This window comes from Streptomyces sp. ADMS (assembly GCF_033441795.1).
In the GTDB taxonomy this organism is placed as follows: Bacteria; Actinomycetota; Actinomycetes; order Streptomycetales; family Streptomycetaceae; genus Streptomyces.
In genome coordinates this window covers 1-56992 of the sequence record NZ_JAVFVX010000031.1, presented here as the reverse complement: position 1 = coordinate 56992, position 56992 = coordinate 1, and the positions used below count along the sequence as shown (strand labels likewise).

At 70.6% G+C, this 56992-nt stretch carries 54 protein-coding genes, 3 pseudogenes and 2 riboswitches (1 of these 59 cut by a window edge); of the genes and pseudogenes, 37 read left to right on the top strand and 20 right to left on the bottom strand.

All coding sequences use genetic code 11. From position 1 onward, the window contains the following. Window positions 1-811 carry the 3' portion of a L,D-transpeptidase gene (locus tag RB628_RS16165; RefSeq protein WP_318321123.1) on the top strand. It extends 452 nt beyond the left edge of the window, so only the last 811 of its 1263 coding nucleotides appear in the window; the start codon falls outside the window, past its left edge; the stop codon is at window positions 809-811. A gap of 90 nt (window positions 812-901) precedes the next feature. Here the strand turns inward: RB628_RS16165 and RB628_RS16160 are convergent, their stop codons facing one another. Further along, complete coding sequence (locus RB628_RS16160; protein ID WP_318321122.1) at window positions 902-1303, bottom strand: hypothetical protein; 402 nt, start codon at window positions 1301-1303, stop codon at window positions 902-904. 189 nt (window positions 1304-1492) lie between these two features. Between RB628_RS16160 and RB628_RS16155 the strand changes: the two genes are divergently transcribed. The 6 genes from RB628_RS16155 to RB628_RS16130 all read left to right on the top strand — a co-directional run bounded on the left by RB628_RS16155 (window position 1493) and on the right by RB628_RS16130 (window position 8650). Next, on the top strand, window positions 1493-2113 hold the full coding sequence (locus RB628_RS16155; protein ID WP_318321121.1) for a heme-copper oxidase subunit III: 621 nt from the start codon (window positions 1493-1495) through the stop codon (window positions 2111-2113). Between the two features lie 83 nt (window positions 2114-2196). Continuing rightward, entirely contained in the window at window positions 2197-3009 is an 813-nt protein-coding gene (locus tag RB628_RS16150) for a c-type cytochrome (RefSeq protein WP_318321120.1), read from the top strand. Further along, window positions 3006-4064: a ubiquinol-cytochrome c reductase iron-sulfur subunit gene (locus RB628_RS16145; protein WP_318321119.1), complete on the top strand. Its 1059-nt coding sequence runs from the start codon at window positions 3006-3008 to the stop codon at window positions 4062-4064. The genes RB628_RS16150 and RB628_RS16145 overlap by 4 nt, the downstream gene beginning before the upstream one ends. Further along, window positions 4061-5701 (top strand): ubiquinol-cytochrome c reductase cytochrome b subunit, encoded by a 1641-nt coding sequence (locus tag RB628_RS16140; protein ID WP_318321118.1) that lies wholly within the window; start codon window positions 4061-4063, stop codon window positions 5699-5701. The genes RB628_RS16145 and RB628_RS16140 overlap by 4 nt, the downstream gene beginning before the upstream one ends. Window positions 5702-5836: 135 nt before the next feature. Beyond that, window positions 5837-6901: an anthranilate phosphoribosyltransferase gene (gene trpD / locus RB628_RS16135; protein WP_318321117.1), complete on the top strand. Its 1065-nt coding sequence runs from the start codon at window positions 5837-5839 to the stop codon at window positions 6899-6901. A gap of 78 nt (window positions 6902-6979) precedes the next feature. Beyond that, window positions 6980-7097: riboswitch (SAM riboswitch) on the top strand. Between the two features lie 164 nt (window positions 7098-7261). After that, the gene (locus RB628_RS16130; RefSeq protein ID WP_318321116.1) at window positions 7262-8650 is read left to right on the top strand and encodes an aminotransferase class V-fold PLP-dependent enzyme; all 1389 of its coding nucleotides are present in this window, start codon (window positions 7262-7264) and stop codon (window positions 8648-8650) included. 83 nt (window positions 8651-8733) lie between these two features. On the opposite strand, the gene RB628_RS16125 is transcribed toward RB628_RS16130, so the two are convergent. Together RB628_RS16125 and RB628_RS16120 are read right to left on the bottom strand one after the other, a co-directional pair. Further along, window positions 8734-9015: an Lrp/AsnC ligand binding domain-containing protein gene (locus RB628_RS16125; protein WP_318321115.1), complete on the bottom strand. Its 282-nt coding sequence runs from the start codon at window positions 9013-9015 to the stop codon at window positions 8734-8736. Beyond that, window positions 9012-9755, bottom strand: a complete 744-nt coding sequence (locus RB628_RS16120; RefSeq protein ID WP_318321114.1) for a rhomboid family intramembrane serine protease — start codon at window positions 9753-9755, stop codon at window positions 9012-9014. The genes RB628_RS16125 and RB628_RS16120 overlap by 4 nt, the downstream gene beginning before the upstream one ends. 158 nt (window positions 9756-9913) lie before the next feature. On the opposite strand from RB628_RS16120, the gene RB628_RS16115 reads away from it, so the two are divergent. From RB628_RS16115 to RB628_RS16095, 5 genes are all read left to right on the top strand, one after another. Continuing rightward, the gene (locus RB628_RS16115; protein WP_318321113.1) at window positions 9914-10153 is read left to right on the top strand and encodes a hypothetical protein; all 240 of its coding nucleotides are present in this window, start codon (window positions 9914-9916) and stop codon (window positions 10151-10153) included. A 51-nt stretch (window positions 10154-10204) separates the two neighbouring features. After that, window positions 10205-11554 (top strand): NYN domain-containing protein, encoded by a 1350-nt coding sequence (locus RB628_RS16110; protein WP_318321112.1) that lies wholly within the window; start codon window positions 10205-10207, stop codon window positions 11552-11554. Between the two features lie 224 nt (window positions 11555-11778). After that, entirely contained in the window at window positions 11779-12813 is a 1035-nt protein-coding gene (locus tag RB628_RS16105) for an NlpC/P60 family protein (protein WP_318321111.1), read from the top strand. A gap of 252 nt (window positions 12814-13065) precedes the next feature. Further along, window positions 13066-14091, top strand: a complete 1026-nt coding sequence (locus RB628_RS16100; protein ID WP_318321110.1) for an NlpC/P60 family protein — start codon at window positions 13066-13068, stop codon at window positions 14089-14091. A 68-nt stretch (window positions 14092-14159) separates the two neighbouring features. Further along, a complete protein-coding gene (locus tag RB628_RS16095) occupies window positions 14160-15374 on the top strand; it encodes a hypothetical protein (RefSeq protein WP_318321109.1) in 1215 nt (404 codons plus the stop codon). Here the strand turns inward: RB628_RS16095 and RB628_RS16090 are convergent. Next, on the bottom strand, window positions 15362-16603 hold the full coding sequence (locus RB628_RS16090) for a glycosyltransferase 87 family protein (RefSeq protein ID WP_318321108.1): 1242 nt from the start codon (window positions 16601-16603) through the stop codon (window positions 15362-15364). The two genes, RB628_RS16095 and RB628_RS16090, sit on opposite strands and share 13 nt — an antisense overlap. Before the next feature lie 155 nt (window positions 16604-16758). Here RB628_RS16090 and RB628_RS16085 point away from each other — a divergent pair, with 155 nt between their 5' ends. Both RB628_RS16085 and RB628_RS16080 read left to right on the top strand, forming a co-directional pair. Then, complete coding sequence (locus RB628_RS16085; RefSeq protein WP_318321107.1) at window positions 16759-17901, top strand: glycosyltransferase family 4 protein; 1143 nt, start codon at window positions 16759-16761, stop codon at window positions 17899-17901. Between the two features lie 154 nt (window positions 17902-18055). After that, window positions 18056-19642 carry a GMC oxidoreductase gene (locus RB628_RS16080; RefSeq protein ID WP_318321143.1) on the top strand — a complete coding sequence of 529 codons (1587 nt, stop codon included), beginning with the start codon at window positions 18056-18058 and terminating at the stop codon, window positions 19640-19642. A gap of 41 nt (window positions 19643-19683) precedes the next feature. Here RB628_RS16080 and RB628_RS16075 read toward each other — a convergent pair whose 3' ends face one another. After that, complete coding sequence (locus RB628_RS16075; protein WP_318321106.1) at window positions 19684-21480, bottom strand: AMP-dependent synthetase/ligase; 1797 nt, start codon at window positions 21478-21480, stop codon at window positions 19684-19686. A 298-nt stretch (window positions 21481-21778) separates the two neighbouring features. On the opposite strand from RB628_RS16075, the gene RB628_RS16070 reads away from it, so the two are divergent. From RB628_RS16070 to RB628_RS16040, 7 genes are all read left to right on the top strand, one after another. After that, window positions 21779-22585: a metallophosphoesterase family protein gene (locus RB628_RS16070; RefSeq protein ID WP_318321105.1), complete on the top strand. Its 807-nt coding sequence runs from the start codon at window positions 21779-21781 to the stop codon at window positions 22583-22585. 107 nt (window positions 22586-22692) lie between these two features. Further along, window positions 22693-23133: an SRPBCC family protein gene (locus RB628_RS16065; RefSeq protein ID WP_318321104.1), complete on the top strand. Its 441-nt coding sequence runs from the start codon at window positions 22693-22695 to the stop codon at window positions 23131-23133. 94 nt (window positions 23134-23227) lie between these two features. Beyond that, on the top strand, window positions 23228-24403 hold the full coding sequence (locus RB628_RS16060; RefSeq protein WP_318321103.1) for an ArsA family ATPase: 1176 nt from the start codon (window positions 23228-23230) through the stop codon (window positions 24401-24403). Window positions 24404-24460: 57 nt separating this feature from the next. Continuing rightward, complete coding sequence (locus tag RB628_RS16055) at window positions 24461-24952, top strand: DUF5304 domain-containing protein (RefSeq protein ID WP_318321102.1); 492 nt, start codon at window positions 24461-24463, stop codon at window positions 24950-24952. A gap of 160 nt (window positions 24953-25112) precedes the next feature. Beyond that, window positions 25113-26066, top strand: coding sequence for an ROK family glucokinase (locus tag RB628_RS16050; protein WP_318321101.1), 954 nt, complete (start codon window positions 25113-25115; stop codon window positions 26064-26066). Between the two features lie 74 nt (window positions 26067-26140). After that, window positions 26141-26350 carry a hypothetical protein gene (locus tag RB628_RS16045; RefSeq protein WP_318321100.1) on the top strand — a complete coding sequence of 70 codons (210 nt, stop codon included), beginning with the start codon at window positions 26141-26143 and terminating at the stop codon, window positions 26348-26350. Between the two features lie 203 nt (window positions 26351-26553). Beyond that, window positions 26554-27309 carry an endonuclease/exonuclease/phosphatase family protein gene (locus RB628_RS16040; RefSeq protein ID WP_318321099.1) on the top strand — a complete coding sequence of 252 codons (756 nt, stop codon included), beginning with the start codon at window positions 26554-26556 and terminating at the stop codon, window positions 27307-27309. 137 nt (window positions 27310-27446) lie between these two features. Here the strand turns inward: RB628_RS16040 and RB628_RS16035 are convergent, their stop codons facing one another. Beyond that, window positions 27447-28049, bottom strand: a complete 603-nt coding sequence (locus RB628_RS16035) for a hypothetical protein (RefSeq protein ID WP_318321098.1) — start codon at window positions 28047-28049, stop codon at window positions 27447-27449. Further along, window positions 28042-28914 carry an alpha/beta hydrolase gene (locus tag RB628_RS16030; protein ID WP_318321142.1) on the bottom strand — a complete coding sequence of 291 codons (873 nt, stop codon included), beginning with the start codon at window positions 28912-28914 and terminating at the stop codon, window positions 28042-28044. The genes RB628_RS16035 and RB628_RS16030 overlap by 8 nt, the downstream gene beginning before the upstream one ends. Window positions 28915-29088: 174 nt before the next feature. On the opposite strand from RB628_RS16030, the gene RB628_RS16025 reads away from it, so the two are divergent. From RB628_RS16025 to RB628_RS16010, 4 genes are all read left to right on the top strand, one after another. Further along, window positions 29089-29844 carry a lysophospholipid acyltransferase family protein gene (locus RB628_RS16025; protein ID WP_318321097.1) on the top strand — a complete coding sequence of 252 codons (756 nt, stop codon included), beginning with the start codon at window positions 29089-29091 and terminating at the stop codon, window positions 29842-29844. Window positions 29845-29962: 118 nt separating this feature from the next. Further along, window positions 29963-31180, top strand: a complete 1218-nt coding sequence (macS, locus tag RB628_RS16020; RefSeq protein WP_318321141.1) for a MacS family sensor histidine kinase — start codon at window positions 29963-29965, stop codon at window positions 31178-31180. 74 nt (window positions 31181-31254) lie between these two features. Continuing rightward, complete coding sequence (locus RB628_RS16015; protein ID WP_412180666.1) at window positions 31255-31905, top strand: response regulator; 651 nt, start codon at window positions 31255-31257, stop codon at window positions 31903-31905. 160 nt (window positions 31906-32065) lie between these two features. Then, complete coding sequence (locus RB628_RS16010; RefSeq protein ID WP_318321096.1) at window positions 32066-33094, top strand: 6-phosphofructokinase; 1029 nt, start codon at window positions 32066-32068, stop codon at window positions 33092-33094. 45 nt (window positions 33095-33139) lie between these two features. Here RB628_RS16010 and RB628_RS16005 read toward each other — a convergent pair whose 3' ends face one another. Further along, window positions 33140-35032, bottom strand: a complete 1893-nt coding sequence (locus RB628_RS16005) for an anthranilate synthase family protein (protein ID WP_318321095.1) — start codon at window positions 35030-35032, stop codon at window positions 33140-33142. A gap of 321 nt (window positions 35033-35353) precedes the next feature. On the opposite strand from RB628_RS16005, the gene RB628_RS16000 reads away from it, so the two are divergent. After that, complete coding sequence (locus tag RB628_RS16000; protein WP_318321094.1) at window positions 35354-36706, top strand: class II 3-deoxy-7-phosphoheptulonate synthase; 1353 nt, start codon at window positions 35354-35356, stop codon at window positions 36704-36706. A gap of 176 nt (window positions 36707-36882) precedes the next feature. After that, complete coding sequence (locus tag RB628_RS15995; protein ID WP_318321093.1) at window positions 36883-37119, top strand: (2Fe-2S)-binding protein; 237 nt, start codon at window positions 36883-36885, stop codon at window positions 37117-37119. Window positions 37120-37136: 17 nt separating this feature from the next. Here RB628_RS15995 and bfr read toward each other — a convergent pair whose 3' ends face one another. Next, window positions 37137-37616 (bottom strand): bacterioferritin, encoded by a 480-nt coding sequence (gene bfr, locus RB628_RS15990; RefSeq protein WP_318321092.1) that lies wholly within the window; start codon window positions 37614-37616, stop codon window positions 37137-37139. 185 nt (window positions 37617-37801) lie between these two features. Here bfr and RB628_RS15985 point away from each other — a divergent pair, with 185 nt between their 5' ends. After that, a complete protein-coding gene (locus RB628_RS15985; protein ID WP_318321091.1) occupies window positions 37802-38449 on the top strand; it encodes a sulfite oxidase-like oxidoreductase in 648 nt (215 codons plus the stop codon). On the opposite strand, the pseudogene RB628_RS15980 reads toward RB628_RS15985, so the two are convergent. The 6 genes and pseudogenes from RB628_RS15980 to thiO form a co-directional block, all read right to left on the bottom strand. Continuing rightward, a pseudogene (locus RB628_RS15980) lies at window positions 38407-38883 on the bottom strand (DUF4396 domain-containing protein). The gene RB628_RS15985 and the pseudogene RB628_RS15980 sit on opposite strands and share 43 nt — an antisense overlap. 114 nt (window positions 38884-38997) lie before the next feature. Beyond that, entirely contained in the window at window positions 38998-39867 is an 870-nt protein-coding gene (locus RB628_RS15975) for a deoxyribonuclease IV (RefSeq protein ID WP_318321090.1), read from the bottom strand. Window positions 39868-39950: 83 nt separating this feature from the next. Continuing rightward, window positions 39951-41921 carry a Stk1 family PASTA domain-containing Ser/Thr kinase gene (pknB, locus tag RB628_RS15970; RefSeq protein WP_318321089.1) on the bottom strand — a complete coding sequence of 657 codons (1971 nt, stop codon included), beginning with the start codon at window positions 41919-41921 and terminating at the stop codon, window positions 39951-39953. 201 nt (window positions 41922-42122) lie between these two features. Then, window positions 42123-42926, bottom strand: coding sequence for a thiazole synthase (locus RB628_RS15965; RefSeq protein WP_318321088.1), 804 nt, complete (start codon window positions 42924-42926; stop codon window positions 42123-42125). Between the two features lie 3 nt (window positions 42927-42929). Continuing rightward, a complete protein-coding gene (gene thiS / locus RB628_RS15960) occupies window positions 42930-43130 on the bottom strand; it encodes a sulfur carrier protein ThiS (RefSeq protein ID WP_412180665.1) in 201 nt (66 codons plus the stop codon). An 8-nt stretch (window positions 43131-43138) separates the two neighbouring features. Next, complete coding sequence (thiO, locus tag RB628_RS15955; protein WP_318321086.1) at window positions 43139-44302, bottom strand: glycine oxidase ThiO; 1164 nt, start codon at window positions 44300-44302, stop codon at window positions 43139-43141. Further along, window positions 44299-44411: riboswitch (TPP riboswitch) on the bottom strand. (Overlaps the previous gene by 4 nt.) A gap of 49 nt (window positions 44412-44460) precedes the next feature. Here thiO and RB628_RS15950 point away from each other — a divergent pair. The 6 genes from RB628_RS15950 (at window position 44461) to RB628_RS15925 (ending at window position 49585) form a co-directional block, all read left to right on the top strand. Then, complete coding sequence (locus RB628_RS15950) at window positions 44461-44844, top strand: hypothetical protein (protein ID WP_318321085.1); 384 nt, start codon at window positions 44461-44463, stop codon at window positions 44842-44844. 32 nt (window positions 44845-44876) lie between these two features. Continuing rightward, complete coding sequence (locus RB628_RS15945; protein WP_318321084.1) at window positions 44877-46115, top strand: FAD-dependent oxidoreductase; 1239 nt, start codon at window positions 44877-44879, stop codon at window positions 46113-46115. Window positions 46116-46211: 96 nt separating this feature from the next. Then, window positions 46212-46583, top strand: a complete 372-nt coding sequence (locus tag RB628_RS15940; RefSeq protein WP_318321083.1) for an Rv2175c family DNA-binding protein — start codon at window positions 46212-46214, stop codon at window positions 46581-46583. A gap of 101 nt (window positions 46584-46684) precedes the next feature. Further along, on the top strand, window positions 46685-47371 hold the full coding sequence (gene thiE / locus RB628_RS15935; protein WP_318321082.1) for a thiamine phosphate synthase: 687 nt from the start codon (window positions 46685-46687) through the stop codon (window positions 47369-47371). A 118-nt stretch (window positions 47372-47489) separates the two neighbouring features. Then, window positions 47490-48413: a methylenetetrahydrofolate reductase [NAD(P)H] gene (gene metF / locus RB628_RS15930; protein ID WP_318321081.1), complete on the top strand. Its 924-nt coding sequence runs from the start codon at window positions 47490-47492 to the stop codon at window positions 48411-48413. Between the two features lie 56 nt (window positions 48414-48469). After that, a complete protein-coding gene (locus RB628_RS15925; RefSeq protein WP_318321080.1) occupies window positions 48470-49585 on the top strand; it encodes a hypothetical protein in 1116 nt (371 codons plus the stop codon). A 42-nt stretch (window positions 49586-49627) separates the two neighbouring features. On the opposite strand, the gene RB628_RS15920 is transcribed toward RB628_RS15925, so the two are convergent. The 5 genes and pseudogenes from RB628_RS15920 to RB628_RS15900 form a co-directional block, all read right to left on the bottom strand. Then, window positions 49628-51166, bottom strand: coding sequence for an NAD(P)/FAD-dependent oxidoreductase (locus RB628_RS15920; RefSeq protein WP_318321079.1), 1539 nt, complete (start codon window positions 51164-51166; stop codon window positions 49628-49630). A gap of 181 nt (window positions 51167-51347) precedes the next feature. Then, window positions 51348-51962: a DUF4126 domain-containing protein gene (locus RB628_RS15915; protein ID WP_318321078.1), complete on the bottom strand. Its 615-nt coding sequence runs from the start codon at window positions 51960-51962 to the stop codon at window positions 51348-51350. Window positions 51963-52362: 400 nt separating this feature from the next. Further along, a complete protein-coding gene (locus tag RB628_RS15910) occupies window positions 52363-52992 on the bottom strand; it encodes a TetR/AcrR family transcriptional regulator (RefSeq protein WP_318321077.1) in 630 nt (209 codons plus the stop codon). A gap of 44 nt (window positions 52993-53036) precedes the next feature. Continuing rightward, window positions 53037-53902 (bottom strand): annotated as a pseudogene (locus RB628_RS15905) (YhgE/Pip family protein); the annotation flags it as partial. Next, a pseudogene (locus RB628_RS15900) lies at window positions 53895-54504 on the bottom strand (ATP-binding cassette domain-containing protein); the annotation flags it as partial. The pseudogenes RB628_RS15905 and RB628_RS15900, both read right to left, overlap by 8 nt. A 166-nt stretch (window positions 54505-54670) precedes the next feature. On the opposite strand from RB628_RS15900, the gene RB628_RS15895 reads away from it, so the two are divergent. The 3 genes from RB628_RS15895 (at window position 54671) to RB628_RS15885 (ending at window position 56837) form a co-directional block, all read left to right on the top strand. Then, on the top strand, window positions 54671-55246 hold the full coding sequence (locus tag RB628_RS15895; protein WP_318321076.1) for an SAV_6107 family HEPN domain-containing protein: 576 nt from the start codon (window positions 54671-54673) through the stop codon (window positions 55244-55246). A gap of 135 nt (window positions 55247-55381) precedes the next feature. Beyond that, a complete protein-coding gene (locus RB628_RS15890; RefSeq protein ID WP_318321075.1) occupies window positions 55382-56152 on the top strand; it encodes a methyltransferase in 771 nt (256 codons plus the stop codon). Window positions 56153-56426: 274 nt separating this feature from the next. Further along, window positions 56427-56837 (top strand): DUF3040 domain-containing protein, encoded by a 411-nt coding sequence (locus RB628_RS15885; protein ID WP_318321074.1) that lies wholly within the window; start codon window positions 56427-56429, stop codon window positions 56835-56837. Window positions 56838-56992: the final 155 nt, after the last annotated feature.

The window sequence follows — 56992 nt, the reverse complement described above, 5'->3', positions numbered from 1 at the left end:
CTACGGCGTGGGCCAGCCGGTGACCGCCGAACTCAGCGAACCCGTACGGGGAAAGGCGCAGCGCGCGATAGTCGAGCGAGCCCTCAAGGTGGGCTCGACCCCCGCCGCCGAGGGCGCGTGGCACTGGGTGGACGACAGGAAACTCCACTACCGCCCCAAGGAGTACTGGCCCGCCCGGGCCACCGTCCAGGTGCGCAGCAACCTGCCCGGCATCAAGATCGCCGACCGCCTCTGGGGCGGCACGGCCAAGACCCTGAAGTTCACCACCGGCGACCGGGTCATCGCCGTCACGGACGCGTCGTCCCACGAGATGACCGTCTACAGGAACGACAAGGTGATCAACACCATCCCGGTCACCACCGGCAAGCCCGGCTTCGAGACCCGCAACGGCGTCAAGGTCGTACTCGGCAAGGAGTACTTCGTACGCATGCGCGGCACCAGTATCGGCATAGCCGAGGGCAGCGCCGAGTCGTACGACCTGCCCGTCTACTACGCCACCCGGGTCACCTGGAGCGGCGAGTACGTCCACGCCGCCCCCTGGTCCGTGGGCTCCCAGGGCTCCGCCAACGTCAGCCACGGCTGTGTCGGCATGAGCACCGGCAACGCCGAGTGGTTCTTCGACAACGTCCGCGAGGGCGACATCGTGAAGGTCGTCAACTCCTACGGCAACACGATGGAGACCTTCGGCAACGGCTTCGGCGACTGGAACCTGAACTGGAAGAAGTGGCAGGGAGGCAGTGCCCTCCTGGGTGGCACCTCAGAGGGCGCGAGCACGCAGGCCAGGGCAAGGCTGACCCCGGAGAGCGTATGAGGACCGGGGGCGCGCTTACAGGGGCGCGGGGAACTGCGCGACAGGCCACATCGCACCCGCACCCGCCGAACGGGCCGCACCCCCACCCCGCTAGGCGCTCAAGGCACTCTTCGACCGCAGCAGAGAAGCCAGCGCCGACGCGAACTCCACCGGATCAACCGGCAAGGTGACCGCCGCCTCGGCCCGGCTCCACGTCGCCAGCCACGCGTCCTGCGGCCGTCCGATCAGCAACAGCACCGGCGGACACTCGAACACCTCGTCCTTGATCTGCCGGCACATCCCCATGCCCCCCATGGGCACGGCCTCCCCGTCCAGCACACAGACGTCGATCCCGCCCTTGTCCAGCTCCTTCAGGACGGCGGCGGGGGTGGCGCACTCCAGGAACTCGACGACGGGAACGTCGGGAGCTGGCCGCCGCCCCGTCGCCAACCGCACCTGCTCGCGGGTGTTGGAGTCATCGCTGTAGACCAGCACCGTGGCGGTCGGCTGCATTGTTCCCTCCGAGACATCAGCGTCGTACGGACAGACGGACCGGGTCCGTTGGGCCGGATGCTACTCCTTCGGGCCCTCTGTCTGAACACCGCTCGGACGGCTGTCCGATGGGCCATACGGGCTGGACACACCCCACAGACACCCCGAACGGCACCCCCCGGGGTGAGGGCGGGATAAGCGACCGACATAATGTCGGTCGTGGCGACAGCAACGACAGTAGAAACCGGGCACGCGCACCCGTCGGTCAACCGGCCGAACCTCACCAGCGTCGGAACCATCATCTGGCTGAGTTCCGAGCTGATGTTCTTCGCGGCCCTCTTCGCGATGTACTTCACCCTGCGATCGGTGACCGGTCCGGATCACTGGAAGGAGATGGCGTCAAGCCTGAACTTCCCGTTCTCCGCGGCCAACACCACGATCCTGGTGCTCTCCTCCCTCACCTGCCAGCTCGGCGTGTTCGCCGCCGAGCGCGGTGACGTGAAGAAGCTCCGGATGTGGTTCATCGTCACCTTCGTGATGGGTGCGATCTTCATCGGCGGTCAGGTCCTCGAGTACACCGAGCTGGTCAAGCACGAGGGGCTCTCGCTCTCGTCCGACCCGTACGGCTCGGTGTTCTACCTGACCACCGGCTTCCACGGGCTGCACGTGACGGGCGGTCTCATCGCCTTCCTGTTCGTCCTCGGCAGGACGTACGCGGCGCGAAGGTTCACCCATGAGCAGGCGACCGCCGCGATCGTCGTGTCCTACTACTGGCACTTCGTCGACGTCGTCTGGATCGGGCTCTTCGCCACGATCTACATGATCAAGTAGCGCGGCTCGCCCGATCCTCACATCGGGTCCGCCCGACACCTCCAGAAGACTCGACGCTGAAGATCCTGACACCGGGGTAATCCGTGAAAAAGCTCTCCGCACGACGACGCCATCCCCTGGCGGCGGTCGTCGTCCTACTCATCGCGCTGGCGGCCGTCGGGGGGCTGTACGGCACGCTCGCACCCACGAGCAAGGCAGTGGCCGATGAGACCGCCCAGTCCCTCACCATCACCGAGGGGCAGAAGCTGTACTCGGTGGGCTGCGCCAGCTGCCACGGCACCGGCGGTCAGGGCACCTCCGACGGTCCGAGCCTCGTGGGCGTGGGCGCCGCGGCGGTCGACTTCCAGGTGGCGACCGGCCGTATGCCGGCCGCCACCTCGCAGGGCGCGCAGATCCCGAAGAAGAAGAACATCTACTCGCAGGCCGACATCGACCAGCTCGCGGCGTACATCGCGTCGCTGGGCTCCGGTCCGTCCGTGCCGACCGAGGAGCAGTACGGCCCCGACGGCGCGGACATCGCCAAGGGCGGCGAGCTCTTCCGCACGAACTGCGCCCAGTGCCACAACTTCACCGGCAAGGGCGGTGCGCTCACGCACGGCAAGTTCGCGCCGGACCTTGAGGGTGTCGACCCGAAGCACATCTACGAGGCCATGCAGACCGGCCCGCAGAACATGCCGTCCTTCCCCGACACCACGCTGTCGGAGAAGAACAAGAAGGACATCATCGCGTACCTCGACGCGGTCAACAGCGAGGACACCGTGGAGCCCGGCGGCCTCGGTCTGGGCGGTCTCGGCCCGGTCAGTGAGGGCCTGTTCGCCTGGATCTTCGGCCTCGGAGCGCTCATCGCGGTCGCCGTCTGGGTCGCCGCTCGGACCGCAAAGGCCAAGAAGTCATGAGTAGCCAAGACATCCAAGAAGAGAACCTGCCAGCCGCGCAGGAAACCGAGCACGGTGCCGTGGGCGTCGCGGACGAGAAGAACCCGTTCGCGGACCCGGGGCTGCCGCCGCACGAGCACCGCGTCCAGGACATCGACGAGCGGGCCGCCAAGCGGTCCGAGCGCGCGGTCGCCTTCATGTTCACGCTGTCGATGCTGGCCACTATTGCCTTCATCGTCTCCTACGTGGCGATCCCGCACGACAAGGCGATCTATGTCTTCCCGATCGGACACCTCAACGCGCTGAATTTCGCGCTGGGTCTCTCCCTCGGCCTGGCGCTCTTCCTGATCGGCGCCGGCGCGGTCCACTGGGCCCGCACCCTGATGTCCGACGAGGAACTCGTCGACGAGCGGCACGCGATCGAGGCGCCGCCCGAGGTCAAGGCGAAGGTCCTGGCCGACTTCAGGCAGGGCGCCAAGGAGTCCGCGATCGGCCGGCGCAAGCTGGTCCGCAACACGATGTTCGGTGCGCTGGCCCTGTTCCCGCTCTCCGGCGTCATGCTGCTGCGCGACCTCGGCCCGCTGCCCGGGACGAAGCTGCGCCACACCCTGTGGTCCAAGGGCAAGCTGCTCGTCAACATGAACACGAACGAGCCGCTGCGTCCCTCGGACGTCGTGGTCGGTTCGCTCACCTTCGCCAAGCCCGACGGCCTGGAGGAGCACGACCACGAGTTCCAGACCGAGATCGCCAAGGCCGCCCTGATGATCGTCCGTATCCAGCCGGACGACATCAAGGACAAGCGCGAGCTCGAGTGGTCCCACGAGGGCATCGTGGCGTACTCGAAGATCTGCACCCACGTCGGCTGCCCGATCTCCCTGTACGAGCAGCAGACGCACCATGTGCTCTGCCCCTGCCACCAGTCCACCTTCGACCTCTCCGACGGTGCCCGGGTGATCTTCGGCCCCGCCGGTCACGCCCTGCCGCAGCTGCGCATCGGTGTGAACGACGAGGGCTATCTCGAGGCGCTCGGCGACTTCGACGAGCCCGTCGGTCCTTCGTTCTGGGAGCGCGGATGAGCACTACGACGAACCCCGACGCGCGCTCGTCGCGCGAGAAGGCACCGGCCGGCGAACGTGTCGCCGACTGGGCCGACGGCCGCCTGGGGATCTACGCCCTGGCCAAGGCCAACATGCGCAAGATCTTCCCCGACCACTGGTCGTTCATGCTCGGTGAAGTCTGCCTGTACAGCTTCATCATCATCATCCTCACGGGTGTGTATCTGACGCTGTTCTTCCACCCGTCGATGAACGAGGTGGAGTACCACGGCAGCTACATCCCGCTGCAGGGCCAGCTGATGTCCGAGGCGTTCAACTCGACCATGCACATCTCCTTCGATGTGCGCGGTGGTCTGCTGATCCGGCAGATCCACCACTGGGCGGCGCTGATCTTCCTCGCCGGCATGTTCGTGCACATGATGCGCGTGTTCTTCACGGGTGCGTTCCGCAAGCCGCGTGAGGTCAACTGGCTGTTCGGGTTCCTGCTGTTCGTCCTGGGAATGTTCACCGGGTTCACCGGTTACTCGCTCCCGGACGACCTGCTCTCCGGCACCGGTGTGCGCTTCATGCAGGGCGCAGTCCTGTCCGTACCGGTCGTGGGCACGTACCTGTCGTTCTTCCTCTTCGGCGGCGAGTTCCCGGGCGGCGACTTCGTGGCCCGCTTCTACTCGGTCCACGTACTGCTGCTGCCGGGCATCATGCTCGGCCTGGTGGTCGCGCACCTGATCCTGGTCTTCTACCACAAGCACACGCAGTTCGCGGGCCCCGGGAAGACGAACAACAACGTCGTCGGCATGCCGCTGCTGCCGGTCTACATGGCCAAGGCCGGAGGCTTCTTCTTCCTGGTCTTCGGTGTCATCGCGGTCATCTCGGCCATCGCCACGATCAACCCGATCTGGTCCATCGGCCCGTACCGTCCGGACCAGGTGTCCACCGGCGCGCAGCCCGACTGGTACATGGGCTTCTCCGAGGGCCTGATCCGTGTCATGCCGGGCTGGGAGATCAACTTCTGGGGCCACACGCTCGTCCTGGGCGTGTTCATCCCGCTGATGATCTTCCCGCTGGTCCTGGTCGCGATCGCGGTCTACCCGTTCATCGAGTCCTGGGTCACCGGCGACAAGCGCGAGCACCACATCCTGGACCGCCCGCGCAACGCGCCGACGCGTACGGCCTTCGGTGTCGCGTGGATCACCTGGTACATGGTGCTGCTGATCGGTGGTGGAAACGACCTCTGGGCCACCCACTTCCATCTGTCGATCAACGCGATCACCTGGTTCGTGCGGATCGCGTTCTTCGTCGGCCCGGTCATCGCGTTCATCGTCACCAAGCGGATCTGCCTCGGCCTCCAGCGCCGCGACAAGGACAAGGTGCTGCACGGCCGCGAGTCGGGCATCATCAAGCGCCTGCCGCACGGTGAGTTCATCGAGGTGCACGAGCCGCTCAGCCAGGAGGCCCTGCACACGCTCACCGCGCACGAGCAGTACGCGCCGGCCGTGATCGGCGCGACGGTCGACGAGAACGGTGTCGAGCGCAAGGTGAAGGGCACCGAGAAGCTGCGCGCCAAGCTCAGCAAGTCGTACTACGGCGAGGACAGCCAGATCGCCAAGCCCACCGCCGAGGAGTACAAGGAGATCACGAGCGGCCACGGCCACCACTGATCACCCAGCTTCGCCACACACGGTCGAAGGGCCTCGTCCGCACCTCGGACGGGGCCCTTCGACCGTGCCCCCGGGCTGGATAGGGTGTCCCTATTCCCACTAGGAGTCCCACAGGGACTGATCCAGGAGCGGCATATGAGCGCTGTGAACCCCGCCGGAGGCGACACCGCGGCGGTCCGTTCCTGGCCCCGCGTGCTGAACGGTCTGCTCGACGGCCACGACCTGAGCGCGGCCGACACCGCCTGGGCGATGAACCTCATCATGCGCGGTGAGGCGACCGACGCGCAGATCGCCGGATTCGTGGTGGCGCTGCGGGCCAAGGGCGAGACCGTCGAGGAGATCTCCGGGTTCGTCGAGGCGATGTACGAGCACGCCAATGTGATCGAGGTGCCGGGGCCGACCGTCGACATCGTCGGCACCGGCGGCGACGGCGCGAACACCGTGAACATCTCCACCATGTCGGCGATCGTCATCGCCGGTACGGGCGCCAAGGTCGTCAAGCACGGCAACCGGGCGGCCTCCTCGGCCTCCGGCGCCTCGGACGTGCTGGGACAGCTCGGGGTCAATCTGGAGCTGACGCCGAAGCGGGTGGCCGAGGTGGCCGAGGAGGCCGGGATCACCTTCTGCTTCGCGGCCAAGTTCCATCCGGCGATGCGTCATGTGGGCGCCGCACGCGGCCAGTTGGGCATCCGTACGGTCTTCAACATCCTCGGCCCGCTGACCAACCCGGCCAGGGTCAGGGCGCAGGCGGTCGGTGTCGCAGACCCCCGGATGGCGCCCATCGTCGCCGGGGTCTTCGCCGAACGCGGCAACTCCTCCCTGGTGTTCCGGGGCGACGACGGCCTCGACGAACTGACGATCACCGCCACGTCCCGGGTGTGGGTCGTCCGGGACGGCAAGGTGACGGAGGAGACCTTCGACCCGCGCGACGTCGGTATCGAACTGGTCCCGGTGGAGGCCCTGCGCGGCGGTGACGCGTCCTTCAACGCGGCGGTCGCGCGGCGGCTGCTGGACGGCGAGACGGGGCCCGTACGGGATGCCGTGCTGCTCAACTCGGCGGCGGCGCTGGTGGCGCTGGACCCGGGACAGGGCGCACTGGCCGAGCAGATCGGCGCCGGGATGGAGAAGGCCGCCGAATCCGTCGACTCCGGAGCGGCGAAGCGGACGCTGGAGCGGTGGGCGGCGGCCAGCAACGCGTAGCGGTCTCCGGCTGAGGGACGTCCCGCGATCCGGACACGGGTTGCGGGGCGTCGATCACTTCACGTACGTTCTGTACCAGGTCATGAGTGACAGTCATGAGGCCCCGGCCGACTGTCCGGCAACCCTCCGTCCGTGGCGGGGTGCCCCGGGATGAAGACCAGGCCGTGAGCAGCAAGGCTCACGGCAAGCGCGGGCCCCTCTCGAAACCAGGGGTCCTGGTCGTTCGAGGGAGTCTTCCGTGAGCAAGCGAATGCGATAGGGCTGCCGAGCCCCGCCTCCGCGCACCCCTTTCGTCCTTTTCCTGTGCTGAGCCATGTCCGCTCGCACAGTGATTCCCCTTGCCTCTCACGGGAGTTCGTCATGTCTGTCTCCACCGTTGCCGCCGGCCAGGCTGTCTGCCGTGACATTTCGGGGCCGCTGTCCGTTCTGGGCCGTGACGTCACCGTCCCGCTCGTCACCGGCGGCGAAGTCACCTACGCGGCGCTCGACTACGCCGCCAGCGCCCCCGCGCTCCAGCGGGTCTGGGACGACGTGGCCGCGTACGCGCCCTACTACGGCAGCGTGCACCGGGGCGCCGGCTACCTCTCCCAGCTGTCGACGGACCTCTTCGAGAACGCTCGCAGGACGGTCACCGAGTTCCTGGACTGCCGCGCCGACGACCAGCTGATCTTCACGCGGTCCACCACCGACTCCCTCAACCTCCTCGCCGCCGCCCTCCCCGACGGCTGCCAGGTCTTCGTCTTCGAGACCGAGCACCACGCCTCGCTGCTGCCCTGGCAGAACGCCCAGGTCACCTACCTCGACGCCCCGCGCACCCCCCAGCAGGCGGTGGCCACCCTCCAAGAGGCCCTCGCCGCCCGCACCGCATCCATTCAGGAGGGCCAGGGCCCGGCCCTCGTCTGCGTCACCGGCGCCTCGAACGTCACCGGCGAGCTGTGGCCCGTACGGGAGCTGGCCGCCACCGCCCACGCGCACGGCGCCCGGATCGTCCTGGACGCCGCCCAGCTGGCCCCGCACCACCCGGTCTCCGTGCAGGACCTGGACGTCGACTGGGTCGCCTTCTCCGGCCACAAGCTGTACGCGCCCTTCGGTTCCGGCGTCCTCGCCGGACGCGCCGACTGGCTGCGCGCCGCCGGCCCGTACCTCGCCGGTGGCGGCGCCAGCCGCAAGGTCACGCGGCGCACGGACGGGGGAGTGGACGTGGAGTGGCACGACACCGCCGCCCGGCACGAGGCCGGGTCGCCGAACGTCATCGGCGCCTACTCGATCGCCGCCGCCTGCAGGGCCCTCGCGGAGGCCGGCTTCGAGTCGCTGGTCGCCCGGGAGCAGCACCTGATCGACATCGTGCGGGCGGGGCTGGCCGAGGTGCCCGAGGTCAGGGTTCTCTCCCTGTTCGGCGACGAGGCGCCGCGCGTCGGCGTCATCTCGTTCGTCGTCGAGGGCTGGAACAGCTCGCACTTCGCCGCGGCGCTTTCCGCGGAGTACGGGATCGGGGTGCGGGACGGGTTGTTCTGCGCCCACCCGCTGGTGCGGACCCTGCTGGGCAGTGACCCGCAGACTCAGGGGGAGTGCGGCGCCCCCGAAACCGCCCCCGGAGAGAAGTCGCTCAACGCCATCCGTGTGAGCTTCGGTGCCGGGACCCCCGACGAGCACGTCGAGCGGTTCGTGGGTGCGGTGAAGGAGCTTGTGCGGGACGGGGCGCGGTGGCAGTACCGGACCGAGGACGGGCGGTGCGTTCCGGCGGTTTGATCGCCCCGCCGTCCCCACCCGTCCCATCCCGGGGGCTCAGCCCCCGGACCCCGGCTCCTCAGGCGCCGGAGAGGCCGAATCGGTCAGCTGTCCAGGCCGATCGCGAACGCCGCCTCCAGGTCGTGCTGGGAGTACGTCCGGAACGCCACGTGTGTGTCCGTCGCCTCCACCCCCGGGATCCTGCTGATGCTGCCCGGGATGATCTCGGCCAGGTCCTCGTGGGCCTTGACGCGGACCATCGCGATCAAGTCGTACGTACCGGTGACGGAGAAGACCTCGCTCACGCTGTCCAGCGCGGCGATCGACTCCGCGATCTCGGGGATCCGGTCCACGCTGGTCTTGATGAGCACGATCGCGGTGATCACGGCTGGTTCTCTCCCTCGGTGGCCGTCGCTGGGGCGGGCCTCACTCTAGTGGTACGGCGATATCGCACCCACGCGTAGACGAAGCCGAGGCCGAAGCCGATCACGTGCGCGAGGTACGCCACCCCGGGCCCCGAGGACGCCCTGCCCGCCGCCACCCACTGCAGGGCCGCCCAGAAGGGCAGCGTCAGCCAGGCCGGGAAGCGCAGCGGGAGGAAGAACAGGAACGGGAAGATGCTGGTCACACGGGCGCCGGGGAACAGGTACAGGAAGGCGCCCAGGATCGCCGAGATCGCACCGGACGCCCCCACCAGCGTCTGCGGCGAGCCCGCGTTGGCCGCGGCGTACCCCAGCAGGGCGAGACAGCCGCAGCCCAGGTAGAACAGGGCGAACTCCAGGTGCCCGAGTCGTTCCTCGGTCATCGCGCCGAAGACGTACAGGAAGAGCATGTTGCCCAGCAGATGGACCCAGCTGCCGTGCACGAACAGCGCCGTGGCGGGGGTGAGCGTGGCCCGGGGGGCGCCGGTGAAGAGTTCGGCGGGGACCACGCCCCAGCGACGGAAATAGGCGCGCTGGGCGGCGATCAGGGCGTCTCCCGTGCCGTACCCGGGGTTCAGGCCCGAGGCGGGGCCGATGACGAAGAGCAGACAGCACACGGCGATCAGCCCGTACGTCACCGGCGCCGACTGGGCGCGGACCGATCTGCGGGCCGCCGTACGCCACTTTTCGAACTCGCCGGTCATGGACACAGAGCATGACGTAACGGACCGAACAGTGCAGACCGCCTCGCCGCTGTGGACGGACGGGCGGTGGGTACCCGTCAGGCCTTAGGGTTACGAGCCACACGCTCCAGGGAATCTGGCGCAGCACGGACACTAGAAGGAAAGCGAACATATCCACGATGACGGTTCCTCTGCCGACCGACACGACCCGGTGGCGCTGTGCTCTCTGCGGCAACCTCACACGCTTCGACGTGACCCGCTCCTCCAAGGTGGTGGAGTACGTGCACCTCGACCTGGCGGGAGCGCCGAACGTGGAGGAGCGCGAGGTGGTCAGTGAGACCATCGAGTCGGTGCGCTGCCGTTGGTGCAACGCCGTGGATCAGGTGGAACTCGTGGACAGGCCGGGCGCCGGCTCCTGACGAGCGAAGTCGGGAGTGGGGGAGGGCCCCGCTCAGGAATTGGGGTGACGGATGGTGGAGACCACAGGCGGGGGGCCGGGCGACGGCGCCGCCGAGGTGCTCGACCGCCCGCTGCCCGACGGCGTGCGCAGGCGCGTCGTGCAGATCGTCTCCGACGGGTTCGGCGGGCTGACCGTTGCCGAACTGCCCGCCCAGCTGCGGCAGTACGCGCGGTTCGCGCCCAACCGGCGGGCCAAGTTCGCCGGTAACGCCATGGCCGCCGCGCTGGAGACCGACGCGCTGTTCCGGCAGCGCATCGGGGAGAAGCTCCGGGAGGCGCAGCCGGAGCTGGCGGGTGCTCTCGACGCCGGTTCGCCGCCCCCGGCCGCAGATCCCCTCGACGTGGCCGCCGCGGCCTATGTACTGCGGCCCGCGGGCTGGGTCAAGCTCGTCGCCGCGGCCGGCGAGGAGGCGCAGCGGGCCGACGCCGAGCGCGCCGACGAGGAGAGCCGGGCCGAACTGGAGCGGCTGCGCGAGGAGCTGACCACCGCCCGCGACCAGACCCGTACCGAGACCGAGCGGCTGCGTACGGAGCTGGAGTCGGCCAGGAAGGAAGCCGAATCGCTGCACCGCAAACTGCGCGCCGCCCTCAGTGACGTCAAGCGCGGTGAGGCGGCCCTGCGCAAGGTGCACGCCGAGATGGACACCGTACGGACCGAGGGGCACACGCAGGTTTCCGCGGCCGAGAGCGAGGCGCGGCGGCTGAAGGGGCGGCTGAGCGAGGTCGAGGCCGCGCTGGAGGCCAGCAGACGCGCCGCCCGGGAGGGGCGCAGCGTCGAGGACATGCGCGTACGGCTGCTCCTGGACACCGTGCTCGACGCGGCTCAGGGGCTGCGGCGGGAGCTGGCGCTGCCGCCGGTGTCGGTGCGGCCGGCCGAGACCGTGGACGCGGTCGAGCCGGGCAGGATGACGCCGAAGGACATCGCCGCCCGTGCGCTGTCCGAGAACGACCCGGCGATTCTCGACCAGCTGCTCGCGCTGCCGCAGGCGCATCTGGTCGTCGACGGCTACAACGTGACCAAGACCGGCTATCCGCAGATGCCGTTGGAGAAGCAGCGCCTCAGGCTGCTGGGGCAGTTGTCGCAGCTCGCCGCGCAGACCGGGGCCGAGGTGACCTGTGTCTTCGACGGGGCGGAGCTGGCCGCTCCGGTGCTGCTGGCGCCGCCGCGCGGGGTGCGGGTGCTGTTCTCCAAGCCCGGTGTCACCGCCGACGAGTTGATCCGTCTGCTGGTGCGCGCGGAACCGCCCGGCCGGCCGGTCATCGTCGTGTCGACGGACCGCGAGGTGGCCGACGGGATCGCCAAGGCGGGTGCGCGGCCGGTGGCTTCGGTGGTGCTGCTGAAGCGGTTCTCGCGAGGCTGACAACATACGGGCGTAATGACCGAATTGACGGAAGTGTCACGCAACGTAGCGTCAATCGAGCATTGCTGTATGTGTGTTGTGTGTAAAAAATGCGATGGGTGACAAACATTTTTCATGCCAGGATTTGAAGTGATCACGGGAAGGTCACTAGGGTCAGGCCTCGAACCTCCGCTCGGGTGATCACTCAAAGGGAGTGACAGCGGGAGAAGAAGGAGTTCGCCTCCGTGGCGTCCCATCGTCGACCGAAGCAGCCGAGCCGCACCCGTGTGACCGTGCTCACCACCGCCGCGGCTGCCGCCGTGGCCCTCAGCGCCAACGCCGCCAACGCCGCGCCGAGCGAGAAGCCGAGCAAGGACGAGGTCAAGACCAAGGTCGACAAGCTCTACGAGCAGGCGGAGCAGGCCACCGAGAAGCTCAACGGGGCCGAGGAGAAGCAGGGCAAGCTGGAGAAGGAGATCTCCACTCTCCAGGACAACGTCGCCCGCGGCCAGGGAGAGCTCAACGAGCTGCGCGACAGTCTCGGACTCGCCGCAGCCGCCCAGTACCGCACCGGCAGCATCGACCCGTCCGTGCAGCTCTTCCTCTCCGCCGACCCGGACGACTACCTCGACAAGGCGTCCACGATGGACCAGCTGAGCAGTCAGCAGGTCGAGACGCTCAAGAAGGTCACGGAGAAGCAGCGTTCGCTCGCCCAGCAGCGGTCCGAGGCCACCGAGAAACTCCAGGACCTCGCGGACACCCGCAGCGAGCTGGCCAAGAAGAAGAAGGAAGTCCAGGGCAAGCTCGCCGAGGCGCAGAAGCTGCTCAACTCGATGACGGCCGCGGAGAAGGCGGCCCTGGCCGCCGCCGAGGCCCGCGCCAGCCGGGCCAGCGAGCGCACCGTCCTCGACGGTCCCAGCGCGCCCGCCACGGGCCGCGCGAGTTCCGCGTACGCCGCCGCCCAGAGCGTGATCGGCTCGCCGTACGTCTACGGCGCCTCGGGCCCCAGCTCCTTCGACTGCTCGGGTCTCACCTCGTGGGCGTTCGCCCAGGCCGGCATCACCATCCCCCGGACTTCGCAGGCGCAGGCCAACGCGGGTACGCGCATCTACTCGCAGAGCGATCTCCAGGTCGGCGACCTGGTGATCTTCTACGGCGACCTGCACCACGTCGGCTTCTACGCCGGCAACGGCCAGGTCCTGCACGCGCCGCGCAGCGGCACGGTCGTGCGGTACGAGTCGATCGACAACATGCCGTACCAGTTCGGCGTACGGATCTGATCCTCTCTTCGCCGGATCGGATCGTCGTACTCCTTCCGGGTGTGCTCAAGATCAGGACACGTTGACGCCCGAACGGGCGAATCCCGATACCTTCCGCTGGCCCCACGCCCCGCCTATGACCTGCGTCATAGGCGGGGCGTCACTGTGTGTGGCCGTCGAGGTCTTTGGCTCGCGCACAGTCGCACGGCTACTGTCTGCGGCGCCCCCAACACCGGGGGCATGCGTCCGCCAGCGGAAGGAGTGCGGCTTCTCGTGGGGTTCCATCGCCGCCTTGCACCGTCCGGGTTCGACCGGGGCAGCGCCGCGGGCGCCGCTCTCACCGTGCTGTCCGCCGCCGCGGCCGCCCTGGGCGCCGCCGTGCCCTCGGCCACCGCCTCGCCGACCGACCACACCCGGGCCGAGGTGGACCGGCTCTACGCGGAGGCCGAGAAGGCCACCGAGTCCTACAACCGGGCCGACGAGCGCGCCGACACACTGCGCGAGCAGGTGACCCGGGCGCAGGACCGGATCGCCCGGCAGCAGCAGCGCATCAACACCATGCGGGAGGCGCTCGGTTCGCTCGCGGGCGCCCAGTACCGGGCCGGGGGCATGGACCCCTCGCTCGCGCTGCTGTTCTCCGACGACCCTGACGAGTACCTGGAGAAGGCCGCCGCGCTCGACCGGATCAACGCCCACCAGGCCGGTGAGCTGAGGGAACTCCAGGCGGCCATGCGTGAAATCGCCCAGGAGCGCACGGAGGCCACCGGCAGGCTCACCGAGCTCGACCGGAGCCGCAAGGCGGTCGCCGCGCACAAGAAGACCGTCGAACGGAAGCTGGCGAAGGCGCGGGCGCTGCTCAACTCGCTGCCGACCGCCGACCGCGCCGCCTACGACCGGGCCTCCCGTTCCGACCGCGCCGACCTGCCCGACCCCGGCAACGCCGCCGCGCCGAGCGCCCGTGCGGCAACCGCCGTCGCCGCGGCCCGGGCGGCGCTGGGCAGCCCGTACGTCTGGGGTTCCAACGGGCCCTCCGGGTTCGACTGTTCGGGCCTGATGCAGTGGTCGTACGCCAAGGCCGGGGTCTCCCTGCCGCGCACCTCGCAGGCCCAGCGTCACGCCGGGCAGCAGGTCCCGCTCTCCCAGGCGCAGCCCGGTGACCTGGTCACCTACCGGTCCGATGCCAGTCACGTCGGGATGTACGTGGGCAACGGCCAGGTGATCCACGCCCCCTATCCGGGCGCGCCGGTGCGTTATGACCCGGTGGGCATGATGCCCGTCTCGTCGGTCACCAGGGTCTGAGCGGGGTCTGTCCGTCCGGAGCGTCCCCCTTCCTGACTTCCCGACAGTCGGCCCGTACGATCGTCGGCGTGGCTGGTCGAAGGCGTGCGTGGGGTGCGTGGCGGGTCCGGGTCGTGGCCCTCTGTCTGCTGCCCGTCCCCCTCGCCTCCCTCGTCGCGTGCGGCGACGGCCGGCCGGGGACCGACACCGCGTCCGCCGACGTACGACGGCTGCTGGACCGGCGGGCCGCCGCGGTCCTCGCCGGTGACGGACCGGCGTACGCGCGCACCGGCGCGCCGGCGGAGTTCACGCGGCTGCGCGCGCTCCCACTGGCGGCCTGGTCGTACCGCCTGACCGCCCTGCACCGCACCGACGGCGACGGGGCCACCGCGGACGTGGAACTGAGCTATCGCGTCGCGGGCATCGACAAGGCACCCATGAAAGCCGGGCGGACGCTGCGCCTCACCGAGCGGGACGGCGGGCAGTGGTACGTCGACGCCGACGAGCCCGCGCGGAAGGCCGGCCGGCAGCTGTGGGACCTGGGGACCGTACGGGCCGTACGCGGCACGCACAGCCTCGTTCTGGGGGTCGGGCAGTCACCGGAGGCCCTGCGCCGGTACGCGGGGCTCGCCGACCGGGCCGTGCCTGCGGTGACGCAGGCGTGGGGCGGGGCGTGGACGAAGCGGGTCGTCGTCCTGGTACCGAAGTCGCTGGAGGGGATGGCGGGGCTGCTCGGGTCGCCGGCCTCCGCGTACCGGGGGATCGCGGCGGTCACCACCGGGGAGGTGGGAGGTTCGGCGAAGGCGCCCGCGGACCGGATCATCGTCAACCCCGAGGCGTACGGCGTGCTCGGGGACTTCGGCAAGCAGGTCGTGCTCACCCACGAGACCACACACGTGGCGACCCGTGGCGCCACCAACTCCGCCACCCCCCTGTGGCTCTCCGAGGGGTACGCGGACTGGGTCGGTTACCGGTCCACCGGCCGTACGGCCGTCCAGGCGGCGCCCGAACTGGCCCGCGCCGTGACCGCGGGCGGGATACCGGACGCGCTTCCCGGGGACGCGGACTTCGGCTTCGGCGGGGACGCCGCGAAGCTGGCCCAGGCGTACGAGGGCGGCTGGCTGGCGTGCCGGCTGATCGCCGGCCAATGGGGCGAGGTGCGGCTCGGTGAGTTCTACCGGGCGGTGGGGGCGCACGGGAAGCGGGCGGGGGCCGTCGAGGGGGCGATGGCGGACGTGCTGGGGACGACGCCGCAGGAGTTCACGGTGCTGTGGCGGGACTATCTCCGCGCTCAGCTCGGCTGATTCTCCTTGGCGCGGGTGGCCTGACCGGGGAGGGGCGGCAGCGGTGCCCGGGGCGGGACCGTCGTGCGCCACAGCTCCAGGGCCGCCGTCAGGGCCGCGACGACCAGGAGGCCGTTGCGGGTGAACAGGAGAGTGATGCCGTAGGCGTCGCTGGCGACCACGTGTCCGAAGCCGATGGGGAACTCCAGGACCGTCACCAGGCAGGCGACGACGACCAGGGTGGCGGGCAGGGTCATACGGCCGGCGCGGAAGCAGAGGCAGACGGCGGCCAGGCCGACCAGCCACACCATGTACTGGGGGCTGATGACCCGGCTGGTCACCGTGAACAGCAGCACGGCCACGAAGGCCGCGTCCGCCAGGGTGTGCGGAAGGAACCGGGTGGCGCGCAGCCGCCAAAGCAGCAGCCAGCCGAAGGCGACCACGGCCAGCAGCAGCGCCACCGTGCTCACCGTCTTCACGAACGGGCCCAGGAATTCGATCGATCCGTAGTTCAGCGCCACCCGGCCCTCCCAGCCGAAGTGCCGGCCGACATGGAAGACGAGGGCGCCCAGCGACTCCACCTCGGTGCCCCGGTCGCCCTGGAAGGTCAGGAAGGCGAAGGCGCCGGGCATGGCCACCGCGAACAGCGACGCCAGCGCGGCCACCGTGACGGCCGCCGCGGCCCACGCCCGCCGCCGTACGGCCCCCACGAGCAGCAGCACGGGCCAGACCTTCAGCAGCGCCCCGAAGCCCGCCAGGGCGCCCATCAGGCGCGGATGCCGGCCGCCCGCGAGCAGCGCGGCCACCGCCACGGCGGTCACCATCACGTCGTACCGGGCGTACACCGTCGGGCCCAGCAGCGGTACGCCCACCACCCACACCCAGGCGCCGCGCAACGTCCGGCCGGGGCGCACGCCCGCGTGGAGGAGGAGGGACAGGACGGCCAGGTCGGCGAGGAGGGCCAGGAGGAAGAACGCCGTCGCGTAGTCCAGGAAGGGCAGGGCGCCGGGGGAGAGGATCGCGAGGGCGGCGGCGGGCGGGTACTGCCAGGTGACGTCGCCCAGCGGGTAGGTGCCGTGGCGCAGCACCTCGTACCAGCCGTGGTAGATCACCGAGACGTCGCTCGTGACGTCCGGGCCCGGGAAGACGAACACCTTGAACACGAACAGCAGCAGGAGGAGTCGGGTCAGCCCCCAGGTGCCCAACAGCGCCACGGGGAGCCGCAGCCGTCCTCTGCCCGCGATGTCCACCTGAACCCCTGTTCGTGCCGCCGTGCAGGCCGCCTGTGTGTCAACCGATGAGCGGCCATCGTCTCCCGAGCGGCTGTGCGAATGCCATCAAACAGGGCCGGACACCTGTGAGGGTTCTGGGAGGGAGTGGGAGACGGTTCGGTAGGGTCGGCGGCGTGCACAAGACCCTGATCGTGACGAACGACTTCCCGCCCCGTCCGGGCGGTATCCAGGCCTTCCTGCACAACATGGCGCTGCGGCTCGACCCCGACCGGCTCGTCGTCTACGCCTCCACCTGGAAGCGGGGGCCGGAGGGTGCCCGGGCCACCGTGGCCTTCGACGCCGAGCAGCCCTTCACCGTCGTACGGGACCGGACGACGATGCTGCTGCCGACACCGGCGGTCACCGGGCGGGCCGTCGGGCTGCTGCGTGAACACGGGTGCACGTCGGTGTGGTTCGGGGCGGCGGCGCCGCTCGGGCTGATGGCGCCGGCCCTGCGCAAGGCGGGTGCCGAACGGCTGGTGGCGACGACCCACGGTCACGAGGCCGGGTGGGCGCAGCTGCCGGCGGCGCGTCAACTGCTGCGCAGGATCGGCGAGTCGACGGACACGATCACCTACCTCGGCGAGTACACACGGTCGCGGATCGCCGTCGCGCTGACCCCGCAGGCGGCCCGCCGGATGGTCCAACTGCCGCCCGGGGTCGACGAGAAGACCTTCCACCCGGGTTCGGGGGGCGACGCGGTCCGCGCCCGGCTCGGGCTCGCCGACCGGCCCGTCGTCGTGTGCGTCTCACGGCTGGTCCCGCGCAAGGGGCAGGACACGCTGATCCTGGCGATGCCCCGCATTCTCGCGGTCGAGCCGGAGACGGTGCTGCTGATCGTCGGCGGCGGACCCTACGCGCGGGAACTGCGCAAGCTCGCGCACGAGACCGGCGTCGCCGACTCGGTCCGCTTCACCGGGCCGGTGCCCTGGGCCGAGCTGCCCGCCCACTACGGCGCCGGTGACGTCTTCGCGATGCCGTGCCGGACGCGTCGGGGCGGGCTGGACGTCGAGGGGCTCGGGATCGTCTACCTGGAGGCGTCCGCGACGGGGCTGCCGGTGGTCGCCGGTGACTCGGGGGGTGCGCCCGACGCCGTCCTGGACGGCGAGACGGGCTGGGTGGTGCGCGGCGCCTCGGTGGAGGAGGCCGCCGACCGGATCACCGTCCTGCTCGGCGACGCCGAACTGCGCGCCCGGATGGGGGAGCGGGGGCGGGCATGGGTCGAGGAGAAGTGGCGCTGGGACCTGCTCGCGGAGGGGCTGAAGACACTGCTGTGACAGCGGGAGTCCGCGCGCCTGGATCTCCCGGGCACGGATAGGTACGCACCTACTAGGCGGAACCCGAAATTCCGCCGATGCTGCGCTCATGACAGAAAAGCTGATACACCGTCAGTTGATGCAGCATCAGCTGACGAGACGTCAAATACTGGGCATGGCCGCCTTCCAGACGGCCGCCGCCCTCGGCTTCACCCGGGTAGGCCTCCAGTCCGCCCGGGCCGTCGAACCCGCCGCCGTCGAATCCGCCCCCGCGATCGTCATCGGCTCCGGGTACGGCGGTGCCGTCGCCGCCCTCCGCCTCGGCCAGGCCGGCATCCGCACCCTCGTCATCGAGATGGGCCGCCTCTGGAACACGGCGGGCCCCGACGGCAAGATCTTCTGCTCCACCGCCGCTCCCGACAAGCGCTCCATGTGGTTCAAGAACCGCACCGAGGCGCCGCTGGCCAGCTTCCTGTGGCTGGACGTCGTCAACAAGGACATCAGCCCCTACCCCGGCGTCCTGGACCGCGTGCACTACAACAACATGTCCGTGTTCCTCGGCCGCGGGGTCGGCGGCGGTTCGCTGGTCAACGGCAGCATGGCCGTCACCCCGCTCCAGTCGTACTTCGCCGAGCAGTTCCCCGGCGTCAACGCCACGGAGATGTACGCCACCTACTTCCCGCGGGCCCGCACCATGCTCGGCGTCAACAACGTCGACCCCGCCTGGTTCGAGTCCACGGAGTGGTACCGCTTCTCCCGGATCTCCCGCAAGCACGCCGAGAACACCGGCCTGAGAACCACCTTCGTGCCGAGCGTCTACGACTTCGACTACATGCGGCGCGAGGCGGCCGGCACGGCGACCAGGTCGGCGCTCGGACAGGAGGTCATCTACGGCAACAACCACGGCAAGCGCAGCCTCGACAAGACGTACCTCGCCTCGGCCCTCGGCACCGGCAACGTCACCATCACCACCATGGAACGGGTCAGGGCGATCACCCGGGCCGCCGACGGGACGTACGTCCTGACCGCCGACCGGATCGACGACACGGGCGCGGTCGTCCAGACCAAGCAGTACGGGTGCACCTATCTGTTCCTCGGCGGCGGCAGCATCGGGACCACCGAACTCCTCGTACGGGCCCGGGAGACGGGCACGCTGCCCGCTCTCGACGCGAGCGTCGGGGCCGGATGGGGGACCAACGGCAACGTGATGCTCGGGCGCGCCAACCACCTGTGGGACACGGTCGGGGCGAACCAGTCGACGATGCCGGTGATGGGCATCGACGACTGGGCCAACACGGCCAACCCCGTCTTCGCCGAAATCGCCCCGCTGCCCACGGGGCTGGAGCACTGGGTGAGTCTCTACCTGGCGATCACCAAGAACCCGGAACGGGCGTCGTTCACCTACGACGCGGCGACCGACTCGGCGCGGCTCGGCTGGAGCGCCGCCCAGAGCGCGGTGTCCGTCGCCATGGCCAAGAAGCTGTTCGACCGGATCAACGCGGCCAACTCCACCATCTACCGGTACGACCTGTTCGGCTCCGGCAACAAGGTGTTCGCCGACGACTTCACCTACCACCCGCTGGGCGGCTGCGTGTTGGGGAAGGCGACCGACAACTACGGGCGCGTGAAGGGGTACTCGAAGCTGTACATCACCGACGGCTCACTGGTGCCCGGCTCGATCGGGGTGAACCCGTTCGTGACGATCACCGCGCTCGCGGAACGGACGATGGCGCGGGTCCTCGCCGAGGACACCGCGCCATGAGCCGACTCCGGAACCAGGTCGGGTACTGACCCAGTCCGGTACTAACTCTGGTAGATCGCCTCGATCTCGTCCGCGTAGTCCTTCGCCACCACATTGCGCTTGAGCTTCAGGGACGGCGTCAGGTGGCCCGACTCCTCGGTGAACTGGGAGGCCAGAATGCGGAACTTCCGCACCGATTCCGCCTTCGACACCGCGGCGTTGCCGTCGTCGACCGCGCCCTGGATCGCCGCGAGCAGATCCGGGTCATGGGCGAGCGACGCCGCGGTGGAACCGGCCGGCTTGCCGTGCTCGTCGGCCCAACGGCCCAGGAACTCCTCGTCGATGGTGACCAGCGCGCTCACGAACGGCCGCCCGTCGCCCACCACCATGCACTCCCCGACCAGCGCATGTGCGCGGATACGGTCCTCGATCACGGCCGGGGCGACGTTCTTGCCGCCCGCGGTGACGATGATCTCCTTCTTGCGGCCGGTGATCCGGAGGTACCCGTCCTCGTCGAGGGTGCCGATGTCACCGGTGTGGAACCAGCCGTCGGCCAGTGCCTCCTCGGTCGCGCCGGGGTTGTTCCAGTACTCCTTGAACAGGTGCTCGCCGTGCAGCAGCACCTCGCCGTCGTCGGCGATGCGCACGACCGAACCGGGCAGCGGCTGGCCGACCGTGCCGATCTTCTGCCGGTCCCAGGGATTGAACGCGGTGGCGGCACAGGACTCGGTGAGGCCGTAGCCCTCCAGCACCGTGAAGCCGATCCCGCGGAAGAAGTGCCCGAGCCGCTCACCGAGCGGGGCGCCGCCGGAGATGGCGAACTCGCCCTTGCCGCCGAGGACGTTCCGCAGCTTGCTGTAGACCACCCGGTCGAAGACCCTGTGCTTGATCTTCAGGCCGACCGACGGGCCGGACGGCTCGTCCAGCGCCCGGCTGTACGCGATCGCCGTGTCGGCGGCCTTGTCGAAGATCTTGCCCTTGCCGTCCGCCTGCGCCTTGGCCCGCGCCGAGTTGTAGACCTTCTCGAAGACCCGCGGCACACCGAGGATCAACGTCGGCCGGAACGAGGCCAGTTCGTCGGTGAGGTTCGTGATGTCCGGGACAGTGCCCAGCTTGATCGGCGCCATCATCGGCGCGATCTGCACGAGCCGTCCGAAGACGTGCGCGAGTGGCAGGAAGAGGAGGACCGAGCACTCGCCGGTGCGGAACAGGGGCCGCAGCCGCTCGACGACGTTGCCGCACTCGGCGAAGAAGCTGCGGTGCGTGAGGACACACCCCTTGGGCCGGCCGGTCGTACCGCTCGTGTACACGATGGTCGCCGGATCGTCGGCCTTCACCTGCGAACTGCGCTGCTCGACGGTCGCGTCGTCGACGTCCTTGCCGGCCCGCCCCAGCTCCTCCACCGCGCCGGCGTCGATCTGCCAGACGTGCTTCAGCTCGGGCAGGTGGTCGCGCACCGACTCGACGGAGGCGGCGTGGCCGTCCAGCTCCACGATGATCGCGGTGGCCCCCGAGTCGCTGAGGATCCACTGCACCTGCTCGGCGGAGCTGGTCTCGTACACGGGCACGGTCACCGCACCGGCGCACCAGATCGCGAAGTCGAACAGTGTCCACTCGTACCGTGTACGGGACATCAGGGCGACCCGGTCGCCCGGGGTGACCCCGGAGGCGATGAGGCCCTTCGCGGCTGCGTGCACCTCGGCGAGGAAGGCCGTGGCCGTCACGTCCTGCCAGGCGCCGCCCACCTTGCGGGCGATGACGGCGACATCCGGATGCTGCACGGCGTTTCGGCGGATGATGTCGGTCAGATTTCCGTCCGCGGGGACCTCGTACAAAGCCGGAAGGCTGAACTCGCGCAAGACTGCTGCTCCTCACAGGGCGCCGGCGCCACGACGTTGTGCGATGCGACGGTGCGGTCCATGGCTCGGGCAAGTACTCACGGATCTCGTAGTTGAAATCCTGAGCACGACTGGACTGCCCGGACGTTACCCGTCGGTATGGCCACTACGACAGGGGGGTCGGGCGAGATGTTCGCGGCGTCACACGGGTTGGTGTCTTTTACGCACAGTAGTGCACGGTTTTCTTGACTGACCAGTAACCTTCGGCGACCCCCCCTGTCCTGTTCACGCATGCCGCACACGCCTACCCTTGATCGCCATGGCACCCACACCGCGGGGCAACCCACATGAGAAGAGGACGCGCATTCATGTGGTCAGCGACGTGCACGGCAACGTGCGGGACCTGGCCGGAGCCGGTGCGGGCGCGGACGCCCTGATCTGCCTGGGCGACCTGGTGCTCTTCCTCGACTACGCCGACCACTCGCGCGGCATCTTCCCCGACCTCTTCGGCGCCGAGAACGCCGGCCGCCTCGTGGCGTTGCGCACGGCCCGCCGCTTCGAGGAGGCACGCGAGTTCGGGGCCCGGCTGTGGGCGGGCATCGGCATGGACCGGGCGGTGGCCATCGAGAAAGCGGTGCGCAGGCAGTACGCCGAACTGTTCGCCGCGTTCCCGGCACCGACGTACGCCACCTACGGCAACGTCGACATCCCGGCCCTGTGGCCGGAGTACGCCGGCCCGGGCACCCACGTCCTGGACGGGGAGCGGGTGGAGATCGGGGGCCGGGTCTTCGGCTTCGTCGGCGGGGGGCTCCGCACCCCGATGCGCACGCCGTACGAGATCGGCGACGAGGAGTACGCGGCGAAGATCGAGGCGCTCGGCGAGGTCGACGTGCTGTGCACGCACATTCCGCCGGAGGTCCCGGAACTGGTGTACGACACGGTCGCGCGCCGCTTCGAACGCGGCAGCCGTGCGCTGCTGGACGCGATCCGCCGTACGCGTCCTCGGTACGCCCTGTTCGGCCACGTCCACCAGCCGCTGGTCCGGCGGATGCGGATCGGCGGGACGGAGTGCGTGAACGTGGGGCACTTCGCGGGGAGCGGGAAGCCGTGGGTGCTCGAATGGTGACCCCGGGTCCGGGTGGCAACGGTCTGCCCGGCGCGGGGTAGCCTTCACGCTGCACATACGTGCGCACCAACCCTCCCTCACCGGACCGCATCTGGAGGACCACGGCGATGGCGGAATTCACCAGTTCGAGCATCACGATCGAGGCGGCACCGAACGAGGTGATGGCGGTGATCGCCGACTTCGCCCGTTACCCGGACTGGACCGGCGAGGTGAAGGAGGCGGAGGTCCTGAAGACCGACGCCGAGGGCCGCGCCGAGCAGGTCCGTCTGGTCATGGACGCCGGCGCGATCAAGGACGACCAGACCCTCGGTTACACCTGGACCGGTGAGCACGAGGTGTCGTGGACGCTGGTCAAGTCGCAGATGCTGCGGGCGCTGGACGGCTCCTACATCCTGAAGGCGGCAGGCGGCGGCGTGACCGAGGTCACGTACCAGCTGACGGTGGACGTCAAGATCCCGATGCTCGGGATGATCAAGCGCAAGGCGGAGAAGGTCATCATCGACCGGGCGCTGGCCGGGCTGAAGAAGCGCGTGGAGGAACCCAGGTAGCCCGCTCCTCGACGAGGCCCGTTCAGGGCCGTAGCGGGGCCCCTGGGGCGCAACCCCCAGGGGCCCCGGCGCCAGACCGGTACCGTTCACCCCCATGCGCACCATCCTCCTCACCGGCCCAGGCGGCTCGGGCCGCACCACCCTCGCCGCGGCCACCGCACTGACCGCGGCGCGCGACGGCACCCGCACCCTCGTGCTCAGCACCGACCGCGCCGACACCCTCGGCGCCGCCCTCGGCACCCCCACCGGTCCGGCCCCCACCCACGTGGAGGGCGCCCCCCACCTCACCGCCTGGCGCCCCGACGCCGCCCAGCGATTCCGCGCCGACCTCACCGCCTTCCAGGACCGCGCCGCGAACGTCCTCGGCCTCCTCGGTGCCTCCCGTCTCGACCCCGAGGAACTCACACCCCTCCCCGGCGCCGAGGAACTCGCCCTTCTGCGCGCCCTGCGCGACGCCGCGCTCTCCGACGCGTACGACCTCCTGGTCGTCGACCTCCCGCCCACCCCGCAGGCGCTCGCCCTCCTCGCCCTCCCCGACGAACTCCGCCGTTATCTGCGCCGCCTCCTTCCAGCCGAACGCCAGGCCGCCCGCGCTCTGCGCCCCGTACTCGGCCGCCTCGCCGGTGTCCCGATGCCCGCGGAGTGGCTGTACGAGGCCGCCGCCCGCTGGGACGTGGAACTGGCCGCCGTCACCGCCGTCGTCGAGGACCAGGACACCGTCGTACGAGTGGTGGCCGAACCCGGCCCGGCCGGCACCGACGCCGTACGAGCCGCCACCACCGGACTCGCCCTGCGCGGCCTGCGCGCGGACGTGCTGATCGCCAACCGCGTCCTGCCGGAACCCTCCACCGACCCCTGGCTGGCCTCCGTCACGGCCCAGCAGCGCAAGGCCCTCGACGAGTGGCAGGAGACGCACGCCCTCCACCAGGTCCCGCACCTCGGACACGACCCGCGCGGCACCGACGATCTCGCCGCCCTCCGCGCACCCGCCGTCAACCGGACCCCCGCCCCCATCGAGTGGCCCGTCACCGATCACCTCGCCGACGACGGGGTGCTCCTCTGGCACATCCCGCTGCCCGGCGCGATACGCGACGAGCTCGACCTGGTCCGGCGCGGCGACGAACTCGTCGTCACTGTCGGCCCGTTCCGCCGTATCGTTCCGCTGCCCTCGGCCCTGCGCCGCTGCACGGTGGCCGGCGCCGCCCTGCGCGACGGGGAGCTGAGGATCCGTTTCGCGCCGGACCCGGATCTGTGGCCGCAGACACGATGAACCGCGTACGTCCATTCGGGTACCGTCGGAGAGACGAACCGTAGTCAGGAGCCCGCCATGAGCGAAGAGCGCCCCACGTCCGACGACGCTCGCGGGGACGCGGCCGACGAGGCACCGTACGAGACGCCCGCCTCCGACGCCGACGCGTGGGCGAAGGCCTGCGCCGAGGACCTCGAAGCGGAGAAGGCGCGCCGCCGGGGCCGGTACGGCCCGCCGCCCGGCTCCGCCGCCGAGGAACTGCGAAAGCTCGTCGACGCCGTCTCGGACAAGCTGTCGTCCCTCCAGTCACCACTGCTCGGCGCGGTCGCCCAGGGCACCGCCCAGCAGATGGTGCAGCAGGTCGTCCAGCAGGCCAAGGCCGCCGTCGAACCGGTGATCGAACGCAACCCGGACGTCTTCGACCACCTGGCGGCCGCGGGCAACGAACTGCTCGCCGCCTACCGCTCGGCCGTCGAGTCCCAGGAACGCCGCTGGACGACCCGGGAGGCCGACCGCCGCGACCCCGGGGGCGAGGGCACCGGCTCCGGCGAACGCATCGACCTGGACTGACATCCCCCAGGTCCCCAGTCGAGTACACGTTGGAGACCCTCGTGCCGGGCTCCCCCGGGAGGGCCCACCGGGCCTGCCCACCGTGCGGACGAAGGGCACCCGGCGACAGGGCCTCGGGTACGGTTGGCCGTAGCGGGGCTCGACCGAAACTGAGGGATTCATGGGACTCACCATCGGCGTCGATATCGGCGGCACGAAGATCGCGGCCGGCGTGGTCGACGAGGAAGGCAACATCCTCTCGACCCACAAGGTGCCGACCCCGGGCACACCCGAGGGCATCGTGGACGCCATCGCCGCCGCCGTCGAGGGCGCGCGCGCCGGGCACGAGATCGTGGGCGTCGGCATCGGCGCGGCCGGATACGTGAACCGTCAGCGATCCACGGTCTACTTCGCGCCCAACATCGACTGGCGCGAGGAACCGCTGAAGGACAAGGTCGAGACCCGCGTCGGCCTGCCGGTCGTCGTCGAGAACGACGCCAACGCGGCGGCATGGGGCGAGTACAAGTTCGGCGCCGGCAAGGGCCACCGCAACGTCATCTGCATCACCCTGGGCACCGGCCTCGGCGGCGGCATCATCATCGGCAACAAGCTGCGCCGCGGCCACTTCGGCGTGGCCGCCGAGTTCGGCCACATCCGCGTGGTCCCGGACGGGCTGCTGTGCGGCTGCGGCAGCCAGGGCTGCTGGGAGCAGTACGCGTCGGGGCGCGCCCTCGTCCGGTACGCGAAACAGCGCGCGAACGCCACCCCCGAGAACGCCGAGCTGCTCCTCTCCCTCGGCGACGGCACCCCCGAGGGCATCGAGGGCAAGCACATCTCGATGGCCGCGAGACAGGGCGACGCCGTCGCCGTCGACTCGTACCGCGAACTGGCCCGCTGGGCCGGCTCGGGCCTCGCCGACCTGGCCTCTCTCTTCGACCCCTCCGCGTTCATCGTCGGCGGCGGCCTCTCGGACGAGGGCGAACTGGTCCTCGACCCCATCCGCAGGTCCTACAAGCGCTGGCTGGTGGGCGGCAACTGGCGCCCGGTCGCCGACGTCATCGCCGCCCAACTGGGCAACAAGGCAGGCATGGTGGGCGCGGCGGACCTGGCCCGGGAACCCGACCCGATCATGTGAGACACCGCTGACAGCAACGTGCCCGCCGTACCTCGGGGAGAGGAACGGCGGGCATTTTCACGCGGGGCAGGACAGTGCGCCCGACAGAGGCGCGGGGCCGTGTCATCGAGCGGCTCCGGGTCGTGTCCCGCGTCGTGGTGCAGGGGATCAAGCGCTGCGTGTTCCGGTACGAGGCCCTGACGAATTCGGACGGGCCGACAGTCCGCGAGGCGCCCTGCTGGGGCGAGTCGAACGCCCAGTCCGGCCGAGTCACCGCCCCCGGCCTGCGGATTCCGACGCCTTGATCGGCTGCACCATCCGGCTCCGCGCGGGCTCGACAAGCCACTGCGGCCGTCAGGCTCGCTGGGCCCTGGGCGGGCAGTGCGTATCCTGCGCCCCTGGTGGGCAGTTGTCGGCTCGAAGCTTGGCGGACTCGCACGGCCAACAACCCCAGCCCTCACGGCGAGTTCCCGGCATCCCCTCACCCCGCCTCCGTATCTTGACCTCCATGGCGACGAACCCCCCGCTCCCCAACCCCCGTACAGACCCCGACGGTTCCGCCGTCATCCGAGTCCTCAGCTACAACATCCGCTCGATGCGCGACGACACCACCGCCCTCGCCCGGGTCATCACCGCCTGCGCCCCCGACCTGGTCCTCATCCAGGAAGCCCCCCGCTTCTTCCGCTGGCGCAGGAAACTCGCCCACCTCGCAGCAGCCTCCGGCCAGGTACTCCTCTCCGGCGGCGCCACCGCCGCCGGTCCCGCCCTCCTCTGCTCCCTCCGCACGACCGTCGAACGCACCGAGGACGTCCTCCTCCCGCTCACCCCCGGCCGGCACCGCCGAGGCTTCGCCACCGCGGTCGTCCGCTTCGGGGACGCCCGGCTCGGCGTACTGAGCTGTCACCTCAGCCTCCACAGGGACGAGCGGTACGAGCAGTCAGGCCTGCTCCTCGACCGGCTCGCCGCGCTGGACGTACCGCACGCGGTCGCGGGCGGCGACCTCAACGAGCGCCCCGCCGGCCGCAGCTTCCAGCGCCTGGCCACCGGCCTCCAGGACTGCTGGGCCGCGGCCCCCTGGGGAGCGGAGTACACCTCGACGCCCACCGACCCGCACCAGCGGATCGACGCGATCCTGGTTACGCCCGGTATCGAGGTCCTCGGCTGCGGGGTGCCGGTGGGGCACCCGGGGGTGCGGGAGCCGGACCTGCGGGCGGCGACAGATCACTTGCCCGTGCTGGCGGCACTGCGCGTACCGGCATCCTGAGCCCGGCCCGCCGGGCGGAGTGCGACGTCGAGTGGATCGCCTGAGGGCGGCCACGGACCATCTTCCGGTCCTGCCCGTCCTCACGATCCCCGCGTCCCCGACGTCCTGGAGAGTCCCCGGAGCGGGACAACGGCAGGTCAGACCACCGCTCCCCGCCCCGGATCCTCCTCGTCGTCCTCGTCGCCCTTCATCCGCATCACCAGCGTCGCGAACCCGCCGAGGAACCCGCCGATGCCCAGCGTCGTCAGCCACCAGGTCATGTCCCAGCCCAGCAGGACGGCGAGCAGCAGCAGGAGCGGACCGCCGAGCACCGCCAGCCAGGCGAACCGGGCGGTCGTGTCGGCGGCCGGCAGCGGCGGCGGCTCCGGCGGCACGAAGTGACCCTCGTCGTCATCGTCGAAGTCGTCCTCCGACGCGCCGGGCGCCGAGTAGTCGCGCGGGCCGCTGCCGCCGACGCCCGGGGCGAAGGCGACGGAGCTGCCCAGTGGCTTCACGGGCTGCTCGTCGCCCTTGGCCACCTTGTCGGCGTTGCCCTTCGGGTCGGGCTCGCCGGCGTCGCCGGCGTCGTCGTTCGTGTCCGACTCCAGCAGTGCCAGATCCTCGACGGACTTGAACGGCTTGGCACCGGGCGGGTCCGGCGGCTCGTCGCCGTACGCGTCCACGATCGCGGCCCACGCCGCCGCCTCGTCGAAGGGCACGCCCTTCTCCTCCGGCTCGCGGCCGGAGTCGTGCTCAGCCACCCGTGGCCGTCCCTTCCTGCTGCCCCACTTGGTCTCCCTGCCGGTTCTCGCGAGGCACCCGCACATCGCCGGCACCCGGCCCCACCGAGTCGTTCGACTCCTTGGACTCCTCGCCGGCCGCGGGTGCGAGCCGGAGGACGAACGCGTGGCTCTCCTCGAAGATCCGGTCCGCATCATTGTCCAACGTCGCGACGTGGTAGCTCTGTTCCAGCACGGTCTCCGTCACGTCCGTGGACGAGACCCGGCTCAGCACCCGGGCCGAGTCGGCCGGCGGCACCACATGGTCGGCCCGGCTGTGCAGCAGCAGCATCGGCTGGGTGACCTGCGGCAGCTCGGCGTCGACCAGGCGGTAGAACGTCCGCATCGAGTGCGCCGCGTGCAGCGGAACCCTGGGGTAACCGACCTCCGCGACGCCCTCCTTCTTTATGTCGCTCACGATGCCGGGCACCGAGGGCACGAGATGACGCACCACCGGAAGGGCGTACGCGGCAAGTCCGTGCACCTTGTTCGCCGGGTTGACGACCACGATGCCGCTGATCCGGTCGCCGTACTGCGCGGCGAGCCGAAGCGTCAGCGCGCCGCCCATCGACAGACCGAAGACGAACACCTGGGTGCAGCGCTCCAGCAGGGCGCGCAGCTCGCGGTCGACCTCCGCGTACCAGTCCTGCCAGCCGGTGAGCTGCATGTCCTCCCAGCGCGTGCCGTGCCCGGGCAGCAGCGGCAGTGAAACGGTCATCCCGCGCTCGGCGAGGAACTCCGCCCAGGGGCGCAGCGACTGAGGGGAACCGGTGAAACCGTGACAGAGGAGGACTCCGACCTCCCCGCCCTCATGGCGGTACGGCTCGGCTCCAGGAAGGACCGGCACCATCGGTCTCCTGTTCATGGGGTGGGTGACTGGGGCGGGTGATCACGCGAGGAAGCACCGAGGCTTCGAGGCGTACTTCACCGTACGCGACCGCACTGACACCGACCAGGGCCGTCGGGTTCTTTGACGGTGCTGCGGGTTAAGGTCTGATCCACAGACACAGGAGGCACTCGGTTGTTGTACGGCGCGATGAAGGTTTCCGTCGGGGTACCACTGAAGGTCGCCTTCAGACCCTGGGTGGAAGGCCTGGAGAACGTTCCGGCCGACGGACCGGCGATCCTGGCGAGCAACCATCTGTCCTTCTCCGACTCGTTCTTCCTTCCCGCGGTCCTCGACCGCAAGGTCACCTTCATCGCGAAGGCCGAGTACTTCACGACGCCCGGCCTCAAGGGCCGGATGACCGCCGCCTTCTTCAAGGGTGTCGGCCAGCTCCCGGTGGACCGTTCCGGGGCGCGCGGTGCGGGCGAGGCCGCGATCAGGAGCGGTGTCGACGTCATCGAGCGCGGTGAGCTGTTCGGTATCTATCCGGAGGGCACACGATCGCCCGACGGCCGCCTCTACCGGGGCAAGCCCGGCGGCCTCGCGCGCGTGGCGCTCGCCACCGGGGCGCCGGTCGTCCCGGTCGCGATGATCGACACCGAGAAGATCCAGCCGCCGGGCAAGGTGATGCCCAAGCTGATGCGCCCGGGCATCCGCATAGGCAAGCCGCTCGACTTCAGCCGGTACCACGGCATGGAACACGACCGCTTCGTGCTCCGCGCCGTGACCGACGAGGTCATGTACGAAATCATGAAACTCTCCGGCCAGGAGTACGTGGACATCTACGCCTCGGCCGCCAAGCGCCAGATCGCGGACGCGGCGAAGGCCGAGAAACAAGCGGAGAAGCAGGCTCAGAAGGCGCGGGAGAAGGAACGGCCGGGCGCGAAGTAGCAGCATCACGGGGTGGGTTTCGGGGGTGGTGGGGGACATGGCCGTACGTGAGAAGCCCGTACGCGGGAAGTCCGGGCGGGAGAAATCCGGGCGCGAGAAGGGCGGGCGTCCGAAGGTCATGCGGATGTCGGTCGAGCAGCCGCTCTGGCGTGCGCTGGCCGGCTACCGGGTGCTCACCATGCTGTACGCGGTGGGGTTCTTCGCCACCGCCTACGACGGGTTCCAGCGTCCCTGGGTCGCCGTCGCCTACTACTGCGTCCTGTTCGTCTGGACCCTGGCCAGCCTGCCCTGGGTCGCGAACGCGGCCAGCTGCACCAAGCGCTTTCTCGCCGCCGACCTCACCATCGCCCTCACGGGCATCCTCCTCACGCCCCTCGCCGACACCCACGAACGCATCCAGTCGGGCGGCCCGACCCTGCCGTCGATATGGACCGCGGGATCCGTCCTGGCCTTCGCGATCAAGGGCGGCTGGCGCTGGGCGGCCTTCGCCTCGACGCTGGTCGCCGTAGTGAACCTGGTCGAGCGCGGCACCCCGGCCCGCGACACCGTCCACAACGTGATCCTGGTGTGGGTCGCCTCCATCGCCATCGGGTACGTCGTCGAGGTCGCCCGCGCCTCCGAGCGCACCCTCGCCCGGGCCCTGGAGATCGAGGCCGCGACCCGGGAACGGGAACGGCTGGCCCGGGACATCCACGACAGCGTCCTCCAGGTACTGGCGATGGTGCAGCGGCGCGGTGCCGTGCTCGGCGGCGAGGCGGCGGAGCTGGGCCGGATGGCCGGAGAGCAGGAGGTCGCGCTGCGCGCTCTGGTCTCCGGAAGCCTCGTACCGGAGTCACGGGCGCCGGAGCACGCGGAGTACGGGGCGCAGGGCACCGCCGTACACCCGGCGGGGGAGTCCGAGCTGGATGCGCCGGACCCGGTGGACCTGCGCACCCTGCTTGTCCCGTACGCCACCTCGACGATCACCCTTTCCGAGCCCGGCGCCCCCGTCCCGCTCGCCCGGGCCGCCGCGAAGGAGCTGGCCGCCGCGGTCGGCGCCGCCCTGGACAACGTACGAAGGCATGCCGGAGAGGGGGCCCGGGCCTGGATCCTGGTCGAGGACGAGCCGGACTCCGTCGTGGTGACCGTGCGCGACGACGGGCCGGGCATCCCGGAGGGGCGGCTCGCGCAGGCCGAGGGCGAGGGGCGGCTCGGCGTGGCCCAGTCGATCCGCGGCCGGCTGCGCGACCTCGGCGGCGACGCCGACCTGATCTCGGTGCCGGGGCAGGGCACGGAGGTCGAACTGACGGTACCGAAGGACACCAGACCGGCGCGGGGGAAGGCGGAGCGGCGATGACGGACACCGCGAACGAGGACAAGGGCATGAGTGGCAACGGCAACGGGGAAGTGGGCCAGGGCCCGATCCGGGTGATGGTGGTGGACGACCACCCCATGTGGCGCGACGCGGTCGCCCGCGATCTGGCCGAGGCCGGGCTGGACGTGGTCGCCACGGCGGGCGACGGCGAGCAGGCCGTGCGCCGTGCCCGGGCCGTGGCGCCGGACGTCCTCGTGCTCGACCTGAACCTGCCCGCCAAACCCGGCGTCCAGGTCTGCAAGGAACTGGTCGGATCCAACCCCGCCCTGCGCGTCCTGGTCCTCTCGGCGAGCGGCGAGCACGCCGACGTACTGGAAGCGGTGAAGTCGGGCGCGACCGGCTATCTGCTCAAGTCGGCCTCGACCGAGGAACTCCTCGACGCGGTGCGCCGTACGGCGGTCGGCGACCCGGTGTTCACCCCGGGCCTGGCCGGTCTGGTCCTCGGTGAGTACCGCCGTCTGGCCTCCGAACCGGCGCCGGCCGCGGGCGCCGGCGAGCCCAAGGCCCCACAGCTCACCGACCGCGAGACGGAGGTGCTGCGGCTGGTGGCCAAGGGCCTCAGCTACAAGCAGATCGCCGAACGCCTGGTGATCTCCCACCGCACGGTCCAGAACCACGTCCAGAACACCCTCGGCAAGCTGCAGCTGCACAACCGGGTGGAACTCGTGCGGTACGCGATACAGCGCGGCCTGGACGACGACGAGTAGGGCGCACGGTACCTCGCACCTCGGGGTACCCCGAGGCGCCCCGAGATCAACTCCTGAACAATTCACGGGAATTGCTCTTCCCGCATATCCCGAAGTGACCTGCATCACGATTAGCGTGACCTTCGGCAGGCATCGGGTATCCGCGGCGAAGGGACTTTCCATGCGCGTCGGAGTACTGACCGGAGGCGGCGACTGCCCCGGGCTCAACGCCGTCATCCGGGCCATCGTCCGCAAGGGCGTACAGGAGTACGAGTACGACTTCGTCGGCTTCCGGGACGGCTGGCGAGGTCCGCTGGAGGGCGTCTGCGTGCGCCTCGACATCCCCGCCGTGCGCGGCATCCTTCCGCGCGGCGGCACCATCCTCGGTTCCTCGCGCACCAATCCGCTGAAGCAGGAGAACGGCATCGCCCGCATCCGGGAGAACCTCGCCGCGCAGGAGATCGACGCGCTCATCGCGATCGGCGGCGAGGACACCCTCGGAGTCGCGGCCCGCCTCACCGACGAGTACGGGGTGCCGGTCGTCGCCGTACCGAAGACGATCGACAACGACCTGTCCGCCACCGACTACACCTTCGGCTTCGACACCGCGGTCGGCATCGCGACGGAGGCGATCGACCGCCTGCACACCACCGCCGAGTCGCACATGCGCGTCCTCGTCTGTGAGGTGATGGGCCGCCACGCCGGCTGGATCGCGCTCCACTCCGGCCTGGCGGGCGGCGCCAACGTCATCCTCATCCCCGAACAGCGCTTCGACACCGAGCAGGTGTGCGCCTGGGTGACCTCGCGTTTCAGGGCCTCGTACGCCCCGATCGTGGTCGTCGCGGAGGGCGCCATGCCCAAGGACGGTGACATGGTGCTGAAGGACCAGTCCCTCGACTCCTTCGGGCATGTGCGCCTGTCCGGCGTCGGCGAGTGGCTGGCCAAGGAGATCGAGAAGCGGACCGGCAAGGAGGCGCGCACCACGGTGCTCGGCCACATCCAGCGCGGCGGCACCCCCAGCGCCTTCGACCGCTGGCTCGCCACCCGCTTCGGCCTGCACGCCATCGACGCGGTCCGCGACGGCGACTTCGGCAAGATGGTCGCCCTGCGCGGCACGGACATCGTCCGCGTCCCGATCGCGGAGGCCACGGCGAAACTCAAGACGGTCGACCCGAGGCTGTACGAGGAGGCCGGCGTCTTCTTCGGCTGACCGCGCGCGGGGGCGCCCAGGGATGAGCCCGGGCGCCCACCCGCCTCACCCAGGGGTGCCCGCACCCCGCAGCCGCCCCATCAACTCCCGTACGACAACCGCCCCGTTAAGCGTCAGTACCGACTCCGGGTGGAACTGCACCGACGCGAACCCGGGCCCCCGCAGCGCATGCACCTCCCCGCTCGGGCTCCGGCTGACCTCGATCTCATGCGCCGCCAGCTCCCTGCTCGCCTCGTCGTCGCAGTGCGCCACGAAGCTGTTGTAGAAGCCGACGGTCTCCGCCCGCCCGAACAGATCGATCTCCGTCTGCGCGCCCTGGTAGGGCACTTCCTTCCGTACGATCTCCAGCCCCAGCTCCGCCGCGATCAGCTCGTTCCCGAGACAGACACCGAGGACGCCGTGCCGGTGGTCGCGGAGGACCTCGGCCGTCAGTTCGCGCAGGAACCGCATCTTCGGGTCGGTCAGGTCGCCCGGGTCACCGGGGCCGGGCCCGAGAACCAACGGTCCCTCGTGCCGTGCGACGGCCTCCCGCAGCCCCGGTTCGTCGTAGCGCCGCACGGTCACCTCCAGGCCCGCCGACCGCAGGACGTGCGCGAGCATCGCCGTGAACGTGTCCTCGGCGTCGACGACCAGCGCGTGCCCGGCCGGCTCCGCTCCCTCTTGGGTGGCTTCCCGCATCCGCAGCCAGAACGGCGCCAGCGAGGCCCGCCGCCCGTCCAGCGCCGCCCGCACCCGCGGATCGTCCGCGAGCCGCGGCCGTACCCCCGCCTCCGGGGCCCTCCCCGGCACGACTCCCAGCGCCGCCAGCACCCCGGCCGCCTTGGCGTGGGTCTCGGCGACCTCGCCCGCCGGGTCCGAGCCACGGACGAGGGTGGCGCCGACCGGCACCCGCAGCCGTCCGTCCGGCGCGATGTCGGCGGTCCGGATGAGGATCGGCGAGTCGAGGGTCTGGGCGCCCGCAGATCCTTCCGGCCCGCCGCCCGAATCTCGCCCGACCAGCGCCAACGCCCCCGCGTAGTAGCCGCGACCACCGACCTCGTGCCGTTCGATCACCCGGCAGGCGTTCTGCACCGGCGACCCGGTGACCGTCGCGGCGAACATGGTCTCCTTCAGCACCTCCCGCACATCCAGCGAGGACCGCCCCCGCAACTCGTACTCCGTGTGCGCGAGATATGCCATCTCCTTCAGCCGCGGCCCGATCACGACCCCGCCCATGTCGCCGACGGTGCACATCATCTTGAGTTCCTCGTCGACGACCATCGACAGTTCCTCGATCTCCTTGCCGTCGGCGAGGAAACCGAGCAGATGCTCGGGAGTGGGCCCCTCGGCCGGATAACGGTAGGTCCCGCTGATCGGGTTCATGACCACGGTCCCGCCGGACATCCGGACGTGCACTTCGGGACTGGCGCCGACGAGCGTCCGTTCCCCGGTGTGCACGACGAACGTCCAGTAGGCGCCCCGCTCCCCGACCAGCAGCCGCCGGAACAGGGCGAGGGCGTCGGCACGTCCGAACCCGGGGATCTCACCCTCGTACGTCCGCCGGATGACGAAGTTCGCCCCCTCGCCCCGCCCGATCTCCTCCCGCAGCACCCGCCCGACGATGTCCGCGTACTCCTCGTCCTCCACATCGAAGCCACCGCCCTCGACCCGCACGTCATGCGCGGGAAGCTGGGCCAGCGCCTCCGCCAGCGGAAGCTCGTACCTCTCCTCGGGAGTGAGCACCGCGAGCGGGGTGCCGTCGTCGCGGACGTCGAAGCCGCGCTCGCGGATCTGGCGGTAGGGGATCAGGGCGAGGCCCTCGTCGGGGATGTCGGCGAGCCGGTCGTACGTGGTCACCGGGCCGAGCAGGAGTTCGACCACGTCGTGATCGCGGCCGGGAGTGCGGCGGCGGAGCAGGGCGAACGGGCGGTTGTCGTGCAGGAGCCGGTCGAGTCGCATCGTTCCTCTTCCATCGTCAGTCGAGTGGGAGGAACGGCCCGGCGCGGAAGTCCGCGGAAACACCGAAGGCCGCCCCTCGGGCGGCCTTCGCGAAGTATTGCGTACGCGCAGTCAGTGGGCCGCCGAGCGAGCGGGCCACCACCAGTTCTGGTTCTGGGTCGAGTGCGCGAACATGCGACGGACCATACACCACAGGACACGGGCAGAAGCCGAACCGACCCACGGTCCGGTGGCCCCGTTCACCGGACCGAACGAGCGAACCCCGTCTCACTTGATGAGCAGGCGGATGGACGCCCGACATGACCCCGTAATGTTGGGGCCGTGACCGTGAACGCTAAGACCAGCGCGAGCGCTGGCAACACCTGGCGAGACCTGCCCGCGGCGCAGCAGCCCGAGTACCCCGACACCGAGGCTCTGCGCGCAGTTGTTGCGGAGCTGGAGTCGTATCCGCCGCTCGTCTTCGCGGGCGAGTGCGACCAGCTGCGCGCCCGGATGGCGGCCGTCGCCAAGGGAGAGGCGTTCCTCCTCCAGGGCGGCGACTGCGCCGAGTCCTTCGATGCCGTCGGTGCCGAGCACATCCGCGCCAAGCTGAAGACCCTCCTCCAGATGGGCGCCGTCCTCACCTACGCGGCCTCCGTGCCGGTCGTGAAGGTCGGCCGGATCGCCGGCCAGTACTCCAAGCCGCGCTCCAAGGGCACCGAGACCCGCGGCGGTGTGACCCTGCCGACGTACCGCGGTGACTCGGTCAACGGCTTCGACTTCGACGAGGCGTCCCGCATCCCGGACCCCGAGCGCCTGAAGCGGATGTACAACGCGTCCGCCTCCACGCTCAACCTGGTGCGCGCCTTCACCACCGGCGGTTACGCCGACCTGCGCCAGGTGCACGCCTGGAACCAGGACTTCGTGAAGTCGTCCCCGTCCGGCCAGCGGTACGAGCAGCTGGCCCGCGAGATCGACAACGCGCTGAACTTCATGCGTGCCTGCGGGACGGACCCGGCCGAGTTCCAGACGGTCGAGTTCTACTCCTCGCACGAGGCGCTGCTGCTGGACTACGAGTCGGCGCTGACCCGCGTCGACTCCCGCACCGGGCGGCTGTACGACGTCTCGGCGCACATGGTGTGGATCGGTGAGCGCACCCGGCAGCTGGACGGCGCGCACATCGAGTTCGCCTCCCAGGTCCGCAACCCGATCGGCATCAAGCTCGGCCCGACGACGACGGCCGAGGAGGCGCTCCAGTACATCGAGCGCCTCGACCCGGACCGTGAGCCGGGCCGGCTGACCTTCATCGTCCGCATGGGCGCCGACAAGGTCCGGGACAAGCTGCCCGAGCTGGTCGAGAAGGTCACGGCGTCGGGCGCGACGGTGGCCTGGGTGACCGACCCGATGCACGGCAACACGTTCGAGGCGGCCTCCGGTCACAAGACCCGCCGCTTCGACGATGTGCTCGACGAGGTCAAGGGCTTCTTCGAGGTCCACAAGGAGCTGGGTACGCACCCCGGCGGTATCCATGTGGAGCTGACGGGCGACGACGTCACCGAGTGCGTGGGCGGCGGCGACGAGATCTTCGTCGACGACCTGCACCACCGCTACGAGACGGCCTGCGACCCCCGTCTGAACCGCAGCCAGTCGCTCGACCTGGCGTTCCTGGTCGCGGAGATGTACCGGGACCAGTAGCAGATCACCAGTTGTTCCGCCTGTTACAGGCGCGTGCGTGGGGCGCGGATCACATACGATCCGCGCCCCACACTACTTTTCGGACACCTGCGAGCCGGGTAAGGTTAGGTATGCCTCACCGGCCAAACGGACATCCTTGGTCTCGGTACGGCACGACCTTTGGATCCCGTCGGGAGGTGACCCGCGTGTACGTCTGCAACTGCTTCGGAGTGACCGAGTCGCAGGTGAAGAAGCACGCGGCGGACGGCGCCTGCACTCCCCGGCAGATCGCGTCGGCCTGCAAGGCGGGCACGGACTGCGGTTCGTGCGTACGGCGCATCCAGGCGCTGCTGGGCAGGGGGGCCTGTCCGACCCGTGGGCTCGTCGACGAGGGCCAGCCGGTCCTGGCCGAACAGCTGGACGAGGCCGCCTGAGCCCTGGAGATCGGCTGTCAGCTCTCCGGCTGCTCGATGAGCTGTGCGATGTAGAGCGCCTCGCCGAGCTTCTCCACCAGTTCCAGCTGGGTGTCCAGATAGTCGATGTGGTGCTCCTCGTCCTTGAGGATGGACTCGAAGATGTTCGCGGACGTGATGTCGCCCTTGCCGCGCATGACCTCGATACCGCGCTTGAGGCGGTCGATCGCCTCGACCTCGACCTGCCGGTCCGCCTGGAACATCTCGGTGAGGGTCTGTCCCACCCGCACATGGAAGAGCCGCTGGTAGTTCGGCAGACCGTCCAGGAACAGGATCCGGTCGGTGAGCACCTCCGCGTGCTTCATCTCGTCGATCGATTCGTGCATCGTGTACTTCGCGAGCTTCGTCCAGCCGAAGTTCTCCTGCATTTTCGCGTGCAGGAAGTACTGGTTGATCGCCGTGAGTTCGGCGGTCAGCTGCTCGTTGAGAAATTCGATGACCTCGGGGTCGCCCTGCATCGCAGAGGCTCCTTCCAAGCGGGGGACAGGGGAGGTTGCCGCCGCATGATTTCACCGCCACCGAAGATCGTCCAGTAAGTGCGCACTTAGTAAGTAAGGACATGCTTAGTCCAAGTTATCCGGACTTGATGGAATGTGGACAGGCCTGGTCATGCGCACTCTCCGTGGTCTGTCAGGATGGAGTCATGGGTCAGCCGGTGGAACGTGAATCGGGAGAGCGCGGTTCAGGGGGCGCGGCGCAGCCCGAGTTGCCGCCGGGGCAGCGAGTACAGCGAGGCTGGCCGGTCACCCATTACGGGCCGGTTCCCAAATTCCGCCCCGAGCGCTGGGAGTTCAGGGTTTTCGGCGCCACCGCCGACAGCGAGAAGCACTGCTGGAATCACGACGAGTTCACGGCCCTGCCGTACGCCTCGGTCGTGGCCGACCTGCACTGCGTCACGAAGTTCAGCATGCTGGGCGCCGAGTGGGGCGGAATTCCGGCGCGTACCATCCTCGCGGCCGCGCCACCGGCTCCCGAGGTCACACACGTCATGGTCTGGGCGGAATACGGCTTCAGTTCGAATCTCCGACTGGCTGATTTCGCGTCCGACGGCGCGATTTTCGCCACCCACAAGGACGGCGAACTCCTCACCGCGGAACACGGCTTCCCGCTCCGGCTGGTGGTACCCCATCTGTACGCCTGGAAGGGCCCCAAGTGGGTGCGCGGGATCGAGTACATGACCGCCGACCGCCGCGGTTTCTGGGAGGAACGCGGCTATCACAACGTCGGCGATCCATGGCGCGAACAGCGCTACTCGTACCAGGAGGAGCCCGGGGACGGCCCCGAGATCTGAGCTCGGGGGCGGGGCCGGTGGCGGTAGTGGTGCACCACCGCGTGGCCCTCTCCGCAGCCGGTCGTCCACTTGTCGACCGGCGCAGTGATCACGAAGGCGGCGGTGCGCGCGATGGCCGGCACCCACCGGAAGCTCGCGTCCGTCAGCTCGGCGTCCATCGCTCCCGGCCAGAAGAGGATCACGCCGTTGTCGATCAGCTCCATCACGGCGACGGAGAGGGTGTCGGCGGCGAGCGCGACCCGGATCGCGGCCTTCAGGCCGACACCGGCCTTCACTGGACGCCGCGCAGAGTGAACGCGTAGCCGAAGAAGAAGGCGAGTGTGATCGCCAGGGTCGGCGTAGGTATGTCGCCCCGGCCGAGTGCGGTGCCGATCGCCTGCCGTTCCTCGCCGATGGCGCATCCGGTGAGGTTGGAGGGTGGCCTGGACGGCGATGGCGTGTGGGCTCGTGTGCGTGTGTCGCGTGCTCCATGGGTACTCCCGGTGTCACGGTTTCCCGCACTCACGAGCAATATACCCCCTGGGGGTATATTGGGTCTCCCTGATCCGTTACCCGTCCCGGAGCTTCTTCAGCCGCTCCACGTCCGCCGCGTGCCCCTCCTTCCCGCCGGGCGTCTCGATGATCAGCGGTACGCCCTCGGTCGCGGGGTGTGTCATCAGCGCGCGGAACGGGTCCTCGCCGATGTGACCCGCACCGATGTTCTCGTGCCGGTCCTTGTGCGCGCCGACCACGTCCTTGGAGTCGTTGGCGTGGATCAGCCTCAGCCGTCCCTCGCCGACCGTGCCGACGAGCAGATCGAGGGTCTGGTGCATACCGCTGGGCCCGGTCAGATCGTGCCCGGCGGCGAAGATGTGGCAGGTGTCGAGACAGACGCCGAGCTTCGGATGGGCGTCGAGCGCCTCGAAGTACGGCCCGAAGTCCCAGGTGCGCGAGCAGAGGGAGGAGCCCTGCCCGGCGGTCGACTCCAGGAGCAGCCACGGGTCGTCGTCGTGGGTGAGCTCGTCGAGCAGCGGCAGCAGATTCTCCCGTACCTGCCTGAGGGCCACGGACCGGTCCCGCCCGCCGGTCGCGCTCCCGGTGTGCACCACCACGCCCAGCGCGCCGATCTCACGCCCGCGCCGCAGTGAGTGCCGCAGCGACTCCACCGACCGCTCGACGGTCGCCCCGGTGTGCGAGCCGAAGTTGATCAGGTACGGGGCATGGACGTACGCCGGGATCGCGCCGTCGGCGCAGGCCGCGCGGAACTCCTCGTCCTGGCGGGGGTTGCCGACGGGCGTCGCCCAGCCGCGCGGGTTGGCGACGAAGACCTGCACGGTCTCGGCCAGGAGGTCGCGGGCGTAGGACAGGCCGACGGAGTGAAGACCGCCGGCCACGGGAACATGGCCGCCGACGGGGTTGCGGAGCTGCTTGCTGGTCACCCTTTCAGGGTGTCACGCGGTGGAGCGCCCCCCCGTCGGCGGATGCCGATGCCGAAACCGATGCCGGCGACAGTCCGCCCGGGTCAGCGGATCGTGATGGTGATGGTCGACCCCTTTGCGGCGGTGCCGCCGCCGTCCACGGACTGCTTCCTCACGGTGTCGCCGAAGAGCCCGAGCAGCCCCCGGTCCTCGTCGACCGTGAACCCGGCCCCCTCCAGAGCCGCCTTCGCCTCGTCGACGCTGTCGCCCACGACATCCGGAACCTCGATCATCTCGGGGCCCTTGGAGATCGTCAGCGTGACCGTGTCGCCCTGCTCGGCGTCACTGCCGCCTTCCGGTGACTGGACGGCGACCTGCCCCTGCTCGAACTCGTCCGAGTTGACGGTCCCGGTGGCGACCTTCACCCTCAGCCCGGCCTCTTCCAGCTCGGCCTGCGCGTCGGCGAGGCTCGCGCCGGTGACGTCGGAGACCTCGACAGGGCTGCCCTTGCTGACGACGAGCGCGACCGCGGAACCCGCGCGCCGCTCGGTGCCGGGGACCGGGCTCGTGTTGATCACGGAACCGCGGGGCACCTCGTCGCTGAACTCCCGGGTGACCATTCCCGGCTCCAGACCGCTCTGCTTCAGCAGCGCCCTGGCCTTGTCGAGGCGGTAGCCCGCGAGCTGGGGCACCGGCACGGTCTCCGGGCCCTTGGAGATGGTGAGCGTCACGGAGTCGTTGGCCCGTATGCGCGCGCCGACCTCGGGGTCCGTGCTGATGACGGTGCCGCGTTCCACCGTGTCGCTGTAGGCGTCCTCGACCTTGACGTCGAGCCCTGCGTCCGCCAGCCGGGCCTTGGCCTGTGCCTCGGTCTGTGACAGCACCGCCGGGACCTGAGTGAACTGCCCGGAGTTGATGTACCAGACGCCCGTCCCCACACCGAGGACGAGCAGCGCGGCGACCAGGATGGCGAACGGCGCACGCCGTTTCGGGCTCCGCGCGGCCCGCCGGGAGGGCGGGGCGGCCTCAGGGAGAGCGACGGCCCCCAGCCGGCTCGTCTGACTGGTTCGGTCGGTCCGGTTGGACTGCCGCTCGTCGAGCGGGGGTTCGTCCTCGTTGACGGGCAGGGGCCGTGGCACCGACAGCGCGCGCGGGATGACGCTGGTCAGGTCCTCGGCGTTGTCGTGCCCCGACGCGACGGCCTGCGGCGGTACGGCGTCCAGCTGCTCGGCGTCGAGCGAGCCGCGCGTCTCCAGGACCTGCGAGAGCAGCGACACGGCGTCGTACGGGCGGATGCCGGCGTTGCGCGCGGTGGCGGAGGCGACCAGCGCGTCCAGTTCGAAGGCCAGGCCCGGTACGAGGGCCGACGGCGGCGGCACGTCCTCGTGCAGGTGCTTGTAGAGCACCAGCGCGGGGGAGTCGCCGTAGTGCGGCTGGTCGCCGGTCAGCATCTCGTAGAGGACGATGCCGCAGGCGTACACGTCGACCCGGGGGTCGGCGGTGCCGCTCTCGATCTGCTCGGGCGCGAGGTAGGAGACGGTGCCGAGGACGGAGCCGGTCGTGTTGGTGACCGTGTCCACGGCCCGCACGAGCCCGAAGTCGGCGACCTTGACCCGCCCGTCGTCCCCTATCAGCACGTTCTCGGGCTTCATGTCCCGGTGGACGAACCCGGCCCGGTGTGCGGCGCCGAGCGCGGCGAGCACCGGCTCCAGGATGTCGAGCGCGGCCCTCGGCTGCAGCGCGCCGCGCTCACGCAGCACGTCACGCAGGGTGCAGCCGGCGATGTACTCCATGGCGAGATAGACGTACGACCCGTCGGCGCCCTGATCGAAGACCTGTACGACGTTGGGGTGCGCGAGCCGGGCCACGGACTTCGCCTCCCGGATGAACCGCTCGACGAAGGAGCCGTCGGACGCGAGCGAGGGATGCATCACCTTGAGGGCGAGCACGCGGTCGAGACGGGTGTCCACGGCCCGGTAGACCGTTGCCATCCCGCCGACCGCGATCCGTGCGTCCACGCGATAGCGGCCGTCGAGCACCTGCCCGACGAGAGGGTCCTGAAGGGTCGTATCCACGCAGGTGAGTGTACGAGCCGCCGCTGACAAGGCCGCGGTTTCGGCCAGGAAAGCACAGGAAAGCAGCGGTACTGCAGCCGACCTGTGACGCAGATCGCAACGGACAAGCGCCGATGGTGAGAAAGCCCCACAGGAGAGCTCCGCTGGTAAACGGACCGGCAACGAGTGGTGCGCGGGTGCGAGACCAGAGGCCAGGCGCCTTCAGGGCGCCTGAAAAGCAGGCCGCTCAGGATCCAACCGGGCGACCCCGGCGACAGGAGACGAGGCCGAAGCGAGGTGCCGCCGGGGAATCCGCCCGGCCCGGTAGGCCAACCGCCCCGCCGAAACCGCGTACCGCATCCCCTCCGCCATCAGCACGGGCTCCTGGGCCCGGGTCACCGCCGACGCCAGCATCACCCCCGCACACCCCAGTTCCATCGCCAGCGCCGCATCCGACGCCGTCCCCGCCCCCGCGTCCAGAATCACCGGCACACGCGCGTGCTCCACGATCAGCTGGAAGTTGTGCGGGTTGCGAATCCCCAGCCCCGACCCGATGGGCGACCCGAGCGGCATGATCGCGGCGCACCCGACGTCCTCCAGCTTCCGCGCGAGGACCGGATCGTCGCTGGTGTACGGCAGCACCGTGAACCCGTCCTCCACCAGCACCTCCGCCGCGTCCAGCAACTCGATCGGATCCGGCAGCAGGGTCCGCTCGTCGGCGATGACCTCCAGCTTCACCACGTCCGTACCGAGCGCCTCCCGGGCCAGCCGGGCCGTCAGCACGGCCTCCCCGGCGGTGAAGCACCCCGCGGTGTTGGGCAGCACCCGGATACCGAGCCGCTCCAGCACCGACAGCACCGACCCGTGTACCGAGGGATCGACGCGCCGCATCGCGACCGTCGTCAGCTCCGTGCCGGAGGCCACCAGCGCCCGTTCCAGCACGTCGAGGCTGGGCGCACCCCCCGTACCCATGATCAGCCGGGACGTGAAGGTCGTACCACCGAGGACAAAGGGATCGTCGGCCATGGCTCAGCCTCCTTGGACGGCGGTGAGGACTTCGACGCGGTCTCCCTCGGAGAGGGGGGTCGACGACCAACGCGCGCGCGGGACGACGGTTTCGTTGAGTGCGGCGGCCACACCGGAGGGTGCCGAGGTGAGGGACTTCACCAGAGCGTCGAGCGCGGTACCCGGGGAGACCGCACGCTGCCGGCCGTTGACCAGGATGTTCACGTGACGGCTCATACGAACTGCTCCATGCGCACGGGGTCGAACCGCCGGGGGGTGAAGGCCCGGGCCTCGTCCGGCAGTTCACCGGTGGCCAGCGTGTGCGCCAGCACGTCACCCGTGACCGGGGTCAGCAGCACACCGTTGCGGTAGTGGCCCGTGGCCAGCAGCAGCCCCTCCAGCCCGGTCGGGCCGAGCAGTGGCGCGTTGTCGGGAGACCCGGGCCGCAGCCCCGCCCGGGTCTCCGTGAGCGGCAGTTCGGTGATCCCGGGGACGAGCTCGTGGGCGTCGCGCAGCAACTCGTACACGCCGCCCGCCGTGACCGTCGTGTCCCAGCCCAACTCCTCACTCGTGGCACCCACGACCAGCTCACCGTTCGCGCGCGGCACCAGATAGACCTGGCTGCCGCGCACCACGGCCCGCACGGTCCGGCTCAGGAACGGCGCGTACCGTTTCGGCACGGTCAGCCGCAGCACCTGGCCCTTCACTGGCCGTACGGGCGGCAGCACGGCCTCGGGGACGCCCGCGAGCCGCCCGCTGAGACTGCCGCCGGCCAGCACGATCGACCCGGCGGCCAGTTCGTCGCCCTCCGAGTCCGTGACCGCCACGGCCCGCCCACGCCGTACGACGAGCCGCTCGGCCCACGTCCGGCGCAGCACCGTCCCGGCCCGCTCGCACGCGGCCACCAGCGCCCCGGCGAGCCGCCGCGGATCGATCTGGTGGTCGCCGTCCACCCGCAGCCCCCCGCGCACGCCCGGCGCGAGCATCGGTTCCAGGCGCCGGCATTCGCGCCCCGACAGCCACTCCGATTCCAGGCCCGATCGCTGTTGCAGGGCGTGCAGTTCGCGCAGCTCGGCGCGATCGTCGGCGTCGAGCGCGACGGCGAGTGTGCCGCAGCGGCGGTAGCCGAGGTCGTGGCCGGTCAGTTCGGTGAGTTCGGCCACGAAGTCCGGGTAGCGGCGGGCCGATTCCAGGTTCAGCCCCAGCAGGGTCTGCTCCCCGTGGTGCAGCTCCGTGACGGCGGCCAGCATCCCGGCGGCAACCTGTGCGGCCCCGCCGCCCGGCGCGGGATCCACGACGGTCGTGGCCAACCCCCGCTGTGCGGCCCGCCAGGCCGTCACGAGCCCGATGATCCCGCCTCCGACGACAACGACGTCCGACGTGTGCGTACGCGACATGGGCGTCCAGCCCCTCCCTTCGCCGGCATGACCCGGATCAGGTTCGTACGGTCGGAGGCCGCCAGCCTCCCTCTCAGCCCGGTGCGTCCGGGCTCCCGCGTGCTTACGCTGGTCAGCCTAGCTCGCAGAGCAACCCGCATGTAAGGGAGCCTTCGCCCATGCCCCGCTCGCTCGACGGTCTCGTCCTCGCCCCGGTCGCTGACCAGGCCCCAGGCCAGGTGGGGACGCGCACCAGGTTCGCGTACCACGAGAAGGACGGCGAGATCTGGGCGGAGTACGCGGGCGGCGACGTCGTACGCGGCCGTCTCGTGGGTACGCGGGAAGGTGACCGTCTCGACTTCCGGTACGTGCAGCTGAAGCACGACGGCACGACGTCCGCGGGCCACTGTGTGTCCGAGGTGACCGAACTGCCGGACGGGCGGCTGCGGTTGGCGGAGACCTGGGAGTGGGAGTCGCAGCCGGGCAGCGGGACGAGCCTGGTCGAGCAGGTCGCACAGGTCGAGCCGGCGGATGTGGAGGAGATCACGGACCGCGCCCACTGACTGACAATCTGTCAGTTGTCTATGGTGATCGGGTGAGTGAGCAGACGCAGGCACAGGGCGCGCAGGGGCTGTCGCAGCCCCGGCGCGCGGTCGTCGTGGGCGCGGGCATGGCCGGGGTACAGACCGCGGTCGCCCTCCGGGAGCAGGGTTTCACCGGTTCCGTCACACTGATCGGCGCCGAACCCCATCAGCCGTACGACCGTCCGCCGCTGTCCAAGGCCGTTCTGCTCGGCAAGGCGGAGGACTCCGCCTTCGACGTCGACTTCGAGGCCCTCGGCATCGAGGTGCAGCTCGGGCGCGAGGTGCTGGGCGTCGACACCGGCCGGCACGAGCTGGGCACCGCCGAGGGGCCCGTCCCGTACGACGTCCTGGTCCTCGCGACCGGTGCCGAACCGATCCGCCTGCCGGGCACCGAGGGCGTACCCGGTGTGCATCTGTTGCGCACCCTCGACGACGCCGAGCGGCTGCGGCCCGTGCTGGCACGCCAGCACGACATCGTGGTCGTCGGGGCCGGCTGGATCGGCGCCGAGTTCGCCACCGCCGCGCGCGAGGCCGGCTGTGCGGTCACCGTCGTGGAGGCCGCCGACCGGCCTCTCGCGGGCGCCCTGCCCGCCGATGTGGCCGCGCCGATGGCCGCCTGGTACGCCGGCAGCGGCGCCACTTTGCGCACCCACGCGCGCGTGGCACGCGTCGAGCCCGGCGCGGTGGTGCTCGACGACGGCTCGCGGCTGCCCGCGGGCGCCGTCGTCGTCGGCATCGGGGCCCGCCCGGCCACGGCCTGGCTCTCGGGCTCGGGGATCGCCCTGGGTGACCACCGGGAGGTCGTCGCCGACGACCACCTGCGCACCTCCGCTGCGGACGTCTACGCGGTCGGCGACTGCGCCTCCTTCCCTTCGGGAAGGTATGGCCGGCGCCTTCTGGTCCACCACTGGGACAACGCCCTCCAGGGACCCCGTACGGTCGCCGCGAACATCGTCGGGGAGTCCCCGGCGGTCTACGACCCGGTCCCGTACTTCTGGTCGGAGCAGTTCGGCCGCTTCGTCCAGTACATCGGCCACCACGGGGTCGCCGACACCACCCTGTGGCGCGGCGACCCGTCGGGCCCCGCCTGGACGGTCTGCTGGCTGCGGGAGGGCCGCCTGGTCGCCCTGCTGGCCGTGGGCCGCCCCCGCGACCTGGCCCAGGGGCGCCGCCTGGTCGAGGCGGGAACCCTGATGGACGCCAGGGCGCTGACGGACCCGTCCCGGCCCCTGAAAGCGGCCACGGCCTAGCGCGGCCCGGCTCGACGCGGCCTCGACGCCACTGTGACGGCGCAGGTCGGAGGGGCCCGGCTTCCGACTGTCAGTGCGGGATGGCACGCTTGTCCCGTGACCGAGATTGACGCAAAGATCGATGCTCTCGTCCCCGCCTGGCTCACCCTCCCCGACATCGCCGAAGTGCTCGATGTCGAGGTGACACGCGTCCGGCAGCTGGTCAGGGAAGGCCAGCTGATCGCCGTACGCCGTGGTGAGAACCGTGCGCTGCACGTCCCCGCCGCCTTTATCGACGGGGTCGAGCAGAAGGTCGTCAAGGGCCTCACCGGCACCTTGACGCTCCTGAGGGACGACGGCTACTCCGACGAAGAGATGCTGGAGTGGCTCTTCACTCCCGACCCGAGCCTGCCCGGCACCCCCGCGCAGGCCCTCAGCGAGAATCGCGGCACGGAGGTGAAGCGCCGCGCCCAGGCGCTCGCCGTCTGATCCGACAAGCCGTTCGGCGTGCGGTTCGCGGGCCGCACACCGCCACACAGGGGCGCGCCCGGGGGAGACACCCCGGGGCGCGCCCATGGGGGGACCCACGTATGCCCGAGACGACCGAGATAGTGCCCGGGGAGACCGCAGGCGCCGGCGCAGCCCGCGCCCGGCTCGCCGACGCCCGGGTCTACCTCTGCACGGACGCCCGCCGACGACAGGGCGACCTCGCCGAGTTCCTGGACACCGTGCTGGCCGGCGGGGTCGACATCGTGCAACTCCGGGACAAGGGCATGGAGGCAGCCGAGGAACTGGACCACCTCCAGGTCTTCGCCGACGCCTGCGCCCGGCACGGCAAGCTCCTCGCGGTGAACGACCGCGCGGACGTCGCCCACGCCGCCCGTGCCGACGTGCTGCATCTCGGCCAGGGCGACCTGCCCGTCCCGGCGGCCCGCGCGGTCCTCGGCCCGGACGTACTCATGGGCCGCTCCACCCACGCCGAGTCCGAGGCCGCGGCAGCCGCCGTCCAGGAGGGCGTGGACTACTTCTGCACCGGCCCCTGCTGGCCGACCCCGACCAAGCCGGGCCGCCACGCCCCCGGCCTCGACCTGGTCCGGTACACGGCCGGGCTCGCCACCGAGCGCCCCTGGTTCGCCATCGGCGGTGTAGACCTCGGCAACCTGGACGAGGTGCTGGCGGCCGGCGCCCGCCGGGTCGTGGTCGTACGGGCGATCACGGAGGCGGGCGACCCGGGCGCGGCGGCGACGGAGTTCGCCAAGCGGCTGCGTTCCCTGTGACCGGGTGACGGGAGATCCCTGAGCTCCAGGTGTCCGAGGCGTGGACAACAAGTCGACAATCCGGGCAAATTTCCGCCATCCGGTTGGGGGACCGACGCCCCCTGGCTAACCTGCGGGTATGGCTTTCGGAACCGCGTCCACCAGGACTGACCGCGCACGGACTGTGCGTGACATGCTCGCGTCCGGCAAGACCACGTACTCCTTCGAGTTCTCGGCGCCGAAGACTCCCAAGGGCGAGCGGAACCTGTGGAACGCGCTCAGGAGGGTCGAGGCGGTCGCGCCGGACTTCGTGTCCGTGACGTACGGCGCCGGCGGGTCGACCCGGGCGGGCACGGTCAAGGAGACCCAGCAGATCGTCTCCGACACGACGCTCACCCCGGTCGCCCACCTCACTGCGGTCAACCACTCCATCGCCGAACTGCGCAACATCATCGGCCAGTACGCCGACGCGGGCATCCGCAACATCCTGGCCGTGCGCGGCGACCCGCCCGGCGATCCGATGGCCGAGTGGGTACCGCACCCGAGCGGTCTGACGTACGCCGCCGAACTCGTGCGTCTCATCAAGGAGTCGGGTGACTTCTGCGTAGGTGTCGCGGCCTTCCCCGAGACGCACCCGCGCTCCCCGGACTGGGACGCGGACGTCACGCACTTCGTCGACAAGTGCCGCGCCGGCGCCGACTACGCGATCACGCAGATGTTCTTCCACCCGGAGTCGTATCTGCGGCTGCGGGACGCGGTCGCGGCGGCGGGCTGCCCTACGCCGGTCATCCCCGAGGTCATGCCCGTGACCAGCGTGCGGATGCTGGAGCGGTTGCCGCAGCTCAGTAACGCGGCCATCCCCTCCGCCCTGAAAGAGCGGATCCTCACAGCCAAAGACGACGCGGCGGCTGTACGCTCCATTGGCATCGAGTTCGCCACGGAGTTCTGCGCGCGACTGCTGGCCGAGGGAATCCCCGGACTGCACTTCATTACGCTGAACAACTCCACGGCGTCGCTGGAAATCTACGAGAACCTGGGTCTGCACCACCCACAGCGGGCCTAGACCGGCCGCACGGGCGTACGACACACTGCGTAGCGGCCACTGGGAGAGGGGCGTACATGGGCTGGACGGTCCTCTACATCGCGTTTGGCATCGTCGCGCTGTGGCTACTCGGAGAGGTTCTGCTGCAGTACAAGGCGCGGCTGCGCTGGCGGCTGCTGGCCTTCGGCGGCTTCCTCGGCGTGGTCCTCGGCGTGCTCATCCCGTCGGTGGTGGTCATCGGCCTGGGCGCCGCGGCCTTCGCGGTCGGGCAGACATACGTCACACTCTCGTTCCGCAGCGGCTTCTCGGCCGGCTGGGCGGTCGCAGGCCGCTCGGGCTTCCTCGCGGGCCTCGGCAAGAAGGGCCGCCGCGGCGAGGCGGAACACCAGGACCCGACGCTGGAGGTCTCCGACCTGGAGACGCCCGAGGGCGCGTACGGAGGACCCGGTAACAACTCTGCCGACGGTGCCGGCAGCGACGCCTACGACACCGGTGCCGGAACGTACCGGCAGGGCGACGACTTCGACCGCGAATACGACCGGGACGACGTCTTCACTCCGGCCCGCTCCGTCCGGCCCACGGCGGCGGAGAGCGCGGCCGTCTACGAGCCGCAGCCCCTCCCCGACGACACAGGCTCGTACGGCATATACAGCGACGCCGCGTACGCGGAGGCGGCCGGCCAGGACCAGCCTTACGCGGGCGCCGGTCAGGACCAGTCCTACGCGGGCGCGGGCCAGGACCAGTCGTACGCGACGGCGGCCCAGGGTCCCGACCAGACCTACGGATACGACGGCTACACGGGCTACGACCAGCAGCAGTACGGCTACGACGCCTCGGGCCAGCAGCAGTACGCCGCCTACTCCGACCCGTACATCGGGCAGGGCTACGGCGGCACCTCGTACGACTCCGGCTACGACCAGCAGCAGTACGGCCAGCAGGGCTACGACCAGGAGCAGTACGGCGCCGGTGGCTACGAGACCCCGGCGAGCGGTGTCTGGGTCCCGCAGCAGCGGAACACCGACGACCCGCTGTTCGGCGGTGAACTCCCGCCGGAGCAGCAGTATCCCTACCAGGACAACGGCAACGATCAGGGCAACGGGCAGGCGAACGGCAACGGGCAGGCGAACGGGAACGGGAACGGGAACGGGAACGGGTACGGGAACGGGTACGACGAGCAGCAGTACCGCTTCTAGTACCGCTTCATGGGCCCTGCTTCCGGCCCGGGTGTCCGGGGTTCACTGTGAGCCCCGGAAGCCCGGGCCCTCCACGATCAGCCCCGCCACCAGGGCACCCGACATGCCCGCGTGCGGAAGCCCGCCCCCCGGGTGGGACCAGCCGCCCACGCGGTAGAGCCCAGGCAGCCGGGTGCTGTTGGCGGGATGGAGGAAGTTGCCCTCCCCGCCCGCGAGCGAGGGCGCCGGGACGCCACCGCAGAAGGCGCCCGTCTCGTCCCCGGCGTGGCCGGGCGTCCGTGTCTCCTGCCACAGGAGCCGCTCCCGCAGTCCGGGGACAGCTGTCCCGGCCGCACCGATCAGCAGTTCCGCGAAGCGTTCCGCCGAGCCGTCGACCGCCCAGTCGCCCTTGGGCGGTGCCACCGCCGTCAGAACCACGGACTCGTGCTCCTCGTCGGGCCGCAGCGCGGGGTCGTCCGGCCGCAGCACGGTCACCGTGGGGTGCACAGGGCCGGCTCCTTCCCCGCTCACCCAGTCCAACTCGGCCTCGCGGTCCGGCGTGTGCACGACCGTGCGATGCGCGGCGCCCGCCTCACGGGCTCCGCGCAGGGCCAGCAGCACGGTGAACCGGCCCGGTGACGGCGTCGACGCGTCGGGAAACACGTCACCGTCCCCGTCGAGCGGGTGCTCCGCCAGCCCCTTCAGCCGTACGGGATCCAGCCCCGCCACGACATGGTCGGCCTCCGCCACCGTCCCTCCCCCGGAGCCGGAAGCCTGGGAGGTGCCCCCGGCCAGCTCCACCCCCGCCGTCCGGCCGTCCTTCTCGACGATGCGCGTGACCTCGGCGCCGAAGACGAACTCGACCCGCCGGGCCACGCACCGCTCGTACACCGCTCGCGCCAACTCCCGGAGGCCGCCACGGACATACCAGGTACCGAAGGCGTGCTCCATGTACGGCAGCACGGCCGCGCTCGCCGGAGCGTCCCGGGGGTCGAGGCCGTACGCCAGGGCGTGACTCTCCAGGAGGGCGGTCAGGCGCGGGTCACGCAGTTCCCAGGCGGCGACCTCGGCGAGCGTGCCGGCCCGGCGGGTGCGCAGCAGCCGCTTGTGGGGGACCGCCGGATAGGGCTCACGCTCGGCCAGCACCTGCCAGTCGGTCCACAGAGGCTCCTCCAGGAGCGGTCTGCGTGTGCGGTCCCAGGCCTCGCGCGCCCTGACCAGGAAGTCGCCCCAGCGGTCGCCCGCCCCGGCCCCGAGAGCCGCCTCCAGGGCCTGGACGACGCCCGCGCGGGACGCGTTCGGCAGGGCGACCTCCGTGCCGTCCGGGAAGACGTGCCGTGAGGACGGGTCGACCTGGACCAGGTCGACGCACTCCTCCAGAGGCCGCTTTCCGGTCTTGAGGAACAGGTCGCGGTAGACAGCGGGCAGAGTGAGCAGCCCGGGACCCGTGTCGAACGAGAACCCGTCGCGCTCGAAGCGGCGCACAGCTCCGCCGTACGTCTCCCCACGTTCGTACACCGCCACCCGGTGGCCCGCGACGGCCAGCCGGGCAGCGGCCGCCATCGCGCCCATGCCGGCGCCGATCACCGCAATCCGTGCCATCAGTCTCCTAGCGGATGGTATTTTCGCTGTGTCCCGAAATGGACCGGTTAGGGCTGGACCGCAGCCTTTGGGCTGGAAGACCCCCACCTCAGGCGGGGGAGCGGAGTCACGCCAGGGACTTTATCGGGCCACCGGCATCAGCAGGACGGTCCCGGTCCTCAGGGTCGGGACAAGCTGGCGGTCACCCCGGCGGCTTCCCCGCCCGGGACCCCAGCCGCCTCTCCTCGCGCCGTTGGGCCCGGCGCCGCAGGAACCGTCTGATCCGGGAGACCAGGAAGAACAGCAGGACCAGGCCGATGAGCAGCAGCGTGCCCGCGATGATCGCCGCCGCCTCCGGATGGAACATCGCGAACGTCACGATGCCGGCGACCCCGAGATCCTCGGCGAAGCTCACGATCACGTTGCTGAACGGCTCGGGCGAGGTGTTGACCGCCATCCGCGTCCCGGCCTTGACCGCATGGCTGGCCAGCGCCGTCGAACCGCCGATCGCGCCCGCCGCCAGATCGGAGAGCGAACCGCTCTGCCCGGCGAGCAACGCCCCGACGACGGCCCCGGAGACCGGCCGGATCACGGTGTGCGCCGCGTCCCACATCGAGTCCACGTACGGGATCTTGTCGGCGACGGCCTCGCACAGGAACAGCACGCCCGCCGCGACGAGGATCTCGGGGCGCTGCAGGGACTCGGGGACCTCGTCGCTCAGCCCGGTCGCGCCGAAGGCACCGAGGAGCAGCACCACCGCGTACGCGTTGACACCGCTGGCCCAGCCGCTGGTGAAGACGAGAGGGAGTACGGACACGCCCGCGATCGTAACCAGTCGGCAACGACACGTCCTGGGGGTGAGTGCGCAGGGCTGAGTACGCGTACCTAGCAGGAGAGATGAGTAGGCGTACGGATGGGCTGCGACCTGCGGGAACGAGAGAGTGGAGTCACGGAAAAGGGCACGGCTCCGGTACCGCCGACACGGGGCGGCGGAACGGTGCCGGCGCCCTGGACCGCTCCTTCCGCCGATCCGTCGGCGGGAGCGAGGCACCGGGGGACCCGGGGGAACGACCGCACGGGGGCCAACGGGGGAACACGGGGGAACGGGGGAAACGGGGGAGCAGAAAGGGAAGCGCCGGTTCGAGGTGGCCCGCGGGGGACGCGGCCACAACGGACCGGCGCTTCTCCGTGCGCCCTGCCCTGCCTGCCCCGCTGGCTCAGCGGTTGCCGCTCACCCGTCCCTGGAGCAGCCGGGACAGTGCCGAGTGGACATCGTCCAGGGAGCGTTCCGGCTGGAAGGACTGCCAGTCCAGGGCGGCGACCAGGACCATGCCCACCAGGGCCGCCGCGGTCAGCGGGATGTCGATCTCCTCGCTGAGCTCACCGTCCGCCACAGCCTCGCGCAGGACGCCCTCGACGACCGCCACCGCCTGCTGTCTGACCACCATCAGGGTGGACTGCCAGGTCCGGTTGGTGCGCCACAGTTCGGCCACGTAGAGCTGGGTGAAGGCCGGGTAGTGGCTGATGAAGAGGAGCCCGGCCCGGATCATCGCGTCCAGGGCGTCCACCTTGGAGCCGCCGTCCCGGGCGGTCTGCTCGGCAGCCTCCCGCAGGGAAGCGGTGAGGAGTTCCACGCCGTGCCGCAGCAACTCCTCGAAGAGGACCGACTTGCTCGCGAAGTTGTAGTAGACCGTGCCCTTGGCGACCCCGGCCCGTTCGGCGATCTCGTCCACCGTGGTGGCGGAGAAGCCCTGTTCCGCGATGAGCGTGACGGCTGCCTCGTAGAGCTTCTGCCGGGTGGCCTCGCGGCGCGTACTGCCGCCCGACGGGGTGCTGCTGCGTTCCATGGTCCTGATTCTCACAGGAACACCGGCCGCACGCTGACGAGACGTCACAAGCTCACCTCCGGGTGCAGTCGGTCCAGGGTCCACACCTGCCTGCGGCGGGCCGGCACGGCGGTCAGTGCCAGGGCGCCGGCGGTGAACGCGGCCAGCACGGCACACGCCTGCCACACCGGGCCGAGCCCACCGCCCGTGACGAGCCTCCGGAGGGCCTCGACGACGTGGCTCATCGGCATGAAGGGGTGGATCGCGTTGAAGAAGTCGGGGCTGGTCTGCACGGGGTAGGTGCCGCCCGCGGACGTCAGCTGGAGCATCAGGAAGGCGAGTACGAGAATCCGGCCCGCCGCTCCGCAGCGGGCGTTCAGCCACTGGACGATCGCCGCGAAGCATGCCGTGACCAGGAACAGGAAGCCCACCGTCCCGGCCGCCCGTGCCGTTTCCAGGCCGATCGCCCAGTGCGGTACGGACATCAGGGTCACGGTCTGGAGGACGCCCAGGGCGGCCACCGGCAGCCAGCCCGCCAGCGTGATCCGCCATGCCGAGGCGCCCATGCCGAGGCGCCCGTGGCGAGCGCCCGCCGGTTGAGCGGCGGGATCAGTATGTAGGCGACCATCACGCCCACTCACAGGGACAGCGGGATGAAGTACGGCGCGAATCCGGTGCCGCAGTTGGGCGCCCTGTGCACGTCCTGGGAGGCGAGCCGGACCGGATCGGACATCACCTCGGTGCGCGCGTCGCGGTCCTGCCGGTCGTAGCCGGGAATCCGCTCGGCGCCGTCGTGCAGCCCGCCGGCGAGCTTCCCGGAGCCGTCGACGAGCTTGAACATGCCTCCGGAGAGATCGGCCGCGCCCGCCTTGAGGTCGCCGACGCCCGTGTCCAGGGCGGTGGCGCCGGTCCTGGCGGTGGAGAGCCCGGTTCGTCAACAGCGCCCACACCTCGGCCCGTTCGGCCTCCGACAGCTTCAGATCGGTTTCGTCCACCCCGAGCAGTCGCGGCCGGCCGACCAGCGCCAGTGCCACGGACAGCCGCAGCGCCTCCAGGCGCTTCAGATCGAGTACGGCGGTCCGGGAGCCCCTGGGCAGTGCCTCGCGGTCGAGGACGGCGGCCGTCAACGCGCTGCTTCACCTCGGCCGCCCGGTCCGCCCGTGGCCGCAGCAGCCCGCGCAGGGAACCGCCGAACCGGCGCTCCAGCAGCGCCCGTTCCCGCAGGTGCTCGCCCACAGTCAGGGCGGGGTCGAGGTCGGTGATCCCGGGGACGTGCGCGAGTGCGCTCGCGCGGCGCACCGGGGCCAAGTGTCGGGGCAGGTTCCAGGCCCCGATCGTGGCCGACGCCTCGGTGGCCCTCATCCGGCCCGTGAGCGCGAGCAGCAGGCAGGTGCGTCCGGATCCGGACGGCCCCTCCACCGCGATCAACGAGCCGGGCTCCGCGTCGAAGGACACCTCACGGAAGGCCCAGCCGCGAAGCCCTTCGAGGCCGAAGGCCCGGGTGGTCGCCCCGAGCCAGTGCGGACCGTCCACTGGTCCCCAACCTTATGCACTGACTGGTCAGTCCGAAAAGTAACCCGAACCTTTGATCGAAGCAAAAGACCAGGTCAGAACGGATTGTCAGTGGCATACCTCACGATGGGCACATACGGCATCTCCCGTCGGGGCATGCCGTCACACAGACGACAGGAGGTTCGTCATGGCCAGCTCGAACGCAGCCGCCGCCCGTCGGCACCGCGCCCCCGGCCCTGCCCCCTCACTGACCGGCCCGCCGAGCGATGTGCACCCCGTGCTCCGCCGGGCCACGGCCCCGCCCGCCGCCCTCGACCTGCTCGCCCAGGCCCGTGCCGGACTTGAGGAGGCGGCCGTCCTGGAGACCGCGAACGAGCGGTATGCCACCGCCCACCTCGCCGCCCTGCGCACCGCCGCCGCGGTGCTCGCCGCCCGGGGCCGCCCCGAACCCACCCCCAGGCGCCGGGCGCGCATCCGCAGTGCCTGGGAGGTGCTCCCCGAGATAGCTCCCGAACTCGCCGAGTGGAGCGTGCTGTTCGCCTCCGGCGCCCGCCGCCGTGCCCGCGCCGAGGCGGGCATCCAGGGCGCGGCCGGCAACCGCGACGCCGACGACCTGATACGCGACGTGGCGATGTTCCTGCGCCTCGTCGAACGGATGCTCGTGCTCCAGCCCGTGCTTCCACAGCCCCGCCAGGACCCGGACACGCCCCCGGGGACGGTCCGGGACCAGGAGGGGGACCGGGACGTCCCGGACGCGGGCTGAGACGGATCACCGGGTACGTCACCGGAGGCAATAAGGTGGGGAAGCCGCAGCCTTTCCGCAGCCCAAAGGGGCCGGGAAGGCACCCCGTTCGCTCCGCCGCGCAAGCGGCGGTGCCGCGCCGAGGAGTCACCTGCCGTGTCGGACCCGATGCGCCCCCGCGCTTCTCTCCGTACCGCCGTGGTCTGGGAGGTCCTTCAGGACGCCCTGGAGCGCCGCGTCAAAGCCACGGGGCGCGAGTCGCTGGACGTCCTCGACACCGGAGGCGGCAGCGGCAACTTCGCGGTGCCCGTCGCCCGCCTCGGGCACCGCGTCACCGTCGTCGACCCGAGTCCCAACGCGCTGTTCGCGCTGGAGCGCCGGGCCGCCGAGGCCGGCGTCGCCGACCGGGTCCGGGGCGTCCAGGGCGACGCGCACGGCCTCTTCGACGTGGTCGAGCGCGGTGGCTACGACGCGGTGCTCTGCCACGGCGTCCTGGAGTACGTGGACGACCCTGCCGAGGGCGTCCGCAACGCGGTGGCCGCCCTGCGCTCCGAGGGCGTTCTCAGCCTGCTCGCCGCCGGACTCGGCGGCGCGGTGCTCGCGCGGGCCCTCGCCGGGCACTTCAAGGAGGCCAGGCGGGCGCTCGACGACCCGAACGGCCGCTGGGGCGAGGGTGACCCCGTCCCTCACCGCTTCACCGCCGAACAACTCACCGCGCTGGTCGAGAGCGCGGGCCTGATCGTGGGCGCCGTGCACGGCGTGCGGATCTTCGCCGACCTGGTTCCCGGCGTCCTCGTGGACACCGAGCCCGGCGCCCTGGACGCGCTGCTGAAGCTGGAGGCAGCGGCGGCCGAGCAGACCGCGTTCCACGCCGTGGCCACGCAGCTTCATGTGCTCGGCGAGACACCGGGTGCCACCGAGGTCTGAGTCACCTCCGGTGATGGACCGCTGATCAGGGGCTCGGCCGCAGATGGAGTACGCCACAGGCCCCCCGATCGGGCGCCCGGAGCCGTATGATCGAGGGAGACCGCCCGGCATGACGGGCCGGTTGCTGGGGAATGAACGCCTCAGTGAGCCGGACGGCCATGGCGGATTCCGGTTGCCAATTGGCGTAGAGGGGCGGGTTTCACGGGGGCGATTCCCTGCCTATCCTGAAGGGGACCCCCGGTCGCCCCGGCGACTGCACGATGAGGAGGACTCCGTGCCGCTCTCGGAGCACGAGCAGCGAATGCTCGAGCAGATGGAGCGAGCGCTGTACGCCGAAGATCCCAAGTTCGCGACAGCGCTTGAGGGAAGCGGGCTGCGCACGTACACCCGGCGACGGGTCTACCAGGCGGTCGCGGGCTTCCTCGTAGGTATCGCGCTCCTCATGGCCGGAATGGTCGCACAGCAGATTTGGGTCAGCGTGGTGGGGTTCCTCGTCATGCTGGGCTGTGCGGTATTGGCCGTGACGGGCTGGCGCAAGGCTCCCAAGCCGGGTGAACAGCCCGCCGCGGGTGCCGCCCCCGGAGCTCCGCACGCTCGCCGACAGGGCCGGCAGCGGCGCTCCATGATGGACCGCATCGAGGAACGCTGGCAGCGGCGCCGCGACGAACAGCAGGGTGGCCAGTAGCCCGTCGGGTCGTTGTTCTCCGACTGGTGACCGCGAGACGTGAGAGCGGGGCGTCCACCACAGGTGGGCGTCCCCTGACGTATGCCCAGGTCCGGCCTCGGGCGGGTACGGACCGTAGAGACGGTGGTGGCCCGGACCCCTCGGGGTCCGGGCCA

Bases quoted from the DNA above. Each gene is read 5' to 3' on its own strand.
- RB628_RS16160 (WP_318321122.1), bottom strand. From the start codon at position 1,303: ATGCAGCCGACCGCCACGGTGCTGGTCTACAGCGATGACTCCAACACC.
- RB628_RS16155 (WP_318321121.1), top strand. From the start codon at position 1,493: ATGTCGGTCGTGGCGACAGCAACGACAGTAGAAACCGGGCACGCGCAC.
- RB628_RS16145 (WP_318321119.1), top strand. From the start codon at position 3,006: ATGAGTAGCCAAGACATCCAAGAAGAGAACCTGCCAGCCGCGCAGGAA.
- RB628_RS16140 (WP_318321118.1), top strand. From the start codon at position 4,061: ATGAGCACTACGACGAACCCCGACGCGCGCTCGTCGCGCGAGAAGGCA.
- trpD (WP_318321117.1), top strand. From the start codon at position 5,837: ATGAGCGCTGTGAACCCCGCCGGAGGCGACACCGCGGCGGTCCGTTCC.
- RB628_RS16130 (WP_318321116.1), top strand. From the start codon at position 7,262: ATGTCTGTCTCCACCGTTGCCGCCGGCCAGGCTGTCTGCCGTGACATT.
- RB628_RS16120 (WP_318321114.1), bottom strand. From the start codon at position 9,755: ATGACCGGCGAGTTCGAAAAGTGGCGTACGGCGGCCCGCAGATCGGTC.
- RB628_RS16115 (WP_318321113.1), top strand. From the start codon at position 9,914: ATGACGGTTCCTCTGCCGACCGACACGACCCGGTGGCGCTGTGCTCTC.
- RB628_RS16110 (WP_318321112.1), top strand. From the start codon at position 10,205: ATGGTGGAGACCACAGGCGGGGGGCCGGGCGACGGCGCCGCCGAGGTG.
- RB628_RS16080 (WP_318321143.1), top strand. From the start codon at position 18,056: ATGGCCGCCTTCCAGACGGCCGCCGCCCTCGGCTTCACCCGGGTAGGC.
- RB628_RS16070 (WP_318321105.1), top strand. From the start codon at position 21,779: ATGGCACCCACACCGCGGGGCAACCCACATGAGAAGAGGACGCGCATT.
- RB628_RS16065 (WP_318321104.1), top strand. From the start codon at position 22,693: ATGGCGGAATTCACCAGTTCGAGCATCACGATCGAGGCGGCACCGAAC.
- RB628_RS16060 (WP_318321103.1), top strand. From the start codon at position 23,228: ATGCGCACCATCCTCCTCACCGGCCCAGGCGGCTCGGGCCGCACCACC.
- RB628_RS16055 (WP_318321102.1), top strand. From the start codon at position 24,461: ATGAGCGAAGAGCGCCCCACGTCCGACGACGCTCGCGGGGACGCGGCC.
- RB628_RS16050 (WP_318321101.1), top strand. From the start codon at position 25,113: ATGGGACTCACCATCGGCGTCGATATCGGCGGCACGAAGATCGCGGCC.
- RB628_RS16040 (WP_318321099.1), top strand. From the start codon at position 26,554: ATGGCGACGAACCCCCCGCTCCCCAACCCCCGTACAGACCCCGACGGT.
- macS (WP_318321141.1), top strand. From the start codon at position 29,963: ATGCGGATGTCGGTCGAGCAGCCGCTCTGGCGTGCGCTGGCCGGCTAC.
- RB628_RS16015 (WP_412180666.1), top strand. From the start codon at position 31,255: ATGGTGGTGGACGACCACCCCATGTGGCGCGACGCGGTCGCCCGCGAT.
- RB628_RS16010 (WP_318321096.1), top strand. From the start codon at position 32,066: ATGCGCGTCGGAGTACTGACCGGAGGCGGCGACTGCCCCGGGCTCAAC.
- RB628_RS16005 (WP_318321095.1), bottom strand. From the start codon at position 35,032: ATGCGACTCGACCGGCTCCTGCACGACAACCGCCCGTTCGCCCTGCTC.
- bfr (WP_318321092.1), bottom strand. From the start codon at position 37,616: ATGCAGGGCGACCCCGAGGTCATCGAATTTCTCAACGAGCAGCTGACC.
- RB628_RS15985 (WP_318321091.1), top strand. From the start codon at position 37,802: ATGGGTCAGCCGGTGGAACGTGAATCGGGAGAGCGCGGTTCAGGGGGC.
- RB628_RS15965 (WP_318321088.1), bottom strand. From the start codon at position 42,926: ATGGCCGACGATCCCTTTGTCCTCGGTGGTACGACCTTCACGTCCCGG.
- thiO (WP_318321086.1), bottom strand. From the start codon at position 44,302: ATGTCGCGTACGCACACGTCGGACGTCGTTGTCGTCGGAGGCGGGATC.
- RB628_RS15950 (WP_318321085.1), top strand. From the start codon at position 44,461: ATGCCCCGCTCGCTCGACGGTCTCGTCCTCGCCCCGGTCGCTGACCAG.
- thiE (WP_318321082.1), top strand. From the start codon at position 46,685: ATGCCCGAGACGACCGAGATAGTGCCCGGGGAGACCGCAGGCGCCGGC.
- metF (WP_318321081.1), top strand. From the start codon at position 47,490: ATGGCTTTCGGAACCGCGTCCACCAGGACTGACCGCGCACGGACTGTG.
- RB628_RS15925 (WP_318321080.1), top strand. From the start codon at position 48,470: ATGGGCTGGACGGTCCTCTACATCGCGTTTGGCATCGTCGCGCTGTGG.
- RB628_RS15920 (WP_318321079.1), bottom strand. From the start codon at position 51,166: ATGGCACGGATTGCGGTGATCGGCGCCGGCATGGGCGCGATGGCGGCC.
- RB628_RS15910 (WP_318321077.1), bottom strand. From the start codon at position 52,992: ATGGAACGCAGCAGCACCCCGTCGGGCGGCAGTACGCGCCGCGAGGCC.
- RB628_RS15895 (WP_318321076.1), top strand. From the start codon at position 54,671: ATGGCCAGCTCGAACGCAGCCGCCGCCCGTCGGCACCGCGCCCCCGGC.